The sequence below is a fragment of the Bacillus cereus group sp. BceL220 genome (genome assembly GCF_051776965.1).
Taxonomy (GTDB): Bacteria; Bacillota; Bacilli; order Bacillales; family Bacillaceae_G; genus Bacillus_A; species Bacillus_A cereus.
Genome location: NZ_JBPWBC010000018.1, coordinates 1 through 57,671, shown reverse-complemented (window position 1 = coordinate 57,671; position 57,671 = coordinate 1). Strand labels below are relative to the sequence as shown.

Sequence of the window (57,671 nt, the reverse complement as noted above, 5' to 3'; positions counted from 1 at the left end):
CTTGAGGTTGTAGTAGCATTAAAACTTGATCCATTAGCACACTAATGTCATTAGGTTGCATTTTTACTACCTGTGGTTTGGCTACCGCCATAAATTCAGTTGTAATGCTCTCTATACGCTCAATCTCTGATGATACTATATTAATATAACCCTGATTATTCTCACTTTCCGTTGATTTTAGTAATTGCATGAACCCTTTCATTGCAGTTAATGGATTATTAATCTCATGAGCCATTACAGTCGCTAATTGTCCTACAACAGCAAGTTTTTCAGATTTTCGTAATAATTCTTCTGTTTTTAGCCGTTCAGTGATATCACGAGAAATACTTAGGAAAACTTTTTTACCATTTAAGTTAAAAACACGAACACTAAACTCAGTTGTTATTACTTTTCCTGTTGGAAAAACATATTCATCTTGCAAAGTGAAGGAAGTTTGTCCCTTTTTAATTTTTTCTAATAACCTTACGATCATTTGAGAATCTTGTGGTACTATATTTGAAAATGATAATGAGAGCAACTCTTCTCTACTATATCCAAACCTTCTACACCCAACAGGGTTTACCTCAATAAATCGACTTGGAGCATTCTCTTCATTCAACTCTACTACATATACCGCATCAGTTGCTTGTTCGATTAGTGCACGGTACTTCATTTCACTATCTCTTAATTGCCGGTGTAATCGATGTCGTTCTCTTTCTGCTTGTTTTCTTTCAGAGATGTCTCTACATATTGCTGATAAAGCTATCACATTTCCTCTTACATCTAGTATAGGAGAAACTGTCAGACTAACATCAAGAAGACTCCCATCGCTCCTTTGTCTAACAGTTTCTAATCTAGTAACCACAGATTCTACCGTTAGAATTTTCTGAATATTTTCGAGCGATTCTTCCATTAAAAAATCTGGTACACAAGGTAATCTCTTACCTATGATTTCTTGTGATGACCACCCAAATATCTTTTCATAAGCTTTATTGGCTTGTAAAATATGCCCTTCTCGATCAGAAATGGTAATAGCATCTAGATTGTGCTTTATAAATGATTCCAATAATTCTTTGGTAGCGCTTAATTCTGATTCTACCTTTTTCCTTTCGGTTATATCAACTGTTGAACCAACAACTTCAATAACTTGTCCATTTCGTTTAATCGGCCTAAGCGCAATAAGAATAATAATTTTATCATTTGGCCAAGGTAATTCAAATATAATTTCTTTTCCTTCCCATGCCTGAAGATAGTACTTCATCAATTGTGGAACTAAATGTGGAGGAACAATAGAAGCATCAATAGTACGTAAGCTTTTTCCTACCACCTGTTCAGAATAAAATCCGTTTTGATAATAAAACTGTCCATCACATAAAGTGTGTATAAAGTGCTTATCCACTTTTTTAAATTTAAAAATTCCTCCTTGAAGCTCATGCACGGTATCTGCAAGTTCTTGCTTCGATTTTTTTAATTCTCGATTCATTTTAGATAAGTCCTGTGTTAAATAATACAATCTCTGGTAGGCTTCCATAAGAAATAGCCCAATTAAAAGTCCTAACGCTATATATAATAGGCCTCCTGTGTAAAGTAATGTAGTATTAAATAATACGCCAACTAACCACTTTATTCCAATAAAAACAGAAAAATATAACGATGCACTTTTAAAAGGATGTAGTTTTTTAAAATAAGTTTTAAAAGTAGAAAATAGAATCCCCATACCTAAATAAGCAATCACAGGAGGTTCCCAATACCCTCCAGTGTAAAAGATGCGCATTACAATTATGCTAATTAACGTAATCCAACCAGCAATACGACCAAAGTAAATAAAAGATAGAATAAGAGGAACAACTCGAAGATCGTAGGAAAATCCCATGTATGGAAAAGAAAAGAACATTAACGTAACTGCAATAATCCCTCCATAGAGCTTTTCGAAATATCGACTAGAATTAATTGTAAACACTTGAATAAATATTGCTGCGCTAACTAATAAAGAAAAAATAGAAAGGTTGATGAAATAATCTTTAATAATCATGTAATGTCCCTCCTTGCATTAAGTGTATTCGACAAAAAAGCTAAAAATCCTACAAATTGTATAAACAGTTCAAATGCATAAATTTTAAACTAGGATAAAATCTGGAAAAGTAAATAAGGAGCACAGCAGATGAGATATTTTAATGAAAAATAGTTCAAAAAAGATAATAGTAACCGTTGACTACTATTATCTTTTTTCTTTAAGTTATCGTAATACGTATGAAACTTTAAGGGACGTGGTATGTCATTTCATCAAACAATGATTATATGCTGAGTCATGAATATAGAAACTTCAACAGTAATTTTTGAAAAATAACATAAAAAACAAAACTATCTTTGAAAATGAAAAAAATCTATATAAATGTCAACTAATCTATGTACAAAAACGTTCACTTAATTTTGCATAAAGTCACTCCACTTAGGAAGCTAAGTAGTTCTTCAAGGTCGATAAGAACACCTGTAGATGCTTCAGGATAACTACATAATTGTATGAGTAATGTACTTGAAACCTTTCGGTAAAACCATACACATAATACAACTAACTCCTTGGTTCAATATTTACTTTTTCGCTGAACAAATTCTTTTTCTTGAGCAAAATATTCTAGGATATAAGGAGATTTTTCAATTAACTTGGTGTCTAGTTTATTCTCCAGCTCCAATTACTTCGTTACTTTCAGATTCAGTTCATTATATTTTGTACTTTGTCTTTATACACAACATATTCTTTACCATCCACTACTGCTACTACCGCAAATTCATCATTTGGATTGAATGAAAGCCAATCAGCCCACATGTTAGTATTAGCCCCTCCACTCCACATATTATGAACAGTGTTTTTAGTTAAATTCATAACTTTATAAGACGCATTTGGCGCATTTGTTCCAGTCTTTATTTCAAAAGTGTATGCGTTATGAATTTTTTTATAAAAGTAGAAAACGTTTGATGGACGAAGCTGATTCAAAAAATCCTGTTCTTTTTTCTCTGCAATTTTTATCCCTTCTTGCAAAGTGACAACATCTGTTTTTAATGTTTTCCAACTGTTTTTCGCTGCATTCAAGCTGGGGGTTAAGAATTTATATTTATTTTGATCAGCTTTTTGATCAGCTTTATCAATATGTCCCAGTACACCCGAATATTGAGAATCTAAATCCTCCCATTGCGTAGACATATAAGTAAGAGCAGTGATAGCACTATCAAGCATACTATGCATATCACTAATATTATGAAATGCAACTCCAACTACACGATTCAATGTTATTTTATAATCTACAGTCTGACGCAATTTTGCTAATTCAGGTTCTAGCCAACCTAACTTACCTCTTGCATCACCTATCATTATGCCACCAGCAATCAAGGTTGGAATAAAGGGGATTTTCACCATGTCTAACCCCTTAGATTCTATGTCTTTCTGATATTTTACTTGTCCTAAAAGGTCCTCTAGACGCTTTTGGTCAGCCTCCACATCAGCACCTTGGTTTTTTAAAATCGATTGCAATGTCTCTTTATGACTTCCAAATGTTCTAACATCTTCTCCAATAGCATTTTTTAATTGAATTAATTCTTCTATTAATGCTTTTGCAGACTTTTGATTTTGTTGAATTCCTCCCTGTAAATCTGTAATCCCTTTTTTTAAAGTATCTCCATTTCCATTATTAATCGCCTCTACTAATGTTTCATAATAATTTTCAAATTTTGTATCGTATTCTATAATGCCTGTCAATGTATCAAAAAGCTGTTTTTTTACTTGTGTATTCCATGTAACAGCATGTGCTCTTGCATTCTTTTGATCTTGTACAATTTTACTAGGTAAATCTGCATTTCCATTAATAGTTATTCCTTCAAAACTCACATCTGGATTATTAATTAGCAAATAAGAATATTCATTCATAGCTTTTGCAAATAAACCAGCATCTTGCAAAGCTTTTTTCATCTGTTCTTCATTTGCTGAAAGAGATATATTTTCATTGTTCGTTTGTTCAATTTCAATCGCAAAAGTTTCTAGTGGTATGACTGCATAAGTAGTTGTTATAGTTAAAAACGCTGATACAGCGAGTAGTTTATTAGGGATTTTTTTCATCATTTCGTATTCCTCCTATATAAGGTATGGTTTCAAGTTCTAATCTTATTAAAAAGCGATGTCTTTCAAAATGAGTTCTACATCTTTTATCAGTATCGTTTGAACTTTCTTTAGCAACCTTCAAATCATTAAGTATTAAAGAAAATGTATATAATCTGCTTCAAATTAACCGATTCTGTTGCAAATTTTAAAAAAGCAATTAAACTACAAGGTTATTTTTTATTCGAATCATACTTATATATAATTGAAAGGCGAAGTCTTTAATGAGACTCCGCCTTTCTGTTATATAAGGATTTATTAATTATTACTTTTCTGTTTAACAGTGTAATCATAGACTTTCTATGTTTTAGTTCACTTTACGCAGAATTAATATTTCCCTATTTTTGTGGAGTAACAGTTTCCACTTTTAATTCCTTTATTCCTTCTTTTAATGTAACAGCATCTGTTCGTAATGTTTTCCAACTGTCTTTCGCTGCATTTAAATTAGGTTTTAAGAATTTAAATTTATTTTGATCGGCTTTTTGAGCTGCATTCTCAATATGCCCTAGAACGCCCGAATATTGAGAATCTAAATCATGCCACTGCGTGGACATATAAGTAAGAGCGTTAATAGCATCATCAAGCGCCTTGTGCATTTCATTAATATTACTGTAAGCAACTCCAACTACACGATTTAAGGTTACTTTATAATCCACGGTCTGACGTAATTCTGCTAATAAAGGCTCTAACTTACCTAAATTATCCCTTGCTACTCCCACTATAATACCGCCAATTATTGGTAGACCCAAAATAGCACCCTTCATTACATTAAACCCATCAGATTCTAATTGTTTATAATAGTTTACTGATCCTAATACTTCTTCTAGACGTTTTTGATCGGCATCAACATCTGCACCTTGATTTTTTAAAATTGACTGCAAGAGCTCTTTATTACTTCCAAAAGCTCTAACATCATGTCCAATAGAGTCTCTTAATTTAGTTAATTCTTCTATTAGTTGTTGTGCATACTTTTGATTTTGTTGAATTTCACCTCGCAAATCTGTAATCCCTTCTTTTAAAGTTTCTCCATCCCCTGTATTAATCGCTTCTACCATTGTTTCATAATAATTGTCAAATGTTGTATCGTATTCAACAATACCATTCAATGTATCTAAAAGCTGTTTTTTTACTTTCGTATCCCAAGTAACAGCATGTGCCCTTGCATTCTTTTGATCTTGTACGATTCTACCAGGTAAATCTACATATCCATTAATGGTAATTCCCTCAAAATTCACATCAGGATTCTTAATTAACATATAAGAATAGGCATTCATAGATTTTGCAAATAATCCAGCCTTTTGCAAAGTCTCTTTCATTCTCGCTTCATTTGCAGAAAGAGCCGTATCTCCATTGTTCGTTTGTTCAATTTCACTTGCAAAAGTTGTTACTGGTGAAACTACATTAGCAGTTGTAATAGTTAATAGCGTCGATACAGCGAGTAATTTATAAGGGATTTTTTTTATCATTTCATTTTCCTCCAATTTAGGTTTTAAATTTCAGTTCTACTCCTGTTTAAAAGCAATATCTTTTGAAATGAATTCTGCATCTTTATGAATATCATTCCAACTTTCTTTAGCGGCTTTTAAATCATCTGGTATTAAAGAGAATTTGTGGTCTTGCATAGAATCGATATTATCCAGTAAATCTGTATAATTTGCGCCCATTGTATTCCATTGCTTTTGAATATTTGTTAGAGACAATATCGCTTGATCTACAGTCTGATATAAATATGCCAATGTTTCTTTCGCGTTAGTAAGCGAAAGAACTGCTTGATTAGCACGATCTGCTTTCATACTTAATTCTCCGATTTTGTTAGAAATTTCATTATAGGAGTCCATATGCTTAGATGCTGTGACACCAGCCGCAGTTCCTAGACCGATACCAGCTGCACCAAGAGCCGAGAGTCCACCAACAACAGCCGGTGTTGCTGTACCGCCAGTTACAACAATAACTACCGCTCCTCCAATAGCTGCAATAACTAAAATAGCTGCTCCCAATCCACCACCAATTGACCATGCTAATACATCATCAAAATGTTTTTTCTGAGTAGAACGAAGTTGCTCAATTTCAGCTTGAAGTTGTGGAATCGTTGCCTGTTGACCTGCTAATATTGCAGTTAATCCACCTTTCCCATCTGGACCACCAACATTATTTTTAAAATCTGTAGAATTTTGATATAGTTTTCCTTTGAAGTCTTGTAGCATCTTAATCACATCTGTAACTTCTTTTGAATTTGTATTGATTGTAGTAATTAAATCATTTATACCCTCTTTTAGACCTGCCTTATCTTTCTTTTGTACAGTTTCTACTAATGTGTCGTAATAATTTTGAAATTGTTCATCGTAATTTACAATATTACGAGCAGTTTTTTGAATCTGTGGCTTCGCTGTATCTAACCAGTAATTCGCATTGATTCGTGACAGCTCTTGATTAAGGTGAATATTTTTGAGCAACTCTCCCCCCTCTGAGCCTAAATCGATATTAGATAAATTTACATTTGGTTGCTTAATCATTGTTTTTGCGTATAAATCCATTACTAGAATATGAGACCCTGTTTCAGCTAATGCTTTCTTCAGTCCTTCGGGGCCTAATGCATAATTGCCTACTTTTTGTTCTTGAGCAATCGTTTCTTGTGCAAATGCATGAATAGTGTTACCGGTAGTAGCAGTTATAACAGTTGCTAATGTAGCTAAAGTTAGTACTTTGAATGGAAATTTCTTCATGACTATTCTCCTTCTTTCGCTAAATGCTTATACTCTTTATAGATTTCCAAAAACGTAATATCAAAATTTATATACTTGCTCTTCAAGGTAACTTATTACATTTTTTAATTGTCTTAATGTATCTTTTTGAGACTGCTCGTTAGTTGCATCAACATTAGTAGATAATTTTGTAATGCTATTTTTTATTAGATTTAAATCTTCTTTATAGCGCTTTAGTAGATCAAGTTCTACATCTACTTGATTTGCAAACGTATGCAAATCATTTTGTGTAAGAAGAAGCATTGATTTTTGTAAATCAGCTATTGATAATTTCGTTGTTAAATCATATATTTTTTGATTTTGTTTCTCTAAATCATCTAAATATGCTCGCTGCTCTGCTGTTAATTTATTTACTTCAGCAAAAACGCCAAATGTTTTCTTAATCTTTTCGGTATCAATGACCTTCATCAGGTCATACTCTTGTGTTTTTGCTGCGGCTGCGGCTGCTATTTCACCTTGTTTGCTTTTCTCAATTGCTTCACGAGCTGCTTTTTTTGCTGATTCAATCTCTAGAGCAGTTTTACCTTGCTCTGTTGCTTCTTGCACTGCTTTTTTCTCTGCTTCTAGAATAGAGTTGTTAATTTCTTTTCCTTTGTTATACGCTGCCACCCCTGCTTGAGCAGCTGGTTCAATAATTTCTTTTGAAAGACTATAAACTTCTTTGAATATAGCAAATCCCTGTTCATTTAAAGCCCCTGGTATTAATGCAATTTGCTGTAAATCATTTTGAATTGCTTTTTTGGTATTTAATATTTCATTTTTTAACTGGTCTATTTTTCCTGTTCCATCTGTACTTAGTATGCCTTGAGCAGTTGCCACATTGGTATCAAAATCTTTTAATTTTTTATCTAGCTGTAATTTAAGATCTGTTAATTCATTGATTTGCCGTTGCGTATTTTCTTGATTCGTCATAGCCATTTCTTGCAGTACTTCAAGTCTATCCGAAAACCCTTCTCTGTCTTCTTTATTGTCTACAAACGATTTTAATGTCGGGTAATAGCTATTAAATTTTGTTACAAATCCTTTACTTTTTGAATTTAATAGAATTAACTGTGGATAGAGTTCCGATGACCATTCCTTCATATCTTGTTTGATTAGGAATTGATTTGTATTTAAAGCTGTGACTTCCTCTAGCTGTACATTAGGGCTCATTAAAGATTGATCAATATACGTTTGGATTAATTTAGATTGCGCACCTAATTTTCGTAATGAAGAGGAAATATCCATTCCTTCCTGTTGAGTTTCTGCTTGAACGATTGGTGTTGCGAGAGTATTGATAGGAATATTTCCTCCAGTTACAATGGATGTGACTAATAATCCTGTAATTATTTTAGTTTTCATTCCGTACACTCCTTTACCATTGTTTTTATAACTTAATTCATATAACTTGTACGACCTTTCTCTTTGTAAACTGGTTAGGAAGGAGAAATCTTTCAGATAGGGTAATATCGTTATTTTTTACTTCTAATAGGATGTAAGGATTTTACTTATCTCTCATTTCGATACTCTATTTTCTCAAATGTAAATAACAAAAATTTATTAACTATATTTGAATCAAGCACCCTATGAATAGTAAATTATTAATTCTTTCCTAGAATTGCGGTTTAACTTACAGAACCACGAGAATCAATAAACCAATACTTACAGTTAATCTTGTCATAACATTGTTTAATTTCAATTTTCTAATATATCTCTCAGTTTTGTCAGCAAACTCCTTACTAGACAACAAAAGGTGAAATTATACTGTACATCGCTTATACTTTTATTGCGGAATAACTTCACTTTTGTTATGCAGAAACTTAGAACACGTTTATTACAAATTTGATTCTTGACCTCTTATAAATAAATTTACTATTTAGAAAATTACTTTCGACATAATGTTACTTACAACTTCACTATAATTCCTATTAGCGTAACCTTCTCCTTTCTGTCTGGTCATACCAGTTATGTTGTTCATTAAAACATTAAATTTTTAATGCGTAAATAGAAAAATTTTGTCGATTACGCTCGATAATTTACTGTTAAATAAAAATATGATCCGAAAAAAATTATATAAATATAGTTATCCGTAAATTTCATTTCTGTAATTGTAATGATTACAAATTAATATGTATACGGTTAATAATAACTATTTTAGCTCAACCAAGAAATTTTGTTTTAGAAAAAATACTTATAGAATAATATAATAGGTCTTTTTATACTTTTTTACCTTTATTTAGTTATGTATAATTGCATAAAATGTAGATATATTTAGTAATATATGATATATTGTTGATTTTTTCACAAAACATCCTAATATCATTATTAATAAACATATAGTATGAAGATATTAGTCTATAAACTTATCATCGTTATAAACATAGGTTTTAAATTACAAAAAAGCTGCAAAGCTTCCTTGGAACACTTTGCAGCCTTCTTTCTTTTTATTTCCTTTAGCAAAATAACGGTTAGTGTATTTTTTCAAATTAGCAATATGGTACAAACATTTCCATTGAGCTTTTGCTCACATATGTTTTTATCAAATCTTCAAGAGCTATTTGTTTGAGCTGACGTCAGACTAGTTTATCTAATTCAGAACTATACCGATAAATTCAGCACATGATTGTTATTAAAAAAATAGATAAACTTTGTTTCTGCAATATTTTTCTAACTCCTAAAAATTGAAACTGTTCCGCTAACAAAATAATATCAGGTTAATCTCATACGTCTACTTGAATAAAGGTTCTTTTTCTAGAGTAATAAGTTCATTATTTTCATTTTTTTGAGGTACTTACACCTTTGTTTAAGTCTTTACATTGGAAGCAGCAGATAACAAGCTTATATTATTGTATATTTTTCACGGTACTGTCTAGGAGTCATGCTAGTGATTTTTTTGAAAACTCTTATAAAATAACTTTGGTCATTAAAGTTAAGCCAAGCACAGATATCTGATAACGAATAAGTAGTGAGTGTTAATAATTTCTTTGCTTCTTCCACTCGTTCCCTTTGAATATATTCGCTTAAAGTAATTCCCATTTCTTTTTTAAATAGTTTAGACAGATAAGTAGGCGTAATTTCTAAATGATTAGCAAGTTCATTCAGAGATATTCCATCGTAAACATTTTTATTAATATGTTTTATACATGTAGTAACCGCGTAAGAATACTTTTTTGCATTGTATTCTTTCACACGATCTGCAAAGGTACGTAAAGCATCCCCTGACAATCGCTTTACAGATTCTACATTATCTAATTGTTCCAGGGTTTGTATATATAAAATACTATGAGCAAAAGCAATATCTGGTGGCAGGTTTCCTTCTATTGCATATCGAGTGGCTAAGGTAATCGCAATAATTCCAAGATTTTTTTGATTCCTGAGCGGATCCTCTATTAGCATAAGTTCAACATCTTCTTGCGAAACCGCATACATATACTGTATTAACTTTTTTTTATTGCCTTCTTTAATAGTCGAAAAGAAATCATTTACTAATGCCATATTGTGCGTTTTAGGTTTGTTTTGTCGGCGTTTTAAAATATATAAATCAGGTTTCACATTTTTATTAGGAATTTCCTCTAGTACTTTATTTTTTTCCAAGACAATATCTACATCTAACTTTTCATTGAAAATCATGTAATGTAATAAAATTCCCATATCAATTAATGTAGTTTTTTTAATCTCAGATAAACACTGATAATAGGCAAGTCTTTCTTGAATGTTATCATTTGATTTAAATTCTTTCTGAAATTTTATGATCATATCATCTGAATCTTTTGGATGTATAGTAGGACCGATTATAATAGTCCCTTTAATATCATCATGATTTTCTATATGAATTAGAACAAAATTTTCAAGATAGTTGTTACTTCGGAAAAGTGGCAAGTTAAAGGGATCGTTTTCTTGATAAATATCACTAAGATGTTCTTCTTTTGAAGAATAAAAAGGACTACAAACATTATCAGATGTAGAATGATATAAAATTTTTCTGTCTGCAGATAAAATATGTACAGGGGCATTAAATGCTTTATGTGCAAGATCACACAAGTGTTGTATATCAATAGAAGTATTCATTACATTCTCCTTTATAGATCCATAAAATATATTTTGTTAGATATAATTCACGACAAATAATACTATAAAATATCAAATTAGTACAATTCACAACAAAATATTACTATATCTTTTTTATAAAAATCATATATTATTTAATTGTAGTTAGCATCTAAATATCAGAGTAGATAAGTAAAGTAAAGGAAATAAGCTAAGTTCTTTTCTTAATTCTACAAAATATAATTATTGAACTTGAGAAAACAGTGAAGTACTACAAAATACAGTGGTAGTCAATGCGAGGACCAAGCTGGAAAAAGATTTAAAATAAAGCGAAAGTAACAGAAGATACTGTACCACCGCAAGAAATAACAGTCAAAGTTCCAATTCAATCATTTATACAAATTGAATTCAAAAAATAAATACTGCTAATTTAAATGTGAAACTGAAAAACTATTTTGCTCCAAATTTTAGAAAAAGATAATAAAGAAGTTGTGAAATTGGAAACAGATGAAAGCGATACGGCTATTTTTGAAGCACTATGCTTTGAAAAATACAAGGTAGAGGAAATTCAAGTACTCAATTAAACATTTAATTGAGAGAAAGGTCTTTTCATCAACTAAAAATAAAAATAAAAAACGAATGGAATATTCAAAAAATGACACTATATTACTGGTCGTAACATTAGTTTTACTTTCCACAAAAGAGGAAAAAATATATAGACTTTACAAATACTAAGAATAGCAAACTAGATAGTTTTATTACCACATCACATAAAGTGAAACTTTAATCAGTGGGGGTTTTGTTCATCCCCCACTGATTATTAGCCCACACCAATCGGGCTTTTACGGGCAGTAAGACTCCCACCTAACTTCTTTGCTTCCGCTGAATTTTGAGGTGGGGTCTTACTGCCCGGCAAATAGCGAGATAAACTTATTAATAATTTCCAAATACAATAGTTGTTAATCAACAAAAAACTTCAATAACCAAGGTGCACAGTAAATTGACCTCAAAACAATAATTACTACAATATCAGGTTTTGCTTATTCTATAAAAAAGAAATATCACTTAAAAACTATTCCTTTATATCGATTTAGACATAAAACATTTTATTATATCGGCTTAAGTATTATGGAATTAAAATTATAAATAACATCAAAACCCTTTTAAGGGCTTATACATCGTTCGTATCGAATTTATCACCTTTCGATACCTATGTCATTAACACAACTAAAAAAGATTATTACAAAGGAATCTGAGAGGTTTTTTCAATTTCGAAATTTATTTTTTTGTAAATTAAAGGAAAAATAATCCGTATATATACGGATTATTTTCTTAGTGTAATCTGTATTGACCTGTTAACTGTTTTTCAGCCATTCAAACTAAGCGTTTTGTAATCTCTCCACCGATCCGAACCATTTGCAGATGATGTGATGTATCAGGTCCCAGTGTGACTCTTAGTTCAAAAGCAATTTCATACTTCATTTGCTCAATAGTACTTGTAGTAGCAGAAATAAGAATTTCATTTGTATTACTTTCGTATCTTTGAATATTTATAAATAACATGTGCCTAATTATGCTATTTACGCATGAGTAACCTAATTTATTCCAGTGTTTTTATAGGAACCCTTTCCCTCCCCTTATTCCACCAATTAAATTTGAAACACAAATGTACATTGCATTTCAATATAACAATAAAAGCTACAAAAGCAACGAATTTACTATTTTAAAGTTAAGTGTTTAACCTTGAAGTACTTAAATTCTTTTTTCCAGATAAAGCATACATTATATCTTGATGTTTTATTGTCCTCTTATAATTATGTGGTATCGGGAATTTATTTCGGTGTTCTTTTATTATAATTAAAGTTTGAAGTTCTATGCTCAATACTTTTGCGAGGACATGATAGTTATATCCATTGTTTAACAGAGAAATTATGTCATAAAACATAGTTTTTCCACCCACTAATTTTACTAATTTATTCTTTAACTCATCCCTTTTTTCTTTAGCTTCATCAATTTCTAACAACATAGATTTTTTATTTGTCTGCTTAATGTATTGAGTATACAACTCTGGGAATTCTTTTTGTACTTCTTTGTTTAATACTGGTTTATATTTAATCATGTAAGTAACTTGTAACAATGAGCGTTTTAACAAACTATCTTCAATGAGATACGCTACTTTATTAAATAAATGTACATATTCCTCAATATTGGAATAACTATTAAAATGAGCTAATACTCTACTTTTTATACTAAAAGCCTTGCCTACATAAATAATATTGTCATTATAGTCTTTAATGAAATAAATACCACTGTCAGATTTTTTCAATTTATTATCCAATTCTTCTATACTCATAAAATGCAATTCACTCATACTTCTCTCTCCTTAGCAGTTTTAAATCGTAAAAAACAAGCAAGGTTTCTAAAAAAGTACTTAGCTGCCCTAGCATCTCTTATTTTATCTCTTGCTAAATGTCAAAAAACTGTTTCTATGTTACTCAACTATCAATATGATTATTAATAAAATTTTCGATCGTTATTATCTCGCAATTTTATCATGTAATTTCGAGATCGTTTCCTCATTTAAATTACTGTGTTTTATCGAATAAAGGAAATATACTACTACCCCAATAGTAATCCAAATACTAAAGTACACCCATGTCCTTAACGGTAAATTTAGCATTAAAAACACACAGCATACAATTGCAACGCATGGTAATACAGGTACAAAAGGTACCATAAATCCACGTTTTAAATTTGGGTGTGATTTACGAAGGATAATAACTGATAGACAAACTAACGCAAACGTCACCAAACTACCGATATTAACTAAATTAACTAATTCTTTCAAATCAATAAACCCAGCTATTAAAGAGCTCCCTATTCCTGCCAATCCAGTTATAAAAGTGGGTGCTCCAGTTTTCTTATTAACTTTCGCAAATGATTTCGGTAACAATCCATCACGACTCATTGCAAAGAATACTCGTGTTGCCGCATACATATTGGAAAAAATAACAGCCATAAGGCCAATTACAGCACCTGCAGCAATTGCACCAGCGACTTTTCCTTGTCCTACAACTTCCATTACATAAGCCATCGCCTCAGGAACATTTAATTCTTTATAGGAAACCATTCCTGTCATAACAAGGCATACCATAACATAAATAATTGTACATATGATTAATGATGCAATAATACCGATCGGAAGATTACGTTTCGGATCTTTTACTTCTTCTGCTGAAGTTGCTAATATATCAAAACCCGTAAAAGCGAATAAAATAGCTGCTCCACCCGTAAAAACTCCACTTAAACCGTATGGTGCAATTGGTATCCAGTTCATTGGTTTTACATAGAATATACCAACCGTAATAAACAACAAAATCATTCCAATTTTAATCAATACCATTATATTATTGATTCGTTTGCTTTCCCTCGTACCACGGGATAACATCCATGCTAATATCAATGTAATGATTACTGCTGGTAGATTCACAATACCACCATGCGAAGGAATCGTTACTAGAGCTTTAGGTATCTCTAATCCAAACCCCTTTATTAAATTGTGGAAATAGCCTGTCCATCCAGCAGCGACAGCCGCTGTTGCCACAATATATATTAACAGCAATGACCAACCTACTAGATGAGCAACAAACTCACCAATTGTTGCATATGAGTACGTATATACACTACCAGATGCCGGGAGTGTGGAAGCAATTTCTGCGTAACATAATGCTATAAATCCACATATAATTGCTGCAAGTACAAATGAAAAAATAACTGCTGGACCAGCATCTCTTGCTGCTACTAATCCAGTTAACACAAGAACCCCTGTTCCAACTATCGAGCCTATCCCTAACATAATTAAATCAAATGCTCCTAATGTTTTCGTTAAAGTCTTGCTTTGATTATGCTCTAACAATTGTGTAACGGATTTCTTTTTTAGTAAATTACTCATATTTTCTGTATCCCCTTTAAAATAAGGTTTGTTTTTCTCTTTAGTGTTGTATATAAATTTACTTAGTTATTAACTAGCCTCATAATATTTCTTTTACATTAAATAGATTTGAAATATTATATAAATTCGCTTCTCACTTACTAGTTAAACTAGACATTTCCATAGATTTTTGCGTACAACGTTTCATAGCTGAAATGATAGCTGTTCTTAAACCTTTTTCTTCTAGCGTTACTACAGCTTCTATCGTCGTTCCACCTGGAGAACAAACCATATCCTTCAATTCACCTGGATGTATTCCTGTTTCCAATACCATTTTTGCAGAACCTAATACAGCCTGAGCCGCAAATTTATAAGCTTGTTTTCTCGGCATACCGCCAAGTACAGCAGCATCTGCCATGGCTTCTATAAACATATACACATATGCTGGAGAAGAACCACTAATAGATGTAACAACATCCATTAGTTTTTCATTTATGACCTCCGTCTGGCCGAAAATATTAAATATGTTCAGTACCTCTTTTATATCTTTTTCTGTAACCATTTCATTAAAACATAACGCAGACATTCCTTCTCCAACAAGTGCCGGTGTATTAGGCATTACTCTAACAACTTTTAACTTTCTACCAAATTCATTCTCAGTGCTCTTAATACTTTTTCCTGCAGCAATAGTTACAATGATTACATCATTTTTTATTTGATCTTTTATTTGGTTAATTACCGATGAGTATAAATCTGGTTTGATTGATAAAATTAAAATGTCAGCACTGTTAGCGACTTCATTGTTGTTAGTAGTTATAGTTATGCCATATTCATTACTAGCATTTTTTAAATTAATGACGTTTAAATCTGAACAAATTATTTGATCTGGAGAAACTATATTTTTTTTTATCATCCCACCTATCATAGCAATACCCATGTTTCCACATCCGATGAATCCTATTTGTTTATTCATAATAATTTGCTCTTGCTCCTTCTACTCTAAATTTTATTGATTTTGAAATTATTATTCTAAATAAGGGCTATTACAATTACTTGGTTTATCAATAGAATTTCAAAATTCTCCTTCCTATATAGAGCTTACATATACCTCTAATAACTTCTTTGCTTTCGCTGAATTTTGAGGTGGGAGTCTTACTGCCCGACAAATAGCGGGATAAAATCATTTCTTTAATCTATAATAAGAAGGACATAAAAAAACAAAAAGTTACAAAAATTTTTAAATTAAAATTTTTGTAACTTTTTGTTTTGATGCAAATATAATTTCAATTAAGGTATCTCACCGTTTTAAACTTGACGCTCCATAATCTTGTATAGTTACATTTATATGATATTTAATCGGTACCTTACTAAATGTTTGATCCCAATTTTTTTTGACTTTCTCCCATGTTCTCGGGTGTTTAATTCTTAATTGGTTGCCAAAACCCACAATATCGACTTGGTATTCTTTTTGTATTTTTTTTGTAACATGATGTACTAAGTGCTTTACTTCTTTTTCAATAGCTTTTTCTTCCCTTTTCAAAAATTCATTTTCAAAATCTTTTCCTGATTGCATCCAATTTTCAGACAAACGCCCTTCTGATTCAATGTTTACATCAAAGGAAATATTATTTCCGTTAACATGTGGTATGATTTTGCTTTTTATTGACTTTATTTCGTATATAATGAGTTTCTTTGATTCTTTATCAAAAGTTTTTACCACACCACCATTCCTTTTTCCGTTTATCCATACTACTCCTTCCAATTCCTGTTCATTTAAAAAGCCCATCAACTTTTTTGTCTTCCCTTTAATTACAGCAGCTCCTGCAAATTTTGTTTCCCCATTTATCGAGATTACATTTTGCAAAAGAAAACTGGACCCTGACCGCATCTTTCCTTCCAATTTAGCGAGCGATACAGGGGGTAAAATCCTTGTTGTTCTATTTCTATTATCTGCAATTCCAGACAAACGAAATGCTGGGATTTCTCCTTTTTTGTTTGATTCCAGTACCTCCTTCGCTAGACCCTTGCTAATTAAGAGCATACAGCTAAGCCGAACTTCATTGTCACGGAGATACTGTTCAAGTAATTGTTCTAAACTGTATGTACGTACAAGACTATCGCTAATAACAATATTTTTTAAATGTGGGCTGAACATTGTGCTCTCTCTTTTCAATGAAAACTCACGAACAATTTGATGAATGGAATCACCGGTCTCAGAAACATTTATATAACGTTTTTGTTGTCCATTTCCTTTACTTTGTGCTTGCGAACTAACAATTTGATAAGTAGCTGTTATAAGATTTCTTTTAGGATAACCTCCTTCCTCATCCTCCTTCTCAATTGTTGAATCCTTCCCTTTATCTAGTGCTATACCTGCAGTTAAACTCAACTCTTCTACTTCTTTACTGCTCCAACATCCGGTTAAAAATAGAAGCAAAAGCGTCCCTAACAAAGCCAAATAGAACCGCATATAATTAAATTTATGTTTCACACTACTCCTCCTTTTAATCGCGTAATAATAAGAAGAAGCAGTGGCAGTAAACCAAATAAAAATAAAGCAGCATTACCGAGCATATCCCCCAATTTAAGCAAGTCATTTATATTTTTCGAAGTCATAGAAATGATGTAAATGATTGGAATCAAAGCAAAAATAAACGGATGAATACTCTTTTTAAAGAGTTGCGCTAATCCTAATGCAGCTGCATAATAACTAATCGTATAGGTAGCAAATATTTGCATAATCCATATTACAAGCAGTAAAGATTCAAAACGTTCAAATATCAAACCAGAAATTTCAAAACTGCGCATAAGGTCAATTGTCGGCCATGTTCTTGTTACAACCCCATCAATTGATAATGCACCAATGACCATTACAACAGTTATTACATAAAAGATTAACGGAATAGAAATTCCAACTAAAATAGCTTTTACTGCTTTCTTTCGTTGTTCCATAAATACCAAAAGAATTAACATAATTTCAGGACCTGTATATGCGAGAGACGTTGTTTTTATCCCATCTAACACTGGTTTAATTCCCAAACCTAATACGGGACGGAGATTATCTATCTCGAATATTCCGATACTCATAAAGGAAATGATTAAAAAAATAAAAATAGTAATAGGAAATATTATTTCAAACATCCGTGCAATTGAATTAATACCACCCATAATCAAATAGAGACCTATCCACATAAAAGGCATAACAATAGCCCATGTGGGGGTTCCTTCGAGCAAAAAAAAGCTTATTACTTCTGCCATTGAACGAATTTGAAATGCTGAAGTTGTAAGAAAATACCCTATAATAAGAAAACTAAGCAATCTGCCTATCCATTTCCCTACAATATCTTGACTGTATTGGTAAAATGTTTTTTCTGGAAACTGCTGACTTAATTTGACCATAATTACTCCTGAAACCATTGCCAATATTCCACCTAATATCACACTTAGCCATACATCTGGTGTTTTCACTTTTTCCACAGATGCTCTGGGCAAAGTGAGAATTCCTGTCCCAAGTATGTAATTTACAATAATAACAACTGCTTGTGAAGTTGTTATTCGGTCTTTAGGTTTAGCAATCACTGAAGGCCACTTCCTTTCGTCATCAGCTACCTTTTGCGGATAGTTTTTTTTGTATGCATTATTTTCGGTCGACGTCTCATTATTTTTAATGGCATGCGAACCATAAAATCTTTCCAGTCACTAAATCGATACGGAACAGCAGGGCTAGTATAAGGAACGCCAAAACTTTTCAGTTTCACTAAATGACTGCAAAGTAAAAGAAAGAAGAGAATAACACCATACAAGCCAAATATCGCAGCACAAAACATAGCTACAAAACGAAGAATGCGTAACGTAATTCCCACACTATATTGCGGAATAGTAAAAGAAGAAATAGCTGTTACCGCAACAACGATAACCATTATTGGACTAACAATTCCTGCTTCTACGGCAGCCTGACCAATTATTAAACCGCCCACAATTCCCATTGCAGGTCCAATCGGTTTAGGCAGACGTAAACCTGCTTCTCGCAAAACTTCGATAGCTACTTCCATAATTAACGCTTCTATTAAAGCGGGAAAAGGAACTCCTTCTCGCGATCCGATAATAGAAATAGCGAGCTTAGTGGGAATTAATCCTGGATGAAATGAAATAAAAGAAATATACAGTGCTGGAGCAAATAATGAAACAAAAGCTGTCATGAAGCGTAATAAGCGGAGAAGCGTACCAGGAAGCCACCTTTCATAATAATCTTCTGGTGATTGCAGCAGCATGCTAAATGTAACTGGAGCAATTAAAACAAATGGTGTTCCATCTAACAAAATAGCTACTCGACCTTCCATCAAAGCACTAATAACACGATCAGGTCGTTCTGTATTTTGAATCTGCGGAAAGGGACTGAGATAATTATCTTCAATGAGTTGCTCTATATAACCAGATTCGAGTACACTGTCTATGTCAATTTTCTGAATTCTGTTTTTTATTTCATCCACCAATTCTGTACTAGCAAGATCTTTAATAAATGCGACGACTAACTCTTTCTTTGCACGTTCTCCTACTGGTAGCTTTACTAATGATAAGCTCTCATCCGCACAGTGTCGTCGCAAAAGTGAGGTATTATCACTTAATACTTCAGTAAAACCGACCCGTGGCCCTCTGACTAATGCCTCCGATACTGGTTCTTCAATGTTTCGTTTATTTGCTTTTGTTGTACCAAGAATAAACACATCTGCTAAACCATCAATTAAAAGAGCTGTTGAACCTATCAATACTTTGGGTATTAAATCTTTTATGTAATGGACTTCTGCTACTTCACTAATTGTAAGAACTTTATTTTTAATATATTCTTTTGAAACAGTCCCCTCCACATAAGAAGATTCATTTTTATATTCATCAGAAAAATCATCCATTAGTAATTTCATAATATGTTTGTCAATCATCTCTTTATCTGATAGACCATCAACAAAAACGATCCCAGCTTGAATATCTGTGCGTCCAATATTAAACTTCCGAAAGCGAACATCAGAATTATGTCCGATTTGTTGCTTTATAAGTTCTAAGTTAGAGGCAAAATCATTTGTGAAATGAACGTTTGCATTTTGAGATGGTTTATGATCTTGTTTCGTTTTACTTTGAATATTATTTTTTTTCACTTGTTTGTCTCTTGACTTCCACCAACTCATTCTTCCCACTCTTTCTCTGCCATACGAACCCAATGAAAAAATCTTGAGATAGTATACGGAATTAAAAACAAGATAAAAGCTTGTACAAAGACTTTCCAATCTGGAAGATAAGAAGTAATTACGTTCCACATTTTTATCACCCAATTTATATACTCTGCTAGGATTGAGATTTTTAAAAAACGATATGTACTTAATAAAAAATAACTATAAGATTAAAGAGCAGAAAAGCGAGACATTATGCTTATTTAGTACCAATAACCTAATTAGTATAAAAACATTTCTGACCTAAAATACCATTTCCAATTATAATTTGTTAAATATTATCTCCTTTTCCCTTATTTATATGCCCGCATTTGAATTTCAAATAATATAAGGATCAATGATATTTCCTCTTAAAGAAAAAAAGATGCTAGAAGATAGCATCTTTTTTTAAATTCAACTTACTATGTATTTATATTTTATTGTGAAAATACTCGTTTTTTTAATGAATATTAATGTTTAAAAAAATAAAAATACATATTCTTTTGTTCTAAGTTCATACACTTCTACCGAATCGATACGGAATTTTCTGATTTTAAAACTAATATGAAATAAAAGAGAATAAAAAGAAAAATTATTATCAATCTATCAATTGAAAATAATTATTAGCAAGAGTTTATCATCTTAACTCCAGGTGTATTCGTTTTGCTTCAAAATAAAGAACTTGAATAAATTTTTTCGTATCAATACGAGCAGGTAATGTTGGTTCATTATTCAATTCTGTCATCTTTCTCCTTACGGTAGTAAAATCAAAAAATCTAGAAGCATAATTTTCGAACTTCGGGTTTAAAAAATCAGTAAGTCCAAGGGATGCTAAATGGTTTAATGATTGATAAATTGCTCTCCGAATCCGTTGTTTGGAAGCTTCTATGAACCTTTTTAATTCGGCATCTTCAGCTGAATCCCCAAGTTTTTTTTGAGCCAAATTCATAAAAATCTCTTTTAGTGAGGGAAAGCCTTGTTCCAACGTGTTATCTTGTTCATATTTATATAAATAATCTAGCATATCCATTAAATCTTTACTTCCACTTTCACTGGCTATTCCTAATTCAGACAAAAGAAAATGAATGGAATTTTGAAAATGATTGAAAGTATTTAAATGTTTTTCATTACGGTATTTTTCTTGCACACTTGAATTACTATCCAATTTTAGTACCATATTAAGCGATTCTTGAATGTTTTTTATTGATTTTTCCAAACGAATTCGTTCAATGACTTTCCGAACAACTGTTAATACTTCAATCCGGTTAATTGGCTTAATAATATAGTATTCAACACCAAGCGAATAAGCCTCAGCAATTAATTCTTTTGATTCTACTTGAGAGACCATGATGATTTTCCCTTTAAACGAAGGCTTTATTTGACGAATTGTTTTTATTCCATCTTGATTCGGCATTAACAAATCGATAAATAAAATGTCTATATTTTTAAGGATTACCATTTGTTGCTCTAAAGATAAACCATCCTCAGCTTCTCCTATAACCTCCCCAAGATCTTCATCCTCGATAATTTGAGCCAACATTGAGCGAACCGCTTTTTCATCATCTACTATATAAAAATACATAGAATCACCCTTTCGAAATTATATGATCAATCCCTAATTTAATTATAAAAATTGATCCTTTTCCTTCGGTTCTGTCCTCAAGCGTAACATCACCTTCAAGTTGTGCGACCATTTCTTTAACATACGATAATCCGATACCTGTCGATGGATTGCCTAAATCATCATATTTAGAAGTAAACCCAGGCTCAAAAATTGAATCTTTATATTTTGAAGAAATACCAGGACCATTATCGCCTATTTGAAATTCAACAAAATGGTGGTCTTTATTAATGTCAATTGTGATGGTTCCCATACCTTGGATAGCTTCTACAGCGTTTGTAACGATATTATTTATAATAGATAAGATTGTATAAATATGATAATGAGGATGCACACCATCAATTTTATACACAAATTGGATATCTTTCTCTAACAACTGTGCATATTTCGTATTTGCCCGTATAATGATATTTACTAGTTCATGTACAGACATATAATCTGTAAAACTTTCATCTGAAATTAATTTTGAAAGTCCCGCAAAAATACGTTGGTTATCCTTTTTAACGTCATGGACCTCACCAGCAATTTGTAATGCCTGTTGCCTTAAATCCTCAAACTGAAAATCCATCTGTTTATGCTCAAAAGAGTCCAAAGTTTTATATAAATCATAGGATTTTTTTGTTATATTCTCAGCATCTTGTAATGTTTTTTTTAAATGAACAGCATCTTCATATAAATTAGAGATGAGCATGAGCATATGTTCATTTTGTTTCTTTATATGTCGCTCCCTTGATTGTGCTTCATACAATTTCATCATATTGAAAAAGCTTAGAACTATAAAACTATGGGAACATGCGATAACAATGATCTCATTTATTGCCTCGGATGTGATCGATGTTTTTAATACGAAATATTGAATCATTAATTCCACACAGTCTGACAGTATTTCAATCATGCAACCAATAAAACCAATCATTAGTGGTTGATGATAAAAACGTTTGATTTTTGCTAAATGAAAGAGATACGAATAAGTAAAATAAAAGAAAAAACTAGGATAGTGAGTATGAAAAGCGGCTAGCCAATCCATATTTTCCTTTATAATGACATCCATTGAGATACGAAATACTACCACGACTATCGCTGTTAAAAAACCCGGTAAAAATGCTGGAACTCGTCGAAACAATAACAAAAAAAAGAAAAATGTTGGTGCACCAAAGCTCATTCTAAATGTTTCATTTAAGGGAAATGACTTTATTTCACCTACTAAGGGTACTGTAAGTATCATTAAAACGAGAATATAGATGTCTTTTTTTACTAAATTACTAAGATTCAAAATAATCACTTCTCACTTTCGCCTAACAGTCAGTATACAAACCTATTTGCATTAATACAATACTTACTCTATTTTTTTCAAAAACTGATAAATAAGTTATAAACGAAAGCATTATAGATTGTGAGTATTCATTACACTCTTCTACTTTAGAAAGATACTTTATAACTCAAAAATGTTCAGACACAATATAAGGTCTGAACACTTTTGGACTCGCTCTAACACCAAAATATCTGTGCTCCTTTTTAAAATATACTTAAATCCCATTCTTTTGCAATATGTTCTAACAACATAATTCCTGGTAAACTATTCCCATACTCATCAATGGCTGGTCCGTAAATACCAATACCACATCCATCTTGAAACGATAAATCCTTCCTAGATTTTGAGGGAACAAGTGTCATAATTCCGCCGGATACCCCACTCTTAGCTGGTAATCCAATGAAAGCAGCAAATTTTCCGGAAGCATTGTACATTCCACAAGTAAGCATTAAAGCTTTTGTTAACCTAGCTACTTCTTTAGGGAGCACTTGTTCTTTGCGAATAGGATGATATCCATCATGTGCTAGTATAAGCCCTATTAAGGCAATATCTTCTGTATTTATTTCAATCGAACATTGTTTTAGGTAAACCTCTAGTGTCTCCTCCACATCTGATTCTAGAAAACCATTCTCCTTTAAATAGTATGCTAATGCTCTATTACGATGAGCCGTTTCCCATTCTGATTGAAATACTATTTCATTAATAGCGGGACGCTTCTCTATCATTTTTTCAATTAATACGTATAGAGATTCTAATTTTTCTTGCACCGAAGTCCCTGGCAAAAGTGAAGCTATCGTAATTGCTCCAGCATTAATCATAGGATTAAAAGGTTTTCCTGGTTTATGTATCTCTAAACGAATAATTGAATTAAAGGCATCTCCAGTTGGCTCTACGTCAACTCGTTCTAATACATAAGAAATACCGCGACTTAAACAAGCGGCTATAAAACCGATTACTTTTGATATACTTTGTAATGTGAAAGGTATCTCCCAATCTCCTGATTTTATCATTGTTCCATCTGGCTTTACTATACAAATACCTAACTGCGATACATTTATTTCCCCCAGAGCAGGAATATAACTGGCGCTTCGTCCCTTAGCAGCATACGTTCGATAATGTGCTACCCATTGATCTAAGCAAACTTTTTCTTGACCCTCAACTTGAACGCTAGAATCCTTTATCATTTAATCATATTCCCCCGTACTATTAACTTTATATAGAATGATTTTTTCTTTACTATAATCAATACTATTTGCACTAGAACCAAGAAAAATATTCAGACATATTGCAGTCTGAATATCCTTCTTATTACACACTTTTCTTTTTTGAAGTTTTCTCATAACTATCCCAACATTCAATATTTTCAAGTCCTTTAATGTTTTCTTTATAAAAAATAGGATCTTTACCAGCTTTTTTCTGGTTTATATAATCTTGTAACGCCGCAAATGCTACTTTTGAAAGTAAGGTAATAGCAATTAAATTAATAATAACCATAAAGCCCATAAATAAGTCCGCTAAATCCCATACAATTTGAATCTTTGCAACAGAACCAAATACAATCATAGCCAACACACTTATTCTGTATATCATTAACCACACTTTACTTGTATGTAAGAAGCGAATATTTGTTTCACCATAATAATAGTTGCCAATTAACGCACCAAATCCAAATAAAAAAACAAAGATAGCAAGACAACCCGATGCCCAAGGACCTATGTGTTCACTTAATGCTGCTTGTGTAAGTGCAATACCATTTAACCCCGGTTGTTTATATGCATCAGACAGCAAAATAATAAAGGCAGTGCTAGTACAAATGATCAGTGTATCCGTTAATACACCAAATGCTTGAATCAGTCCTTGTTTCACCGGATGACTTGTTGTTGCTGTTGCGGCAACGTTTGGTGCACTTCCCATACCAGCTTCATTTGAAAATAAACCACGTTTAACTCCATTCATAAGTGCTGCACCAATTGAACCGCCTGCTATTTGTTTAAAACCAAATGCGTTTTGAACAATAAGAGAAAGAACTTCCGGCATTTTTGATATGTTGGTAACTACAACAAATAATGCAACTCCAATGTATAATACCGCTAAAAATACCACCTTGTATTCAGCCATTTTTGCAATACGTTTTACACCACCAAAAATAATCGCAGCGAAAGCAATGGCCATGATTATCCCAACTGTTAGACGATCTGTACCAAATGAGTTTTGAAAAGCAATTGTAACTGTATTTGATTGTACTGAATTGAATACAAGACCAAAAGTAATTGTGATTAAAATAGAGAATAATACTCCCATCCAACGTTTATTCAACCCTTTTTCCATATAATAGGATGGACCACCGCGGAAACCAGTTTTATCTTTTACTTTATATATCTGTGCTAATGTGCTTTCGACAAAACTGGAGGCCGAGCTAATAATAGAAATAATCCACATCCAAAATACAGCTCCAGGACCACCTAATGCAATCGCAATCGCAATTCCTGTAATATTCCCTGTTCCAACGCGAGCTGCCATACCAATACAAAACGCTTGAAAAGGGGAGATTTGATCTTTAGAACCACTTTTTCCCTCCATTAATACACGGACCATCTCTTTTAACATTCGAAACTGTACAAAATTCAATTTAAATGTAAAATAAATTCCGCAAATAACAAGCATAACAATTAACAATTTAGACCATAAAAAATCGTTCGTTGATCCGACTAAATCTACAAAAAATCTTTCCATATTATCACTCCATACCAAAAATTTATCTATCATAATCTATATAAAATCACCTATATTCCTTGGCATAAATACCTCATTCATATTCAAATACAACAAGGATAAAAATTTTCTATATTAATAGGATTGGCCTGTTTAAGCAAAAAATATCACAAGATGTAACTATAAAACTGAATTTTCGAAAAACTTATCATTTATACACACGATGCTCTATCCCCTTCTGCAAAACTAATATTCTTATCCACTCATGTTGTTGTACCATTATGTTTGTTTTGTTTACCGGTGATTTACATTTAAATCATAATAATCAATAGTGATTAACTGGTTTTTTGTTAATTTTCTTAAGAACATGGAAATATCTCCTTTCTCACTACTAATCTCAAAAATAGGCTAGGTAAAAAATTCATAGGAAAAACTATAAAGCGCTTTCAAACCTCAACTAAGAGAACCTTGTCTTTAATTTATAATTAAAAGTACAGAATGTTACGAAAAAGTACAGATTTTTATAAAAACAAAAAATATTTTAAGTTTTTTCATCTAAAAAACAGTGAGATTTTGTAAATTTTATACAGTATCCAAACGTCGCGGATTCCGTTCTACCTAATCTTTGACAAGCCTCTATTTTCTTCATAAAAACATGCATACTTTTTCTCTTTTAGAACTTCATATAAAGTATTTGAAATCAAGAATCGATAGGTTATTGTAAGAATATTTAAAAAATAAAACATTTAATTTATTTATGGTATCATACAAAAAACATTTGTTTTCTCAATCAATCCCCCTAGTGGGATTCGTCTATATTGCACATATTTACAACATTAAAGTCACTACGCAAAAAGGATTTTGTTGAAAAGATGAAACATTACAAAACTCTTATTTAGGACCTTATGACATTCTCTTTTCTAGCAATATCGAGTTAATCAAAATATGTTTTTAACAGCTCCACAAATAAAAAACTACTCATATTATTATTTTTTGAAAACGTTATTAATATTATTCCATTTAAGTTTCAAATGTTAGAACAACCAATTGATAAGAAAAGCTATTACTTTTATTGCAATATAAGAAGATTTGTTGAATATCTATTATTAAATATATATTTCCCTTGCGTTTCATTCTACTAACATAGATTACAGGTGGTGTATTGTGAAAGAAATAGTATTCGTTCAAAATAAAAAAAGACTCCTTATGAAATTCAAATTTTTAAAAAAGGATTTAATACTTACCATTTCACTGATACTAGCAATTGTAAGCTGCTTAATACATTCACCAAAGATCGAATATATTAACTTTGAAGTGTTAATTAGCTTATTTAATCTAATGGTGGCCATTAAGGCCTTTGAACAGCTAAAGATATTAGACAAACTTGCCGTTGTGATTTTAAATAAATGCAATAACAGCAGGTCAATATCTATTATTCTAATTTTGTTATGCTTTATTTGCTCCATGGTTGTAACAAATGATGTCGCCCTCCTCACTTTTGTACCAATAACACTTGTCATTAGTAAAAAAACAAAAATGAACATGATGGATACAATCATCCTGCAGACAATTGCGGCAAACATCGGCAGTAGCTTGATGCCTATGGGAAACCCACAAAATTTATATCTATATTCTTACTATGGAATTAAGCTCATCCCATTTTTAGGTTCAATCCTGCTTTTAGCTGTACTTGGAATCAGTTTGTTATTTATATTTACTCAAAAACTTCAAAAAACAGATTTGAAAATAGAACTACCTGTAATTACCGTGAAAAATCGAAAAAAAGCTACCGTCTGGATTTTGATACTTATCACTATCATTGCATCTATTTTTGGTGTCATTAATTATTACATTGCGCTAATAGTCACATTGATAGCTGCATTTACGTTAGATAGAAACTTACTTTTTAAGATCGATTACTTTCTTCTAATAACCTTTGTCGGTTTTTTTATTTTTATCGGAAACATTTCCCATTCGGATGCGCTGGAGACATTTGCTCGCGCTAATTTAAGAGGAGATACTTCAGTCTTCTTTAGTTCCATATTTTTGAGTCAATTGATTAGCAATTTTCCTACTTCAATTCTTCTATCAAACTTTACTTCTGATTGGAAAGCTTTATTACTAGGAGTAAATATTGGAGGGCTTGGAACAATTATCGCATCTTTAGCCAGTGTAATCTCCTATAAACTATTCATTCAGGCCAATGTTAAAGAGAGTAAGGCGTATTTAATTAAATTTAGCATTTACAACTTTTCATTTTTAATCATACTTACATGTATACAATACTTTATTTTTAAATTTCTATAACTTTAAAAAGTGATTACTACTAGAATAATAAAAACCAAAACTTTCTCAACATTAAATTGAGAAAGTTTTGGTTTTAAAGTACATAATACTTACAATTAGCATTATAAGCAAGATCCACAAATTGCATCAATTAACTCACCAGTTATCCAACGACTGTCTGATGATGAAAGAAAACCTCTAAAAACTAGTTGATAATCTTTTAGAATTTAACTTTCCTATAATACTCTTTGCTATTTCTTCAATATTTTCATTTAGAAAGAAATGACTACCTTCAAAAGAATGAAAAGTACACGTTTTACTTGTATATTGCTTCCATTTTATTACTTGATCATATGTAGTAAATTCATCATTTTTCCCATTAAATATAAGAAAATCAATATCACATGGTTGTATATTATTATCATGAATGTATGTCTCGACAATCTTAAAATCTGCTCTTAAAATAGGGAGAAAAATCTCCATTAATTCTTCTGATTGAAGTACCCCAGATGGTGTACCTCCCATTGCAATAACTTCTCTTTTAAATTGTTCATTAGGAAGATTATATCGGATATTTTTTATTTTACTATTTGGATGGTTTCTACCGGACAAAACAAGAAATTCAGGTAATTCGTTATTAGAATCCTGTATTTTCCTGGCTACTTCATAGGCAATCAAACTCCCCATGCTATGCCCGAATAGAATGTACGGCGAAGCATCTATTTGCTTAACTATACTAGTGTAGGCATCATTTACGGCCTCTTCCATACCTTGGTACAAGCTTTCTTCAATTCTATATCCTCTGCCAGCTAATTCTATCGGGACTACTTCAATATATGGATTAAAGTAATTTTTCCATTTTGCGTAGTTAAACGCAGATCCCCCAGCATGTGGAAAGCAAAAAAGTTTAGTCTTCTGCATTGATTTTCTCCTTACTTTCAAATTTGTATATAGTTTGGCAAATTGTATAAATGTCTTTAATTATTATCTCTTGCGGAAATTCATCTCTTGTTGCACAAGCAGATAACTTATAATTTGGATCAATGTTATATTGTTTAAAGTAAAAGTTTTTAGGTATATGCTTGTATGAAATTGAAGTTCGTGATTCTTTTTTTATAGAGAATGAATTTAATGGGGTATAAAGCCCTTTTCCAATCGTTTTTATATAGCTTTCTTTTAATGTCCATAAATCATAAAAATAATTAATTTGTTCATCAGAATTCATATTAGATATATCATAAAATTCTTCCGCTGAAAAAAATTCTTTTGCTAATTTAAAAGCCTCTATTTCTGAAACTTTTTCTATATCAATACCCACATTAAAATTAGCAGTAGTACAAACCACCCATTCTCCTGAATGAGACACATTAAAATGAAAGTCAGAAAAGTTTTCAACAAAAGGTTTTCCATACTCATTATATATAAATTTAATTTCTTCATTATTAATTTTATACTTTTGGCAGATTAGAGATCGGATTAGTAAATCCCCTATCAGGGTCCTATTAATGTCGCATGAATTTAATAATCGCTTCATTCGCTCTTTCTTCCCATTTGAAACCAAGTTACTAAGTTTCTTAAACAAATGACTTTCAATATTCTTTGGTATTTTCACAGCGTGAATTTGTATGATAAATCACGTCCTTTTTTAAAGAATGGTTTCATTTATGTACGTTACAGAAATTCAAATTAACTTTATTAACTTTCATATACAATAGGAAAGGTGCATATTTACATATCAATGAAAATATACACCTTTCCTCAGTTATATCATCAAGGTATTCTCTTCTATTACAAAGAATTCAGAGCATTTACATCATACTTTGAGCAACTCATATAGGTTTATATGTATCTATCAAGTAATTTTTGCACTATCCCCTTAAAAAATAATGCTCTTGATATATTCATCATTGCCTACACTTGTTTGCAGTTATTGGGCTGCCCTTTTCATTCATAAGCGTTACATCTTTTGTGCTCTCTACTTTTCCGTTAATGAAAGGGATGTTTCTTTTATTCCTTCAAATTCATTTAGTACATAAATAGCTATTTTTTCAACTGCAGGTGAATCCACTATCTCTTCATGTGATCCAGAAACAGAATACATATTTACTCTTCCTTTTAATAAAGGTCCCCAATCTGTAAACAACTCTTTTCCTTCCTCAGCACTAACGTAGATAACTTTTCCAAAGTATGGTATCAAATCATTCTCTGCCATTAAGTTCAGGCATTTCCTATGAGCATTGATAACTTGCTTTAAATTCATAAGATCTGCATCTGGCGGGAGTACTCCTTCCATAATTAATCGCTCCACAAGCATATCTTGTTTATGGATGAGGCCTTCTTCCTGCTCAGTAAAATCTCTAGGAATGAAATGTTCATATATATATGAGAGCATTTCTTCTCTTGTTTTATAATCCTGCTCTGATGGTACTTTTGTATCCATTAGTACCAACAACTCAACTTCCTCACCTTGACTCCTTAGTACAGTTGCGACTTTATAAGCAATTGCACCGCCTAAAGACCATCCTCCAAGACGATATGGACCTTCTGGCTGAACACTTTTTATTTCTTCGATGTAAAATTGAATTACTTCCGGCAAGGTCAACTCGTCAATTTCTTTCTTTTCTATAAGAGGATTCTGTAAACCATAAAATGAACAATGGTTCTTAAGTAATCTTGCTAGTTGAATGTAACAGAATACATTCCCCATAAACGGATGAACGCAGAAGAAAGGTCTTTTCTCTGATTCTTGTAGTGGAACTAGCGCTACTACTGATTTCGTCATATCATGCTTATCACGAATAAGGCATGCGATTCCTTCCACTGTTGGATTCTTAATCAATGTAGACACCTTAATCTCTTTTCCAAACTTCTCCTTAATTTTTGAAACTAATTTAATTACAAGGAGAGAGTGTCCTCCTCTATTAAAGAAATCATCATTTACATAGACATCTTCTATCTGTAACACATCCTGCCAGATTTCAATCAACTGATATTCAATTTCATCCCTTGGAATGATTGGTGTAGAGAAGTTATTTTCTCTATGAATAGTTAAATTGTTCAATGCCTTTCGATCAACTTTTCCATTTGTTGTAAGAGGAATCTCGTCTACCTTAATAAAGTGAGCGGGAACCATATAATTTGGTACTTGTGTCTTGAGATATTCACGCCACTCATGCATACTACCATCTCCAACTACATAAGCAACCAATCTCTGCTCTCCTAATTTATCCTCTGTTACCAAAACTACTGCTTCTTTTACCAATGGATGCCTCTCTATACTCGCTTCAATCTCTTCAAGTTCAATACGAAAGCCCCTAATTTTCACTTGATTATCAATTCTTCTCAAGTAATCTAAATTACCATCAGGTAAATAACGAACCAAATCTCCCGTACGATATAAACGTTCTTCTTCATTAAATGGATGACGGATAAATCGCTCTGCTGTTAATTCTGGGCGATTCAAGTATCCTCTCGCTATACCTGCACCCCCAATATATAGCTCACCTGTTACACCAACTGGAACAGGTAACAAATTTTTATCCAATACATAAGTTTGAACGTTCGGCAACGGACGTCCAATTGTTACTCTCTTACTATCTTTTTTGATATGATAACACGTTGCATCAACCGTACATTCTGTAGGACCGTATACGTTATAAAAATCAATTTTTTCGGTCTCTACTAGCTGTTCCCATAATGACGGCATGATTGCTTCACCACCGACTAATATCTTACTTGGTACATGAACATCAGCACTTATTTCTAGCAATCCTCCATCTATAAGTAATTGAAGTAATGAAGGTGTCATATCAAACATTTCCAATTTATTCTCCCTAATATAGGACACAAATTGTTCCGGATTAGTGCGAACTTCACTTGGGATAATATATAAACTTGAACCATAAAGCAACATTTGTAATTGCTGAATAGATACATCAAAGGCAATTGACGCATTCAAACCGACGCGCATATTACTAGGTATGTCATGTGAGAAAACTTCTTTTTGTAAACCATAGGATAGGTTTATTACAGAATGGTGCTGTACTAAAGCCCCCTTTGGATTCCCTGTCGAACCAGAAGTATAGATAACATACGCTAAGTTTTCCCCTGTTACCTCACAAATTGGTGAAAGTTTGCTTTCTTGAGAAAGCATTGCTTGGTCCCTATCTAGGCAAACTGTCTTGATGTCTTTAGGTATCCATCCTAGTAATACCTCATTTGTAACTAACACTTTAATTCCCGTGTCTTGTAAAATATATTGCAGGCGGCTTTCTGGATTCGATGGATCCAATGGAACATAGGCTGCTCCAGCCTTCCAAATTCCCATGAGACCAACAATCATCTCAACTGATCGATCAAAGCAGAGGCCAACTAATGACTCTGTCCCAATTCCACATTTCTGTAAATGATGGGCTAATTGATTAGCTCTTTCATTCAGCTCTCGATACGTTAGTTGCTGTTTTTCATCTACCACTGCCACCGCGTCAGGTGTACGATTTACTTGCTCTTCGAATAGTTGATGAATTACATTCTCACGTGGATAGGATATAGCATTATTATTCCATTCTTCCAATAGCTTTCTTTGTTCAGCCTCCGTAATATATACTAGCTCCGATAGATTTTGATCAATGTTTTTGAGCATTTGCATTAACACTTTGTGTAAATGACCCAGCATTCGTTCAATGGTTAATCTATTAAACTTACTACGGTCATACATTAACTTTAACGATAACTGGATTCCTGGAACTACAGCCAATCCTAATGGGTAGTGGGTTTGTTCTTCCCCTTTCAATTCACCAATTTCCAGATTTTCTGAAGATTCTTCTTTCACTGGATAATTTTCAAACACATATAAACAATTGAACAGCGGTGTACCTCTAGGAACCTCACTCCACCCCTGAATCTCTGTCAAAGAAGCATACTCATATTGTCTTCTTTCTAACTCTTCCTCTTGTAACTTCTGCAACCAATCTATTACTTTTATATCATCAATCAATTGAATTCGCGTCGGTGACGTTGTAATGAAAGGACCTACGATGTTTTCAACACCAATAATCTCCGTAGAACGCCCTGAGCTTGTTACACCAAAGACAATGTCATTTTCTCCACTATATCGGCTCATGAGATATGCCCATGCACCTTGAATTACTGTACTTAAAGTAAGTTTATTTCGTTTCGCCCATCCTTGTAACTCTTGAGTCTGCTCTTCTGATAAATACGTAACCTTCTCTGTGTAACCTTTTTCTTCCTCTTTACTTTCTAAGCCCAGTAAAGTTGGTGCAGTAAAACCTTTTAGCTTCTCTCTCCAAAATTGTTCCGCCTGCTCCTTATCTTGTTCTCTGAGCCATTGGATATATTTCTTATATGGTGAGGATTTAGGTAACTTTACAGCTTCTCCATTCATTCTCTTCTGATAGACTGTAAGTAATTCATTAAAGACCAATGGTAAACTCCATCCATCCAGTAAAATATGGTGATGTGTCCAAACAATCCGATATTCTTCCTCACCTTCTTGAATGACTGTTACCCGCATCAATGGTGCTTTATCAAATTGGAAGGCTTGTTTTCGATCTAATTCCAAAAAGACTTTTCTTTTTTCTTCTATCTCTTCACTTGTCATTGTACTCCAGTCTTCTTTGTTCACTTTAAATGGGATATTTTCATACACCACTTGTACAGGCTCTTCAATTTCGTCCCAAACAAATGCTGTACGAAAAATTTCATGCCGCTGAATTACAGATTTCCACGCCTGCTCAAAAGTAGGAATATCCATTTCCCCTTGAATCATAAAACTCAATTGCACTATATACGGTGCAACATGTTCATCCCCTTGATCATGCAATGTGTGGAAGATCATACCTTCTTGCAAAGGTGATAGTGGATATAAATCAGTAATCTGATTGTTCTTTCCACGATGCATTTTATTTAGTACATTTGTCAAACCTTCTTGGCTAAGATTAGCCATTGCAAAATCCGAAATGGTCAGTGCAGATTCTCTATCTGAAGATTGAATCAATCTACTCAGTTGATATAGCATATTCTGTGCAATACTTTGAATCGTTGATTTGGCAAATTGTCCAACATTGTATACCCAAGTGAACTGAAGTTTTCCATCCGTTACAACCCCAATTACATCAATTACATGCGATCGCTTGGAACCGGCAGCATGATCTAAACGCTTAAATTCGTTCTCTGGAATAAACATTGCATCGCTAGAAAACATTTGGTCAAATTGTCCAAGATAGTTAAAACTAATAGACGGTGTATATTGGGAGCTTAATGGCTCACACATTGTTGTGTTCATGTAACGCAACACCCCATAATCAACACCCTTATTAGGAATTTTGCGAACTTGTTCTTTAACTGCTTTTAATGCTGCAATTGGCGTATTAGCATTAGTAATATTTAAATGAACTGGGTAAATACTTGTAAACCATCCCACGGTTCTCGATAAATCAACATCTTCAATAATCTCTTCTCGACCATGTCCCTCTAAATCTACGCTTAATATCGGCTGCCCCGTACATGCTGCTGTAGCTTGTACCAATGCTGCTAATAATACTTCATTGATTTGGACACGGTGAGTGCTTAAAGTCTCTTGCAATAACATACGGGTCTCATTCTCGTTTAACACCACAGTAATTTCCTCAGTTACTGCGCTTACTGGATTACTTATAGTACCATCTACTGGCAGTATAACTACGTCTTGTTCAACCTGCTGCTCCCAGTAATGTAGCACTTCTTTTGATATTCCAGTTTGAGCGTAATGTTGTAATTTCTCCGACCATTCTTTAAAAGATGTACTCTTCATAGGTAATTGAATTTTTTGCCCTTGGACCGCTTGCGTATATGCTGTTTGCAAATCTTCCAATAAAATTCGCCAAGAAACACCATCCACGGCTAAGTGATGAATTGTCCAAAATAATCGACCAGTCTCCTCACCTTCATCAAAATACACCATTCTCATTAAAGGACCATCATGTAAATTCAATCTTTCTTGTGCAACATTAATCTCTTTTTGAATAACTTCATGCCAATCCGCTTCCGGCACTTCGTCTAATGAAATGACAGTCAGCATCAATTGTTCTTCAATTCCTTCATTCCACTGTTCCCAAGTCCCATTAGGTAAACGTTCATATCTTAAACGCAGGGCATCATGATGAAGTAGAAGGTTACGCGCTGCCTTTTCCAGTGATCCTATGTCCAATTTTTCTTTCGTTCTAAAGAACATGGATTGATTCCAATGATGTGGATTAGGATGATTTTGTGCAAAAAACCTTTGCTGAATAGGTGTAAGTATCGTCTCTCCAGTTATAATTCCTTGTTCAGCTTGTACACCTTGTTCTTCTTTGACTACTTGCGCTAACTCAGCAATCGTTTGGTGTTCAAATAGTTGTTTTGGTGTCAACTGTAAACCAGCTTGCTTTGCGCGAGAGACAATCTGAATGCTAAGAATTGAATCTCCACCAATTTCAAAAAAGTTATCATAAATACCAATACGTTTTGAACCTAGCACACGTTCCCAAATGATAGAAAGCTTATGTTCACGTTCATTTCTTGGGGCCGCGTAGCCTTCTTGTATTCCTTGATAATCTGGTATAGGTAACGATTTCCGATCAACCTTTCCATTTATGGTTAGCGGTAATTCTTTCATTTCGACAAAGTAGGAAGGTATCATATGGATTGGCAGTTTTGTTTTAAGATACTCTCGCCATTCTTCTACACTACCTTCGCCCACTACATAAGCTACTAACCTCTTATCTCCCGACTGATTTTCCCTAACTATTACAACTACCTCTTTTACCAAGTCATGCTCTTGTAAAGTCGACTCAATCTCCCCAAGTTCGATTCGAAATCCTCTAATCTTCACTTGATTATCCATTCTTCCTAAGTAGTCTATATTACCATCAGGAAGATATCTCACAAGATCACCTGTTCTATATAACCTCTCGCCTTCTTTGAATGGATGAGAAATAAATCGTTCGGATGTTAACTCTGGACGATTCAAGTACCCCTTTGCTAGACCTACTCCTCCGATATAAAGTTCCCCCATCACACCAACTGGAACTGGCAACCTATTACTATCTAATACATAAGTTTGGACGTTAGGCAATGGACGCCCAATTGTTACTCTCTTACTATCTTTTTTGATATGATAGCATGTTGCATCAACCGTACATTCTGTAGGACCATATACATTATAAAACTGTATTTTATCAGTCTCTACTAGCTGTTCCCATAATGACGGAATAATTGCTTCACCACCAACCAGTACCTTACTTGGAACATGAACGCCATCGCACGTTTCTAACAATCCGGCATCTATAAGTAATTGAAGCAATGAAGGTGTTATATCAAAGATTTCTAACTTGTTCTCCCTAATATAAGCTACAAACTGCTCCGGATCACTTCGTACTTCATTCGGAATAATATACAAACTTGAACCATAAAGCAGCATTTGTAATTGCTGGATAGATGCATCAAAGGCAATTGACGCATTTAAACCGACATGCATGTTAGATGGTATCTCATGTTCGAAAACCTCTTTTTGTAAACCATGCGACAAGTTTAGTACAGAATGATGCTGTATCAAGACACCCTTTGGATTCCCCGTTGATCCTGAAGTATAGATAACATACGCTAAGTTTTCTCCTGTTACTTCACATTTTGGTGAAAGAATGCTTTCTTGTGAAATCATTGCTTGATCCCTATCTAGACAAACTATCTTGATTTCTTTAGGTATCCAGTCTTCCAATGACTCGTTCGTAACTAATACTTGAATTCCAGTGTCCTCCAAAATATATCGTAGACGACTTTCTGGATATGATGGGTCTAATGGAACATAGGCTGCTCCAGCCTTCCAAATCCCCATAATACTAACAATCATCTCAACTGAACGCTCAAAGCAAAGTCCAACCAATGATTCATTCCCAATCCCGCATTGCTGAAGATAGTGGGCCAATTGATTAGCTTTTTCATTCAGCTCTCGATACGTTAACTTCTGTTTTTCATCTACCACTGCTACCGCATCAGGTGTACGATTTACTTGCTCTTTAAACAGCTGATGAATCGTACTTTCCTGTGGATATGCTACAGCATCATTATTCCACTCCTCCAACTGTTTTTGCTGTAATCCTGACAATATAGGCAACTTAGCTAATGATTTATCAGGATTCTCCACGATTACATTCAACCAGTTCCCAAAGTGTTCAGCCATGGATTCAATAGTTAAGCTGTCAAATAAATCAGTTCTATAAACAAAAGTAAGTAATAAACCCTCTTCCACTTCTGCAGCAGTTAAACTTAAATCAAACTTAGCGATAGGAGCATTACTTTCTATTACTTCTATATTTCTTCCATGTAGTTCTGGTAGCTTCTGTCCCGTATTTTGCAAAGTAAACATGGTTTGGAAAATCGGAGAATGGCTTGTATTTCGTTCAGGTTGGATAACCTCTACAATTTTCTCAAACGGAACATCTTGATACTCATACGCCTTCAATGCTTTTATCCTCACTTGAGACAACAACTCTTGAAATGCCGGTGCATTACTTAAATCAGCTCGATAAACCAATGTATTGACAAAGAAACCAATCAGCCCTTCAATTTCTCGATAATTTCGATTTGCAATTGGGCTGCCAACAATAATATCCGTTTGTCCCGTATAACGAGCAAGGAAACTTTGATACGATGCCAATAAGGTCATGAAAAGTGTGGCCCCTTCTTGACGACTTAGTTCGTTTAATTTATCCAGTAATGAGCGCGATAACAAAACATTATGAGTTAATCCATGGTGGGTTTGCACTGGCGGACGCGGACGATCCATTGGCAACATTAAGACTGGTAACTCACCGGATAATTCTTCCTTCCAATACGCAAGTTGTTGATATAGTACTTCATCTTTCAACCATTCTCTTTGCCACTGAGCAAAATCGGCATATTGAACTGGTAGTGGTTCCAGCTCTGCTTGTTTTTCACCAATCGCATTCTCATAAAATGCCATCCATTCTTGAAGCAAGATTTCCATCGACCATCCATCTGAGATAATATGATGCATATTACATAGAAGAACCCATTCTTCTTCTGAAATTCTTATGAGTTTCCCACGGAACAATGGCCCTTTTTCTAAATCAAATGGAGATTCGACTTCAGTTTGAATCCATTGCTCCAACTTTCTTTCTCGCTCCTCTAATGAAAGCTTAGTTAAGTCCATTTGCAGAAGCGGACGGAAAACGTACGGTTGAATCCGCTGCATAGGATGGCCATCCTCTTCATAAAATACAGTCCGCAAAGATTCATGACGCTCTATCAACTGATTCCATCCCAACTCCAATGCCTCAGGTAACCAATTCCCTGTAAGACGGCATGCCATTGGCATATTATAAAGTGCACTATTAGGTGCAAATTGATCAATAAACCATAAGCGCTGTTGGGCATAAGACAGTGGAATATTTCCCCCTCGTTCCATCGGCATCAATGGTGGAATTTCTCGTTTTTCGCTCCCCTTACGTAACTGATCTATTCGTTTCGATAATGCCTCGACCGTTGAATATTCGAACAGTTCACGTACTGGCAATTTGATTTGAAAGACTTCCTGTAAGCGTGAGACCACTTGTGTAGCAAGTAGAGAGTGACCACCGAGCTCAAAGAAAGAATCCTGAACATCAATGTCTCTTATTCCTAGCACTTGACTCCACACTGAAGCAATAAGTTCTTCCAGCGGAGTTCTTGGGTATACAGTATTTTCAGCGGATTGTTCACTAAGTATAGGCAATGCCTTCAAATCAAGCTTTCCATTCGGTGTAAGTGGTAAAAATTCCATCTCAATAAAGTTTGTTGGAACCATGTAATTAGGTAAATGTGTTTGTAGGTGTTCTCGCCATTCATGGACACTTCCTTCACCAACTACATAAGCTACTAATCTCTTATCACCTTGATTATCCTCTCGCGCCAATACAACAGCTTCTTTCACAGAAGAATGCGCCTGCAAAACAGCTTCTATTTCTCCCAATTCAATCCGGAAACCACGAATTTTCACTTGGTCATCTATACGTCCATGGAACTGGAGATTACCATCAGAAAGATAACTTGCTTTGTCTCCTGTATAATAGAGACGTTCTCCTGACTTGAAAGGATGTGGAATAAATTTTTCCTTTGTAAGATCCGGACGATTAGCATATCCACGTGCAAGACTCTTCCCTCCAATATAGAGATCTCCAATTACACCAATTGGTACTAGCTGAAGATGAGAATCTAACACATAAACTTCTGTATTCGCAATCGGTCGACCAATCGATGGCGTACCTGTTGTCACCCCTACAGGTACGTAACAATCTGTGGTAACAACGGTATTTTCCGATGGACCATACTGATTAATTACCGCAAAAGGAATATCGCTAGATGGATACTGCGTTAATTGATCCCCACCAGTAATGATAAAACGAAGATCCGTTTTATCTGGCCAAGATAATTTCAAGAGTCTTTCCAGAATAGGCGTAGGTGCAAAACTAGCTGTTATTCGTGAATCAATGAGCCAGTCCCTTAGTGCTTCTGGATTAATTCTCAGTTCCTCTGTTGACAAGTAGAGTGCTGCGCCAGCAGTTAGATACGGCCAAATCTCCTGGACAGCCGAATCAAAAGCAACCCCTGCAATCTGAGTCGCACGATCCTCTGCTGAAATATGATAAACTTCTTGATGCCAAGAAACCATATTCATTAATGAGCGATTTTCAACCATGACACCCTTCGGTTTTCCTGTAGAACCAGAGGTATAAACAATATAGGCTAAGTTCTCTGGATTTATTTGACGTGTAGGTGCGATTACGCTTTCCACTGTTAGTTCTTCTAACCTCACCATTTCGACGTGTGCGAAATGTCCTTCTTGTCCTTCCGCCGTCACTACAAATTGAATTCCTGCATCTTCAATCATGTATTCTAACCTTGATTTTGGATACAACGGATCTAAAACAACATAAGCTCCACCAGCTTTTAAAATGCCTAGTAAACTTGCCATTAGCTCAGCTGACCTCGGAAGATAAACTCCTACCACTGACTCTGGGGCTACTCCCTTTCGCCGTAAAACATTTGCCAACTGATTTGCTTGTGTATCCAGTTCACCATAAGTCCACTGTTTTGTTTGATCAACTACCGCAATCGCATCCGGACGCCTTGCTACTTGCTCCTCAAATCTGTCGCAAATAAGACCCTGATGAGACATTTCCATTACAGTGTCATTCCATGTTTCTAATAACAAAGTACGCTCGGGTTCTGATAGCATGCTTAGGTCATGCAACGGATTTTGTGGGCGATGAGAAACTTCATGTAGCCATTTCTCAAAGTGTCCTGCCATCCGTTCAATAGTAGTAGCATTGAATAAATCCTTATTATACTCAAAAGTAAAAAGTAATCCCTCTTCCGTCTCAGCTGCCATTACACTTAAATCAAACTTTGCAATTGGACTATGGCTTTCTATCATTTCAATACTTCTACTAGATAACATCGGAAACTCTTGTTTCATATTTTGCAAGATGAACATAGTCTGGAAGATTGGCGAATGACTTGTACTTCGTTCCGGTTGCACAACTTCTACAATTTTTTCAAATGGAATATCTTGATATTCATACGCCTTCAATGCCTTTTGACGAACCTGATATAGTACATCTTGAAATGTCGGTCTACCACTCAAATTAGCTCGATAAACCAGCGTGTTAACGAAGAAACCAATTAGTCCTTCAATTTCTCTATAATTCCGATTCGCAATTGGGCTTCCGACCAGGATATCTTCTTGTCCCGTATAACGAGATAGAAAACTTTGATATGCAGCTAAAAGCGTCATGAAGAGTGTAGCCCCTTCTTTTCGACTAAGTTCATTCAATTTATCATGTAGCGTGCTTGACAGAACCAGAGTGTATGTCGACCCGTGATGAGTTTGTATTGCGGGACGCGGGCGATCCATAGGAAGTTGGAGTACAGGAAGCTCCCCAGACAATTCTTCCCTCCAATATTGGAGTTGTTGATTAAGCACCTCCTCCTTTAGCCATCCTTTTTGCCACTGAGCAAAGTCGGCATATTGAACCGGTAATGGTTCAAGTTCCGCTACCTTTCCATCCGTTTCTTTCTCATAAAATGCCATCCATTCTTCAAGTAGGATTCCCATTGACCATCCATCTGAAATGATATGATGTAGAGTACAAAGGAGTACCCATTCTTCCTCTCCCACGCGCAAAATACTTGTCCTGATTAATGGACCCTCTGTTAAATCAAATGGCACTTCTGTTTCTTGTTGAATTAAACGTTTAACTTCTTCTTCTTGATCTTCAGAAGAAAGCATAGTTAAATCCGTTTTCGGAATTGATTGAAAAGCATACGGTTCAATTTGCTGTACGGGTTGACCGTTCACTTCGTGAAAGACCGTCCGCAGTGATTCATGACGTTCTATTAGTTGATTCCATCCCGTTTCCAATGCTTCAAGTAGCCAATTCCCTGTAAGGCGGCATACCATTGGCATATTGTAAAGGGCACTATTAGGTGTAAATTGATCAATGAACCATAAGCGTTGTTGGGCATAAGATAGTGGGATAGCTTCTCCTCGTTTCATTGGTATTAGCGGCGGAATCTCTCGTTTTTTATCTCCTTTACGTAACTGATCTAATCGCTTTGCCAGTGACTCCACCGTTGTATATTCAAATAGTTCACGTACTGGTAATTCGATTTGAAAAATTCCCTGTAAACGTGAAACTACTTGAGTAGCTAGTAGTGAATGACCACCGATTTCAAAAAAGGAATCCTGAACATTAATATTTTTTATTCCTAACACTTGGCTCCAAACGGAAACGATAAGCTCCTCCACTGGTGTTCGTGATGAAGTAATATCTTCACTTATGAACTGTTCTTCTAATTCCAGTAAGGCTTTCCGATTCACCTTACCATTTGGAGTGAGTGGCATACCTTCAATTTTGAAAAAGTATGCCGGAACCATATAATGTGGCAGTTGCTTCTTGAGATATTCACGCCACTCCCCAGTATCGCCTTCACCCACTACATAAGCTATTAACTGCTTATCTCCTGGTCGATCTTCCTTCACCAACACGACTGCCTCTTTTACAGATGAGTGATCATGTAAAGCTGCTTCAATTTCTCCCAATTCAATTCGGAATCCTCTAATTTTAACTTGGTTATCTATTCTTCCAATATATTCTAAGTTACGATCATTCATATATCTCACCAAGTCACCCGTTCGATATAATCGTTCCCCGTCCTTAAAGGGATGCGGAATAAAACGTTCAGTAGTTAAATCCGGTCGATTGAAGTAGCCACGTGCTAATCCTACTCCTCCAAGGTAAAGTTCCCCTGCCACACCAATCGGGACCACTTGTTGATATTGATCTAACACATACAACTCTGTATTATCAATCGGACGACCAATTGGAATAAGCATTGGTTCTTTTTCTAAATCACAATCGTAATAAGTCACATCCACAGTTGCTTCAGTTGGACCATACAAGTTAATTAACTTTGTTTGCTGAGCATTGTAAAGGATCCCCTTAAACCGGCGAACCTGCTCAGTGTTTAACGCTTCTCCACTAGTAAAAACTTGAATTAAAGACGATACATCCCTTTTCGAATTATATAGTTCCATATAATCTAAGAAAGTAGATAACATCGACGGAACAAAGTGCATGGTGGACACACGATATCGTTCAATATACTCCTCAATCACCGCAGGATCTTTCTCTCCTCCTGGTGGAAGTAAACAAACACGTGCTCCTACAAATGACCACCAAAATAATTCCCAGAAAGAAACATCAAACGAAAACGGTGTCTTTTGTAGGATTGTATCCTCCTCAGACAATGGGTATTTTTTCTGCATCCACTGTAGGCGATTGATAACAGAATGATGTTCAATCATTACCCCCTTTGGATTTCCCGTCGAACCCGAAGTGTATATAATATAGGCTAAGTTATTTGCTGTTACTCCACTCACCGGAGCTAAATTACTCTCTTTAGAAATCATTACTTGATCCCGGTCTAAACAAATTGCTTGAATATCTTTAGGTAACCAGTCCTGTAGTGCCTCTTTTGTTAACAGCACTTGAATTTGTGAATTCTCCAAAATGTATCTCAGGCGGTTTTCGGGATAACTTGGGTCCAGTGGGACATAAGCCCCACCTGCTTTCAAAATCCCAAAGAGACCAATAATCATATCAGGAGAACGTTCAATACATATACCGACTAATGATTCAGGTCCGATACCTCGTTTTTGTAGAAAATGTGCCAATTGATTCGATTTTTCATTCAGTTCTTGATACGTTAGCTTTCCACCCTCATAAACTACCGCCACTGCATTAGGTGTACGTGCAACTTGCTGCTCAAATAGCTCATGAATCATACAATCATGCCCATAAACTACGTCCGTATCATTCCATTCTTCTAGGAGTTGTTTTTGCTCAGTATCCGATAACATTGACAGCTTTGTATATGATTCATCTGGATGATACGTGATTTCATTTAGCCAGTTCTCAAAATGTCCTGCCATACGTGCAATGGTACTACTATCAAATAAATCCGTGTTGTATTCAAATGAGACGAATAGACCTTCTTCCACTTCATAGGCAGTTAAGCTCAAATCAAATTTAGCAATAGACATATTACTTTCTACCATTTCAATACTTCTATCAGGCAAATCTAGTCGTTCTTGTTTTATATTCTGTAGCGTAAACATGGTCTGAAATATAGGGGAATGACTCATGCTTCGTTCAGGTTGCACAGCTTCTACCACTTTTTCAAATGGTATATCTTGATATTCGTAAGCTTTTAACGCCTTTTTCTTTGTTTGGTTCAAAATCTCTCGAAAAGTAGGGGTGCCACTCAAATCTGATCGGTAAACCAACGTATTAACAAAGAAACCAATTAATCCTTCTACTCCCTTATGGTTCCGATTTGCAATCGGACTACCAACTAGGATATCTTTTTGTCCCGTATAACGAGCAAGAAAGCTCTGGTATGCGGCCATTAAAGTCATAAATAAAGTAGATCCTTCTTGTCGACTTATATCCTTCAATTGACTGAGCAATTTATAAGGAAAAATTACATGATGCGTAGCCCCAGAGTAAGTCTGCTTAACCGGTCGAGGTCGATCCACTGGCAGTTGTAAGATAGGAAGTTCACCAGACAATTCTTCCTGCCAATACGTAAGCTGACGATTTAGCACATCACCTTGCAACCACTCCTTTTGCCACTTCGCAAAGTCTGCATATTGAATGGATAGTGAACTTAATTTAGCAGGATTTCCGCCCGTTTCTTCTTCATAGAAAGCAAGTAATTCATTCATGAATATACCAATGGACCAAGCATCAGAAATAATATGATGCATCGTACACTGTAATAACCATTCATCCTTCTCTAATTGAACAAGCTGATTACGAATTAAAGGACCATTCATTAAATCAAATGGTTCTTGCGCTTCTCTCGCAATTAAACTATCTACCTCTTTTTCTTTTACTTCTAGAGGAAGTTGAGAGTAATCTCTTACAGGTAATGCTCTAGGAAGGAATTCGACAATTTGTTGCACAGGTTGTTCTCCTACTTCTTTAAAAACAGTTCGTAATGATTCATGGCGTTCAATGAGTCGATTGAATCCCTTTTCTAATGCTTCAGGTATCCAATTTCCTTTTAGATGCCATACTGTTGGAATATTATATAAAGAACTGTTTGGGTTAAATCTGTCCATAAACCACAAACGTTGTTGTGCATAAGACAACGGGAGTGCTTCTTTATTCACCTTTTTTTGCATTTGCTTCTGAAGCCATGCTCTCTTCTCAGGAGAAAGTGAACTCAGCTTTGCAAGTAAATCACTTCTCATTTTTTTACCCCTTCCTCAATCAAATTACTCTCGAATATCCCTTGTGCTTCTTCCTCTGATAGCTCCTCTAATTGCTTAAGTAGTTCCAGTAATTCTTCATCATTACTCACTTCTGCTTCTTTTTGAACATAGTCTTGAAGACTAACATTCTCCTTACTATCATTCTGCATTTCTTGATTTTTGTTATCAAGCAATTGATCAATCTGTTCTGCCAATTGCTGCACCGTATGAAACATAAATAAATCATGCAATGGTATCTCGATTCCAAAAGCCTCTTTAAGATTGGAAACAGCTTGCGTAGCGAGTAGTGAATGGCCACCAATTTCAAAAAACGAATCTTGAATTCCGATGTTTTCCATACCTAAAACTTCATGCCATATCGAAACGATTGTTTTTTCCGTAGACGTACGAGGAGCAATATAACCACTTGCTATCTCCTGTCTCTCTGGTGCTGGTAAGGCCTTCCTATCAATTTTCCCATTAGGAGTGAGTGGAAATGCATTTAATCCAACAAAATAGGCTGGGATCATATAATTTGGTAGTTGATCCTTGAGATAATCACGCCACTTTTGAGCATCCCCGCCTCCTACAACATAGGCGATCAAACGCAGATCGCCAGGATAATCTTCCCGCACCATCACAATAGCTTCGTTAACTAATGTATGCCTTTGTAATGTCGCTTCAATTTCTCCTAGTTCAATCCGGAACCCACGAATTTTTACTTGATGATCGATTCGTCCAACATACTCCAAATTTCCATCCGGCAAATACCTTACTAAATCTCCCGTCCGGTATACTCGCTCTCCTTCTTTAAACGGATGCGGTATAAAACGATCTTGCGTTAAGTCAGGGCGGTTTAAATATCCACGCGCTAACCCTGATCCACCAATGTATAGCTCACCAACTACACCAATTGGAACCATTTTTTGTTCGGCACTCAGTACATATACTTCTGTATTGAATATTGGTTTACCAATTTGTGGTACCCTATGCATGTCACACTTTTCTAATTCCATATACGTGGAATACGTAGTATCTTCGGACGGTCCATATAGGTTGTACACCTTTTCGATCGTACTTCTCTCGTATAAATCTTGAACAAGCGAATATGGCAATGGTTCTCCAGCCAAATTCATCACCTTTACCGAAGAAGGGATTGTTTTTGCTCGAACCAGTTCCTTCGCTGCCGATGGTACAGTATTAACCAAAGTCACACCTTTGGTAGACAACTTCTCTAGATGTAGAGCATTTTCAGTGACAATCACCTTACCACCCATCGTTAAGGGAACAAACACTTCAAAAACAGATAAATCAAAAGATAGCGAAGTTGAAGCTAACACTCCCGCTAATTCCTTTCGAGAATACGTGTGATGCGCCCAATGAATCATTGTTACTGTATTCCTGTGCTCAATCATTACTCCCTTTGGATTTCCAGTGGAACCTGAAGTATAGATAATATAGGCTAAGTTATCGCCCGTCACTTCACTCGTACATACTGTAGTTACTTCTTGTTCTATTTCTGCTCGATTACGATCAATACAAATCACGTTGACGAATTTAGGTATAACCATTTTTTGTTGTAACTTTTCCTGTGTCACCAGTACCTTTATTTGAGCATCTTCTAAAATGTACTGCAGTCGACTTTCCGGATACGCTGGATCAATTGGGACATATGCTCCTCCCGCCTTCATAATTCCTAAGAGACCGACAATCATCTCAGATGAACGTGTAACGCAAATCCCAACTAATGATTCGCATGTTACACCATTTTTTTGTAAATAATGTGCCAACTGATTCGAGCGTTCGTCCAACTCTCGATATGTTAGTTCTTCATCTTCGCACACTACTGCAATTGCTTCTGGTGTTTTTTTCACCTGTTCTTCAAACATTGTATGAATTGTACTTTCTTCCATATCTATAAAACGCGATTTGTTCCATCCCTCTAGTAGTTGCTTATATTCTACTTTCGATAACATATTCAGTTCTGATAATACACATTTTGGATGAGAGACAATTTGATTTAACCAATGTTTAAAATGACTTGCCATACGTTCAATGGTTGTATCATTAAACAAATCAGTATTATATTCAAAGGTTAGTGATAATCCTTCTTCCGTCTCAGAAGCAAATAAACTCAAATCAAATTTGGCAACAGAAGCATGGCTTTCCATGAGTTCCATTTGTCTTTCAGATAGCTGAAGAAATTCTTGTTTCGTATTCTGTAAAGTAAACAAAGTTTGGAATATTGGTGAATGACTTGTATTCCGTTCAGGTTTTACGGATTCTACCACTTTCTCAAATGGGATGTCCTGATACTCGTATGCTTTTAGCGCTTTTTTTCTTACCTGCGACAATAGTTCTTGGAACGTCGGATTTCCACTGAAATCAGCTCGATAAACCAACGTGTTTGCAAAGAATCCTATTAATCCCTCAATCTCTTTCACATTTCGATTAGCGATTGGGCTTCCAACTATAATGTCGTCCTGTCCTGTATAACGAGAAAGGAAGCTTTGATACGCTGCCATCAATGTCATAAATAAAGTGCATCCTTCTTGCAAACTTAAATCTTTGAGCTTTTCCTGTAGGGAATTCGCCACTATTAAGGACTGACTTGCACCACGATGGGTTTGAACTGCAGGTCGAGGACGATCCATCGGTAATTGTAAAACCGGTAGTTCCCCAGATAATTCTTCCTTCCAATATTGAAGATGCTGATTCAAATTCTCCTCTTTTTGCCATTCCTTCTGCCACATGACAAAATCTGCATATTGGATAGATAACTCCTTCAATTCCACTGGTTTTCCGGTTAGTGCTCCTTCATAAAAAGCCATCCATTCTTCAAGTAAGATTCCCATTGACCATCCATCTGAAATAATATGATGCATCGTACAAATGAGAACCCATTCTTCCCTGTCCACTTTCAATATTCGTGTTCGAATCAGAGGACCTTGTCCAAAATGAAATGGTTCCTCCGCCTCGTTTTGAATAAGGCGTTTCATTTCTCTTTCCCTATCTTCCAAAGAAAGATCTGTTAGATTCGTTTGAGGAATATGTCTGAACACATGAGATTGAACCTGTTGAAAAGGTTCACCCTCTTGTTCTAGAATTGTCGTCCTTAATGATTCATGACGCTCCAACAATTGATTCCATCCGACCTCCAATGCTTCAATTGACCATTTACCTGTTAAGCGACACGCTGCATGAATATTGTACATAGCACTATTTGGCATTAATTGATCAATAAACCATAGACGTTTCTGCGCATAGGAAAGTGGGATAACTTCTTCTCGTTTCATAGGTACAAGAGGAGCAACCTCTCGTTTTTTATCTTCTTTTCGTAACTGATTCACTCGTTTCGCCAATGCTTCCACTGTATCGTGCTTGAAAAGTTCACGTAATGGAATTTTAATTTGGAACAGTTCTTGCAATCTAGAGACGATTTGAGTAGCAAGTAGTGAGTGCCCACCACGTTCAAAGAAGGAATCCTGAATACCAATATTTTCTGTTCCTAACACTTGACTCCAAACCGAGGCAATAAGCTCTTCCGATGGCGTCCGGGGTAGCACATTTAAATCTTCAATAGCTTGCTCATCAGGTGCTGGCAAGGCCTTTCGATCAATTTTCCCATTCGGAGTAAGCGGGAAGTGTTCTAACTCTATAAAGTGCGCTGGAATCATATGATTCGGTAATTGGTTTTGTAAATACTCTCTCCACTCTTGGGTATTTCCATCACTTATTACATATGCAACCAATCGTTGATCACCTGGACGATCTTCTCTAACTAATACAACAGCCTCTTTAATAAACGAACATTTTTCTAAAATGGCTTCAATTTCTCCTAATTCAATCCTAAAACCACGCATTTTGACTTGATGGTCCATTCTACCTATAAATTCTATATTTCCATCAGTTAGATATCTTACTGAATCTCCTGTTCGATATAGTCGTTCTCCCAATTGGAATGGATGCGAAACGAATTTTTCAGCAGTAAGATTCGGACGATTTAAGTATCCACGTGCTAAACCAGCACCACCAATATATAACTCACCCTCAATTCCTATTGATTGCAAGCGTTGATTTTGGTCTAATACATATAATTGCGTGTTCTGTATTGGCTGCCCAATAGAAACAAATTCTTGATTAGGCTGAATATCAAATGCATTGACATAAATAGTGGCTTCAGTTGGCCCATAAAAGTTGGTTAATTTCACTTGTCCACTATAATCCCATTTTTGTTGAAAACGTCTAACTAACCCTGAACTTAGTTCTTCTCCACCAGAAAATACATGGCGTACGGACGAACAATTCATGTTCAATTCAATATGATTGAAGTAATCTAAGAAAACAGATAACATCGAAGGTACAAATTGAACTATAGTAACCTGATGTTGTTTAATCACTTCAGCTATAATAGAAGGATCTTTTTCTCCACCTGGAGGTAGGAAAGATACACTTGCACCAACGTGAATGCCCCAAAACAATTCCCAAACAGAGACATCAAATGAGAATGGCGTTTTCTGCAAGACCACATCTTTTTCAGAAAGCGGATATTTATGTTGCATCCATTCTAGATAATTAATTACTGAATGATGCTCAATCATTACTCCCTTTGGATTCCCTGTAGATCCTGAAGTATACATAACATACGCTAAATTTTCTCCTGTTACACCACTTATACATGGGGTTGTTTCTTCTTTTTCAATTGCAGTGTAATCTTTATTCATACAAATCGTTTCTATACTTTCAGATACAAACAAATTTTTAGAATTCTCCCCCGTCACTAGTACTTCGATTCCAGCATCCTCTAATATATATCGAAGTCGACTCTCTGGATAAGTAGGGTCAAGTGGAACATACGCTGCTCCTGATTTTAGAATACCTAATAACGCTATCATCATTTGTAATGAACGTTCCAAATATACCCCAACTAGAGACTCTGGGCCTACACCATGCTTTTGTAAATAATGAGCTAACTGATTTGCACGCTTCTCCAACTCTTTATAGGTAATTTGTTCATTTTCGTAACTAGCCGCGATTGCTTCCGGTGTTTTTTTTACTTGCTCCTCAAACATCGTATGAATCATGCCTTCAGCCGAATAATTAACTTGAGTATGATTCCATTCCTCTAGTAACTGTATTTGTTCTTCTTCTGTTAAATGAGTAATTTCAAATAGTTTTGAATCTAGGCTCTTCGTCATCTGAATTAATATTTGCAATAAGTGATTCTGAATCCGATTTATTGCTTCTTCATTAAAATAGCTTCGATCATACATCAACTTTAAAGTAATTTTCTTACCGGGCATTACAATGAGTGTTAAAGGATAATTTGTTTGTTCCGTGCTTTTAACATCTAGTAATCTTAAATCATCATTTCTCTCACCTTGAATTGGATAATTTTCAAACACATACAAGGTATGAAATAAGGAGCAATTTCGCGGAACCTCACTCCAGCCTTGAATATCTATCAACGAATTATACTCATACTGTCTTCGTTCCATTTCTTTCATTTGTATTTTACGAAGCCAATCTACTACTGATGTATTATCCGTTAATCGAATTCTGGTAGGTAATGTGTTAATAAATAGCCCCACCATATTCTCTGCTCCTATTAAATCAGTAGGACGTCCAGCGCTAGTTACGCCAAATACGACGTCACTGTCACCGCTATACCTACTCATCAAATAAGCCCATGCACCTTGTACTAACGTATTCAACGTTAATCGACTATTTCGTACCCACTTTTGTAAACTCTCAGTAAGTTCCTCAGATACTTGATAAGCACACTCTCCATAACCCTTCTCTTGTCCTTGATCCTTTCTTTCCATTGCTAATGGAGTAGGTGCATAGAACCCTTTTAATTCTTCTTTCCAAAATTCCTCTGCTTGACTTTGATCTTGTTTATTTATCCATTGAATATATTTTTTATAAGGAAGAGATTTAGGAAGATTCAACAATTCTCCCTTTATCATCTTGAGATAAACTTCCATCACTTCACTAAAGACCAATGACACACTCCATCCATCTAGCGAAATATGATGATGTGTCCAGATAATTCTCGTTTCCTCTTTTGCTTCTTTAATCGCAGTGACTCTCATCAATGGTGCTTCATCCAATAAAAATCCTTTCCTACGATCTGCAGTCAAAAACTGTTGTAATTTCTTCTCCTTCTCCTTATGCGAATAGGTACTCCAATCCTCTTGATGAATAGTAAAAGGAAGACATTCGTAAACTGCTTGTAGAGGTTTTTCTACTTCCTCCCATACAAATACTGAGCGCAGAACCTCATGTCGTTGAATAACATATTCCCAAGCTTTTTCAAAAGTAGCAACATCCAATTGTCCCCCGAGCAAGAAACCTACTTGTACAATATAGGAAAAAGAATGTTCATCATCTTGATCGTATAAAGTATGAAACAGTATTCCTTTTTGCAAAGGTGATAAACCATATATATCAATAACGTCTCCCATTTTTACACCCTCTTCTTTGTTAATTTAAGTAATACTTTGCTTAAGCTTTCTTCCGTAAGATCCTCTGCATCAGCAAAATCTGATACCGTAAAAGCAGACTCTGTTGTTGGTTTATTTATAAGTTGACGGAGATGCCTTAACATACCATCTGCTATCACTTGAATTTTTAATTTAGAAAACTGTTCCCTACTATACATCCAAATAAAATGTAACTTTTCATCTTTCACCATTCCGATAACTTCAATTAGATGAGATGGTTTGGAATCTGGAGCATGATCTAAAAATGTAAATCCTGTCTCTTGCATAAACAAAGAGTCCCTTGAAAACACCTGATCAAATTGGCCCAAATAGTTAAAGCTTATTGAAGGCTTTTGCTGATAAAACGGAAGTAATCCTTTATTCAAGTAACGTAAAATACCATAGTCTACTCCGCGATTTGGGATTTGACGCAATTGTTCTTTGACTGCCTTTAACCCTTCAATAGGTGTCTGAGTTCCTTGAAAATTGAGATGAACGGGATAAATACTCGTGAACCAGCCCACTGTCCTTGATAAATCAATACCTTCAATCATCTCTTCTCTTCCGTGTCCTTCTAGATGAATAGAAACGGTTTGCTGATTTGTACAATCGACGATAGCTTGTCCTAATGCCGTTAATAGTACCTCATCAATCCTTGTCTTATGAGTGACTAGAACTTCGTATAACAATGTTTGTGTTTCTTCTATTCCTAGAGTCCTCGTCACTTGATCAATCGATTCTTCTGTTGTTTCTTGTATTGGATAGTCCATTGGAATTTTCATCGTTTCTTTTTCTACTTGTTCATTCCAATAATTTTGTACTTCTTTGGAAATACCCGAATCACTGTATGTCTGGAGTCGTTCAGACCACTCTTTAAAAGATGTACTTTTCGCAGGTAAGCGAACTTCTTGACCTTGTTTCATCTGGTTATATACCACCTGTAAATCTTCCAATAGAATCCTCCATGACACTCCATCTACTACTAAATGATGAATCACCCAGAATATTCGATCATTTCCAGTTAAGTTATCTTCAAAGTACACTACTCTCATTAACGGACCAGTAACTAAATTGAAACTAGCTTGATTAATGTTCATCTCTTCTTGTATTATTTTATTCCACTCTTTTTCATTAACTTGATTACGTTTTACAACATGGAGTACTGACAGCTCATCAGTCCCTTCATTTCTCTGCCTCCACGTTCCGTTTGGTAACTGTTCGTACCGGAAACGTAAAGCATCATGATGTTTCAGTAAATTTAATATCGCTCCCTCTAGTAATTTCACATTCAATCTTTCTTTTACTCTTAAAAGCATTGATTGATTCCAATGCTCTGTATGTGGATGTTCTTGCTCGAAGAACCAGCACTGAATTGGAGTAAGAGGCACATCACCTATCACAATTCCCTGCTCCGCTTGTACTCCCTGCGTTTCTATAGCCACTTGTGCCAGCTCAGCGATAGTTGGGCATTCAAACATTTGCTTTGGAGTAAGTTTTAACCCCACTTGACTTGCTTGAGATATGATTTGAATACTGAGAATCGAGTCGCCACCAATTTCAAAGAAATTATCATAGATTCCCACCTTTTTAACACCTAATACTCGCTTCCAAATGGTAGTCAGTATCTGTTCGTTACTATTCCGAGGCCCAACACATTCACTATTAATCTGCTTTTCCTCTGGCATAGGTAAGGCCTCACGATCAACTTTACCGTTAGCTGTAAGTGGAATAGCTTCCATCGCCACAAATCCCGAAGGAACCATATAACTTGGTAGTTTCGCTTTAAGATACTCTCTCCACGCATCTACATTTCCATCTCCTACAACATATGCTACTAATCTTTTATCGCCCGGCTCATCTTCTCTTACAATTACAACTGCCTCTGTTACAGATGCATATGTACTTAAAGTAGACTCAATTTCCCCAATCTCAATTCTGAAACCACGTATTTTAACCTGATGATCAATTCTTCCACGATAATCTAGATTCCCATCTGGCAAATACCTAGCTAAGTCTCCTGTCCGGTATAATCTTGCTTTCGGATTACTACTAAATGGATGAGATATAAAACGCTCTGCTGTTAATTCAGGTCTATTTAAATATCCACGTGCCAATCCTGCTCCACCAATATAAAGTTCACCATCAACACCTATAGGAACAGGTTGTTGATAAGCGTCTAGTATATACACTTCTAAATCGGGAATCCGCTTTCCAATATTACTTCTTGAAGCATGCTGCACATCATCTAGAGTAATTGGATAATATGTAACATGAACTGTAGTTTCGGTAATTCCATACATATTAATTAACTGTGGGTTTTTCTCCCCATACCTTTGAAACCACGGTAACAAGCTAATAGGTTCTAACGCTTCTCCGCCAAATATTACGTAACGCAGCTGCAAATTTTTATTCTTATCTTCTTGTTCACACACTCGTATTAATTGTCGAAATGCGGAAGGTGTCTGATTTAGAACTGTGACTTCTTCCTCCACCAATAATTGATAAAAATCCTTAGGTGATCGACTAATCCAGTACGGAACAACAACTAATTTTCCACCATATAATAACGCTCCCCAAATTTCCCATACTGAGAAATCAAATGCATACGAATGAAAAAGCGTCCAAGTATCTTTTTCATTAAACTGATACCAACAATCCGTCGATTTAAATAGCCGAATAACATTGTGATGCTCTATCATAACGCCCTTTGGATTTCCCGTTGATCCCGAAGTATAGATTACATATGCCAGATTTTGGGGACCGACACTAGAAACCGGAAAAGACTTACTTTCTTTCCCAATCTCATCTTGATCACGATCCAGGCAAATCGACTCAACATTTTCTGGTAACCAGTTCAATTTTTTTAGACTTTCTTGCGTTACGAATAACTGAATGCTAGCATCTTCTAAAATATATTGAAGTCGTTGCTCTGGATATGTTGGATCAAGTGGGACATAAGCCCCACCAGCCTTCAAAATCCCTAAAATACCTACAATCATCTCGTGGGAACGTTCAACGCACAGTCCAACTAAAGTATCAGGTCCTACTCCCTTTTTCTGCAGATAATGAGCTAACTGGTTTGCACGTTCATTAAGCTCCTTATAAGTAATTTTTTCTTTTTCATACGTAACTGCAATAGAATTTGGATAAATCATCGCTTGCCGTTCGAACATTTCATGAATAGTTACTTGAGGTGGGACATCCAGTTTAGGATTGTTGAACTCAACTAAACTTTTTCTTTTATCTTCCTCAGAAATGATTTCTATTTCAGCCACCTTCTGCTTTGGGTTTTCAAAAATATTTCCCAGTATCACTAGCATAACGTTAAAGAATCGTTCTATCTCTTCCTTAGAAAATAGCTCCTCACGATAATCAATATGTACATGTAAAGAGTCTATATCAATTAGATTTTCAATATGCACTGCAAAATCTTGTACTTCTTCACGGTTTGGAATCCATAGTGAGTCACCACTTTCATCACGATCCCTATAATCAATCGTAGTTCCGAAAAGTCTCACATTACTGTTATTCTCTTTATTAATCTGCTTTAATAACAAATCAAATGGATATTTCTGGTGTCTTAATGATTTACTTTGTTTTCTGGACACTCTACTAATAAATGAAAGTACTTCTTCTTCTGGATCAATATCCATTCTTAAAGGAACTGTACTCACCATCATTCCAATCAATTTTCGTTCCATTTTAGTCATACGGTTACCGTAAGCCATTCCTAAACCAATATCAAGCGATGAGGTCCACCGATACATGGACAACGAGAAAGCAGCAACAAAAAGAGTATATAAACTAATTTTGTAATCTTCAGAAAATTTTTCTATCTTTCTCTTCAAATGTTCAGTTAATATAAACGTCTCACGTGATGCTTTGGTACTAACTTGGTACGTATTATAAGGCTTCAATCCAGTCACAGATGGCAGTGTTTTAAATTCCTCTAACCAAAATTTTTGATCTTTTTGAAAGCGACTACTATTCAAGTATGTTTGTTCGTTGGTCAGAAATTGAACATATGAATTTTTAATTTCACCCTCCTCATTCTCGTTATGCATATCATAATAATATTTTGCAATCTGCTCAGTAAATATTTGAATTGATAAACCATCCATAATAATATGATGAACATTTCCAAAGACTGCACATTCATTATCGTTTAATTTTATTAAAGCGAAATAGTATAAATTTGAATTAAATAATGTAAACGTTTCTTTTGTTTTCTGCTCAATCCATTCCTTAAGCAAATTTGTATTCTCCACATTACTGAAATCAAAAAACTCAAATTCTTGTTCTTCATGTTTAGTAAAATATTGTTTCGGTTCCTGATGCCCATTTTCTTTTAACCTAATGCACAGACCGTCATTTTCACTGATAACGCGATTCACAACTTGGTTTAATTTTGAATAATTCATTTTTCGATGAAGTTTAAATAAAAATCTTAAATTACATATTCCTTTATCAGAATGAACGACTTCTGTATACCATATTCTTCGCTGCGGATGGCTTAATGGATAGCATTCCTCATTGGTCATAAAAATCTTCCCTTCAAAAATTATTTGCTCTTATAGGTTCGTGTTTATGTTTAGCCCATAAATATTTCTGCAGTGAAACTCCAATTACTCCAATAATAACAAGCCCAATCCCTCCATAAACATAGAGTTGAGTTACTCCAAACAAATGCACTAATGGACCACTCATAGCAGGAGAAATAATTAGAACTGCGTTTGTTAAACTGCTTTGTATACCAAATACTCTTCCTACTTGATCTTGATCGGATTCTATTTGTAAAATGACTTGATTAGATACAAGCATCAGCCCACTTCCGATACCAGCGATAAAACTAATTAAATAGGCTAAAACGAAGACCGTACCGGGCGTTATCAAACCAATCCCCCCAAAACCAATTCCCATTAAAACCATACCTCCACATACTACCCAGCCATATTGAAATTGTTTTAATTTCTGAGTTAGTAATGCACCAAGTATTCCGCCAAGACCAATAATAGAAATGATATATCCCATTTTACTTTTATCATGTGGGAATAAGCTCTTAAATAAAGTTGGGAATTGTGAGTCTACTAATTGTAATACTGCCATGGCTATTGTAACGAAAATCATGGTTGATAATATTATCCGATTAGATAACACATAACCCCACCCTTGTACCCAAGCGGTCCAAGTACTTTGTTTTTGCTTTTCAACAAATTCTTTCGATATAGTTTCTTTAAATTTTATTGTGGGTATCAGAACCAAGGTAGCTAATAAACAACTTATAGCTCTTATAATGAGGCAGAACTCTGGTTGAAACCAGCTCAGCAACATGCCCCCTATAAGTGGGCCTACTATCTTTGTACCCTGCTCTACTATTCCGTTGATACTTACTGCTTTAGTAAGCAAGTCCGGGGATACAATCTGTCTTGTTAGTGTTTGCTGTGCAGGATAATAGAAAACAATAAAAATGGAACGAATCATTAATGCCACTAAGAGCCAGTGGATATCTTGTACAAATAAAAGAGCAATTGTTATTAGACCAACCATTAGGTTACAGAACATCATAATTGGAATTTTTCTAAAACGATCCGCAATAACACCTGCCCATGAGCCAAAAATAATTCCAGGAAGTGCATATGCAACAGGGATCAACCCAATCATAGTAGGATCTACTTCCCATTCAAACCCAACTATAGTCATAATCGCTAACATATCAATAAAAACACCAAGCATAAGCAATGAATAGGCAGAGAAAACTTGTAAATAAACCCTATTTCCTAATAGGCCTTTTGAATCGGTAGTTTTCATAAAAGCAAGCTCCTTAAGTTACTAATATAAACGCTTTTGCGTATAAGGTACCCCTTTATTAAACCTAATTAATTATTATTAACATCTCACCTAGAATTTAACTTCGTCAAAACTCAAACCGGCCTTATTTTTCATATATTTAAAATAGTCAGACAAACAAAAACGTACCTATTTCTTCATTTTTATATCAACTGTTACAAAATATATCTTTACCTTACACTAATAACAGCTAAACGTTGCCTTAATATAACCCTTTACAGTCGTTTACACATTCAATTCACATCCTTTTTAAAGTTGGCTTTTTTCTATCTCAAATACTATCACACAAATATTTCACCTACTATATTCATAAAGTTGAAATATTTGAATCAGAAAATTCGGATAAAAAACAAAATCCAAAAATCATACCAAAAAATTATTTAGTTATATTGTCATTTTATAGATGGCTTTAGCCATAAGGATATTAAGAATTAAGTTTTTTAATTTTATTAACATAATAGTTTAAAGAGACTATAAATCCTACTAAACAAAAAGATAAATATA

At 34.7% G+C, this 57,671-nt stretch carries 26 protein-coding genes and 2 pseudogenes (1 of these 28 running past the window's edge); 2 read left to right on the top strand and 26 right to left on the bottom strand.

Annotated features, from left to right (window positions below; genetic code table 11):
- From ACS2FK_RS27010 to ACS2FK_RS26980, 7 genes and pseudogenes are all read right to left on the bottom strand, one after another.
- Positions 1–2,011, bottom strand: the 5' portion of a protein-coding gene (locus tag ACS2FK_RS27010; protein ID WP_063547313.1) for a PAS domain S-box protein. It extends 395 nt beyond the left edge of the window; only the first 2,011 of its 2,406 coding nucleotides appear in the window; the start codon lies at positions 2,009–2,011; the stop codon falls past the left edge of the window.
- A gap of 430 nt (positions 2,012–2,441) precedes the next feature.
- Positions 2,442–2,669 (bottom strand): annotated as a pseudogene (locus ACS2FK_RS27005) (hypothetical protein); the annotation flags it as partial.
- Between the two features lie 20 nt (positions 2,670–2,689).
- Positions 2,690–4,090, bottom strand: a complete 1,401-nt coding sequence (gene hblB, locus ACS2FK_RS27000; RefSeq protein WP_063547312.1) for a hemolysin BL regulatory component HblB — start codon at positions 4,088–4,090, stop codon at positions 2,690–2,692.
- Between the two features lie 374 nt (positions 4,091–4,464).
- Complete coding sequence (gene hblA / locus ACS2FK_RS26995; RefSeq protein ID WP_000591972.1) at positions 4,465–5,592, bottom strand: hemolysin BL binding component B; 1,128 nt, start codon at positions 5,590–5,592, stop codon at positions 4,465–4,467.
- Between the two features lie 36 nt (positions 5,593–5,628).
- The gene (gene hblD, locus ACS2FK_RS26990) at positions 5,629–6,849 is read right to left on the bottom strand and encodes a hemolytic enterotoxin HBL lytic component L1 (protein WP_063547311.1); all 1,221 of its coding nucleotides are present in this window, start codon (positions 6,847–6,849) and stop codon (positions 5,629–5,631) included.
- 60 nt (positions 6,850–6,909) lie between these two features.
- Positions 6,910–8,229 (bottom strand): hemolytic enterotoxin HBL lytic component L2, encoded by a 1,320-nt coding sequence (gene hblC, locus ACS2FK_RS26985; protein ID WP_063547310.1) that lies wholly within the window; start codon positions 8,227–8,229, stop codon positions 6,910–6,912.
- A gap of 1,476 nt (positions 8,230–9,705) precedes the next feature.
- Entirely contained in the window at positions 9,706–10,935 is a 1,230-nt protein-coding gene (locus ACS2FK_RS26980) for a helix-turn-helix domain-containing protein (protein WP_063547309.1), read from the bottom strand.
- A 434-nt stretch (positions 10,936–11,369) separates the two neighbouring features.
- Here ACS2FK_RS26980 and ACS2FK_RS26975 point away from each other — a divergent pair, with 434 nt between their 5' ends.
- Positions 11,370–11,498, top strand: a complete 129-nt coding sequence (locus ACS2FK_RS26975) for a hypothetical protein (protein WP_000939299.1) — start codon at positions 11,370–11,372, stop codon at positions 11,496–11,498.
- A 790-nt stretch (positions 11,499–12,288) separates the two neighbouring features.
- Here ACS2FK_RS26975 and ACS2FK_RS26970 read toward each other — a convergent pair.
- The 12 genes from ACS2FK_RS26970 to ACS2FK_RS26915 form a co-directional block, all read right to left on the bottom strand.
- Entirely contained in the window at positions 12,289–12,477 is a 189-nt protein-coding gene (locus tag ACS2FK_RS26970) for a small, acid-soluble spore protein, alpha/beta type (protein WP_000897404.1), read from the bottom strand.
- A 166-nt stretch (positions 12,478–12,643) separates the two neighbouring features.
- Positions 12,644–13,285: a hypothetical protein gene (locus ACS2FK_RS26965; protein ID WP_063547308.1), complete on the bottom strand. Its 642-nt coding sequence runs from the start codon at positions 13,283–13,285 to the stop codon at positions 12,644–12,646.
- Positions 13,286–13,450: 165 nt separating this feature from the next.
- Positions 13,451–14,866, bottom strand: a complete 1,416-nt coding sequence (locus ACS2FK_RS26960) for an amino acid permease (RefSeq protein ID WP_063547307.1) — start codon at positions 14,864–14,866, stop codon at positions 13,451–13,453.
- A gap of 133 nt (positions 14,867–14,999) precedes the next feature.
- The gene (gene proC / locus ACS2FK_RS26955; RefSeq protein WP_063547306.1) at positions 15,000–15,818 is read right to left on the bottom strand and encodes a pyrroline-5-carboxylate reductase; all 819 of its coding nucleotides are present in this window, start codon (positions 15,816–15,818) and stop codon (positions 15,000–15,002) included.
- Positions 15,819–16,142: 324 nt separating this feature from the next.
- Positions 16,143–17,336, bottom strand: a complete 1,194-nt coding sequence (locus tag ACS2FK_RS26950) for a Ger(x)C family spore germination protein (RefSeq protein ID WP_063547305.1) — start codon at positions 17,334–17,336, stop codon at positions 16,143–16,145.
- The gene (locus tag ACS2FK_RS26945) at positions 17,333–18,424 is read right to left on the bottom strand and encodes a spore germination protein (protein ID WP_063547304.1); all 1,092 of its coding nucleotides are present in this window, start codon (positions 18,422–18,424) and stop codon (positions 17,333–17,335) included. The genes ACS2FK_RS26950 and ACS2FK_RS26945 overlap by 4 nt, the downstream gene beginning before the upstream one ends.
- Positions 18,425–18,450: 26 nt before the next feature.
- On the bottom strand, positions 18,451–20,025 hold the full coding sequence (locus ACS2FK_RS26940; protein ID WP_063547303.1) for a spore germination protein: 1,575 nt from the start codon (positions 20,023–20,025) through the stop codon (positions 18,451–18,453).
- Positions 20,022–20,156, bottom strand: coding sequence for a hypothetical protein (locus ACS2FK_RS26935; protein WP_000267389.1), 135 nt, complete (start codon positions 20,154–20,156; stop codon positions 20,022–20,024). The genes ACS2FK_RS26940 and ACS2FK_RS26935 overlap by 4 nt, the downstream gene beginning before the upstream one ends.
- 527 nt (positions 20,157–20,683) lie before the next feature.
- A complete protein-coding gene (locus ACS2FK_RS26930) occupies positions 20,684–21,628 on the bottom strand; it encodes a response regulator (protein WP_000274088.1) in 945 nt (314 codons plus the stop codon).
- Positions 21,629–21,632: 4 nt separating this feature from the next.
- Positions 21,633–22,949 carry a sensor histidine kinase gene (locus ACS2FK_RS26925; RefSeq protein WP_000584810.1) on the bottom strand — a complete coding sequence of 439 codons (1,317 nt, stop codon included), beginning with the start codon at positions 22,947–22,949 and terminating at the stop codon, positions 21,633–21,635.
- Between the two features lie 233 nt (positions 22,950–23,182).
- On the bottom strand, positions 23,183–24,163 hold the full coding sequence (gene glsA, locus ACS2FK_RS26920) for a glutaminase GlsA (RefSeq protein ID WP_000588656.1): 981 nt from the start codon (positions 24,161–24,163) through the stop codon (positions 23,183–23,185).
- Positions 24,164–24,287: 124 nt separating this feature from the next.
- Positions 24,288–25,712, bottom strand: coding sequence for an alanine/glycine:cation symporter family protein (locus tag ACS2FK_RS26915; protein WP_063547302.1), 1,425 nt, complete (start codon positions 25,710–25,712; stop codon positions 24,288–24,290).
- Positions 25,713–26,855: 1,143 nt separating this feature from the next.
- Between ACS2FK_RS26915 and ACS2FK_RS26910 the strand changes: the two genes are divergently transcribed.
- Entirely contained in the window at positions 26,856–27,998 is a 1,143-nt protein-coding gene (locus ACS2FK_RS26910; protein WP_063547301.1) for an anion transporter, read from the top strand.
- Between the two features lie 101 nt (positions 27,999–28,099).
- Here ACS2FK_RS26910 and ACS2FK_RS26905 read toward each other — a convergent pair.
- The 7 genes and pseudogenes from ACS2FK_RS26905 to ACS2FK_RS26875 form a co-directional block, all read right to left on the bottom strand.
- Positions 28,100–28,174 (bottom strand): annotated as a pseudogene (locus ACS2FK_RS26905) (short-chain dehydrogenase); the annotation flags it as partial.
- 1 nt (position 28,175) lies between these two features.
- Positions 28,176–28,898 (bottom strand): thioesterase II family protein, encoded by a 723-nt coding sequence (locus ACS2FK_RS26900; protein WP_023521954.1) that lies wholly within the window; start codon positions 28,896–28,898, stop codon positions 28,176–28,178.
- Positions 28,885–29,589, bottom strand: a complete 705-nt coding sequence (locus ACS2FK_RS26895; RefSeq protein ID WP_063547300.1) for a 4'-phosphopantetheinyl transferase family protein — start codon at positions 29,587–29,589, stop codon at positions 28,885–28,887. Before ACS2FK_RS26895 ends, ACS2FK_RS26900 begins: the two co-directional genes overlap by 14 nt.
- A 363-nt stretch (positions 29,590–29,952) precedes the next feature.
- Positions 29,953–44,835 carry a non-ribosomal peptide synthetase gene (locus ACS2FK_RS26890; protein ID WP_063547299.1) on the bottom strand — a complete coding sequence of 4,961 codons (14,883 nt, stop codon included), beginning with the start codon at positions 44,833–44,835 and terminating at the stop codon, positions 29,953–29,955.
- On the bottom strand, positions 44,832–51,302 hold the full coding sequence (locus ACS2FK_RS26885; RefSeq protein WP_063547298.1) for a non-ribosomal peptide synthetase: 6,471 nt from the start codon (positions 51,300–51,302) through the stop codon (positions 44,832–44,834). The genes ACS2FK_RS26890 and ACS2FK_RS26885 overlap by 4 nt, the downstream gene beginning before the upstream one ends.
- A 2-nt stretch (positions 51,303–51,304) precedes the next feature.
- On the bottom strand, positions 51,305–55,861 hold the full coding sequence (locus tag ACS2FK_RS26880; RefSeq protein WP_063547297.1) for a non-ribosomal peptide synthetase: 4,557 nt from the start codon (positions 55,859–55,861) through the stop codon (positions 51,305–51,307).
- Positions 55,862–55,874: 13 nt separating this feature from the next.
- Positions 55,875–57,128 carry an MFS transporter gene (locus tag ACS2FK_RS26875; RefSeq protein WP_000858613.1) on the bottom strand — a complete coding sequence of 418 codons (1,254 nt, stop codon included), beginning with the start codon at positions 57,126–57,128 and terminating at the stop codon, positions 55,875–55,877.
- Positions 57,129–57,671: the final 543 nt, after the last annotated feature.

Excerpts from the sequence above, each read along its gene's own strand:
- hblB (WP_063547312.1), bottom strand. The coding sequence starts at position 4,090 with ATGATGAAAAAAATCCCTAATAAACTACTCGCTGTATCAGCGTTTTTA.
- hblA (WP_000591972.1), bottom strand. The coding sequence starts at position 5,592 with ATGATAAAAAAAATCCCTTATAAATTACTCGCTGTATCGACGCTATTA.
- hblD (WP_063547311.1), bottom strand. The coding sequence starts at position 6,849 with ATGAAGAAATTTCCATTCAAAGTACTAACTTTAGCTACATTAGCAACT.
- hblC (WP_063547310.1), bottom strand. The coding sequence starts at position 8,229 with ATGAAAACTAAAATAATTACAGGATTATTAGTCACATCCATTGTAACT.
- ACS2FK_RS26980 (WP_063547309.1), bottom strand. The coding sequence starts at position 10,935 with ATGAATACTTCTATTGATATACAACACTTGTGTGATCTTGCACATAAA.
- ACS2FK_RS26970 (WP_000897404.1), bottom strand. The coding sequence starts at position 12,477 with ATGTTATTTATAAATATTCAAAGATACGAAAGTAATACAAATGAAATT.
- ACS2FK_RS26965 (WP_063547308.1), bottom strand. The coding sequence starts at position 13,285 with ATGAGTGAATTGCATTTTATGAGTATAGAAGAATTGGATAATAAATTG.
- ACS2FK_RS26960 (WP_063547307.1), bottom strand. The coding sequence starts at position 14,866 with ATGAGTAATTTACTAAAAAAGAAATCCGTTACACAATTGTTAGAGCAT.
- proC (WP_063547306.1), bottom strand. The coding sequence starts at position 15,818 with ATGAATAAACAAATAGGATTCATCGGATGTGGAAACATGGGTATTGCT.
- ACS2FK_RS26940 (WP_063547303.1), bottom strand. The coding sequence starts at position 20,025 with ATGAGTTGGTGGAAGTCAAGAGACAAACAAGTGAAAAAAAATAATATT.
- ACS2FK_RS26935 (WP_000267389.1), bottom strand. The coding sequence starts at position 20,156 with ATGTGGAACGTAATTACTTCTTATCTTCCAGATTGGAAAGTCTTTGTA.
- ACS2FK_RS26930 (WP_000274088.1), bottom strand. The coding sequence starts at position 21,628 with ATGTATTTTTATATAGTAGATGATGAAAAAGCGGTTCGCTCAATGTTG.
- glsA (WP_000588656.1), bottom strand. The coding sequence starts at position 24,163 with ATGATAAAGGATTCTAGCGTTCAAGTTGAGGGTCAAGAAAAAGTTTGC.
- ACS2FK_RS26915 (WP_063547302.1), bottom strand. The coding sequence starts at position 25,712 with ATGGAAAGATTTTTTGTAGATTTAGTCGGATCAACGAACGATTTTTTA.
- ACS2FK_RS26900 (WP_023521954.1), bottom strand. The coding sequence starts at position 28,898 with ATGCAGAAGACTAAACTTTTTTGCTTTCCACATGCTGGGGGATCTGCG.
- ACS2FK_RS26890 (WP_063547299.1), bottom strand. The coding sequence starts at position 44,835 with ATGAGAAGTGATTTACTTGCAAAGCTGAGTTCACTTTCTCCTGAGAAG.
- ACS2FK_RS26885 (WP_063547298.1), bottom strand. The coding sequence starts at position 51,302 with ATGGGAGACGTTATTGATATATATGGTTTATCACCTTTGCAAAAAGGA.
- ACS2FK_RS26880 (WP_063547297.1), bottom strand. The coding sequence starts at position 55,861 with ATGACCAATGAGGAATGCTATCCATTAAGCCATCCGCAGCGAAGAATA.
- ACS2FK_RS26875 (WP_000858613.1), bottom strand. The coding sequence starts at position 57,128 with ATGAAAACTACCGATTCAAAAGGCCTATTAGGAAATAGGGTTTATTTA.